At 38.6% G+C, this 57,671-nt stretch carries 58 protein-coding genes (1 of these 58 running past the window's edge); 36 read left to right on the forward strand and 22 right to left on the reverse strand.

Annotated features, from left to right (window positions below):
* Positions 1–353 precede the first annotated feature (353 nt).
* From CH377_RS10015 to CH377_RS10060, 9 genes are all read left to right on the forward strand, one after another.
* The gene (locus CH377_RS10015) at positions 354–1,130 is read left to right on the forward strand and encodes a hypothetical protein (protein WP_100723670.1); all 777 of its coding nucleotides are present in this window, start codon (positions 354–356) and stop codon (positions 1,128–1,130) included.
* 330 nt (positions 1,131–1,460) lie between these two features.
* Positions 1,461–1,820: a hypothetical protein gene (locus CH377_RS10020; RefSeq protein WP_100723671.1), complete on the forward strand. Its 360-nt coding sequence runs from the start codon at positions 1,461–1,463 to the stop codon at positions 1,818–1,820.
* A gap of 645 nt (positions 1,821–2,465) precedes the next feature.
* Positions 2,466–3,050 carry a hypothetical protein gene (locus tag CH377_RS10025; RefSeq protein WP_100723672.1) on the forward strand — a complete coding sequence of 195 codons (585 nt, stop codon included), beginning with the start codon at positions 2,466–2,468 and terminating at the stop codon, positions 3,048–3,050.
* 326 nt (positions 3,051–3,376) lie between these two features.
* The gene (locus CH377_RS10030) at positions 3,377–3,769 is read left to right on the forward strand and encodes a hypothetical protein (RefSeq protein ID WP_100723673.1); all 393 of its coding nucleotides are present in this window, start codon (positions 3,377–3,379) and stop codon (positions 3,767–3,769) included.
* A gap of 260 nt (positions 3,770–4,029) precedes the next feature.
* Positions 4,030–4,614 carry a YajG family lipoprotein gene (locus CH377_RS10035; RefSeq protein WP_100723674.1) on the forward strand — a complete coding sequence of 195 codons (585 nt, stop codon included), beginning with the start codon at positions 4,030–4,032 and terminating at the stop codon, positions 4,612–4,614.
* 296 nt (positions 4,615–4,910) lie between these two features.
* Positions 4,911–5,270, forward strand: a complete 360-nt coding sequence (locus CH377_RS19965; RefSeq protein WP_165780471.1) for a hypothetical protein — start codon at positions 4,911–4,913, stop codon at positions 5,268–5,270.
* Positions 5,271–5,463: 193 nt separating this feature from the next.
* Positions 5,464–5,949 (forward strand): VOC family protein, encoded by a 486-nt coding sequence (locus tag CH377_RS10050; protein ID WP_100723677.1) that lies wholly within the window; start codon positions 5,464–5,466, stop codon positions 5,947–5,949.
* Between the two features lie 13 nt (positions 5,950–5,962).
* Entirely contained in the window at positions 5,963–6,529 is a 567-nt protein-coding gene (locus CH377_RS10055; RefSeq protein WP_100723678.1) for a dihydrofolate reductase family protein, read from the forward strand.
* A gap of 46 nt (positions 6,530–6,575) precedes the next feature.
* Entirely contained in the window at positions 6,576–7,199 is a 624-nt protein-coding gene (locus CH377_RS10060; protein ID WP_100723679.1) for a YiiX family permuted papain-like enzyme, read from the forward strand.
* A gap of 156 nt (positions 7,200–7,355) precedes the next feature.
* Here the strand turns inward: CH377_RS10060 and CH377_RS10065 are convergent, their stop codons facing one another.
* Both CH377_RS10065 and CH377_RS10070 read right to left on the reverse strand, forming a co-directional pair.
* A complete protein-coding gene (locus CH377_RS10065; RefSeq protein WP_100723680.1) occupies positions 7,356–8,120 on the reverse strand; it encodes a hypothetical protein in 765 nt (254 codons plus the stop codon).
* 12 nt (positions 8,121–8,132) lie between these two features.
* Positions 8,133–8,903: a methyltransferase family protein gene (locus CH377_RS10070; RefSeq protein ID WP_243402036.1), complete on the reverse strand. Its 771-nt coding sequence runs from the start codon at positions 8,901–8,903 to the stop codon at positions 8,133–8,135.
* Positions 8,904–9,095: 192 nt separating this feature from the next.
* On the opposite strand from CH377_RS10070, the gene CH377_RS10075 reads away from it, so the two are divergent.
* Together CH377_RS10075 and CH377_RS10080 are read left to right on the forward strand one after the other, a co-directional pair.
* On the forward strand, positions 9,096–9,512 hold the full coding sequence (locus tag CH377_RS10075; RefSeq protein WP_100723682.1) for a MarR family winged helix-turn-helix transcriptional regulator: 417 nt from the start codon (positions 9,096–9,098) through the stop codon (positions 9,510–9,512).
* Between the two features lie 37 nt (positions 9,513–9,549).
* Entirely contained in the window at positions 9,550–10,047 is a 498-nt protein-coding gene (locus CH377_RS10080) for a MepB family protein (RefSeq protein WP_243402035.1), read from the forward strand.
* Here CH377_RS10080 and CH377_RS10085 read toward each other — a convergent pair.
* The gene (locus CH377_RS10085; RefSeq protein WP_100723684.1) at positions 10,028–10,624 is read right to left on the reverse strand and encodes a dihydrofolate reductase family protein; all 597 of its coding nucleotides are present in this window, start codon (positions 10,622–10,624) and stop codon (positions 10,028–10,030) included. The genes CH377_RS10080 and CH377_RS10085 overlap by 20 nt on opposite strands.
* A gap of 134 nt (positions 10,625–10,758) precedes the next feature.
* Here CH377_RS10085 and CH377_RS10090 point away from each other — a divergent pair, with 134 nt between their 5' ends.
* Positions 10,759–11,139, forward strand: a complete 381-nt coding sequence (locus CH377_RS10090; protein WP_100723685.1) for a VOC family protein — start codon at positions 10,759–10,761, stop codon at positions 11,137–11,139.
* Positions 11,140–11,187: 48 nt separating this feature from the next.
* Positions 11,188–12,267: a hypothetical protein gene (locus CH377_RS10095; RefSeq protein WP_100723686.1), complete on the forward strand. Its 1,080-nt coding sequence runs from the start codon at positions 11,188–11,190 to the stop codon at positions 12,265–12,267.
* Here the strand turns inward: CH377_RS10095 and CH377_RS10100 are convergent.
* The gene (locus CH377_RS10100) at positions 12,264–12,680 is read right to left on the reverse strand and encodes an SRPBCC family protein (protein ID WP_100723687.1); all 417 of its coding nucleotides are present in this window, start codon (positions 12,678–12,680) and stop codon (positions 12,264–12,266) included. The genes CH377_RS10095 and CH377_RS10100 overlap by 4 nt on opposite strands.
* Before the next feature lie 46 nt (positions 12,681–12,726).
* On the opposite strand from CH377_RS10100, the gene CH377_RS10105 reads away from it, so the two are divergent.
* The 3 genes from CH377_RS10105 to CH377_RS10115 are packed head-to-tail and all read left to right on the forward strand — an operon-like array spanning position 12,727 to position 13,946.
* On the forward strand, positions 12,727–13,086 hold the full coding sequence (locus CH377_RS10105; protein WP_100723688.1) for an MmcQ/YjbR family DNA-binding protein: 360 nt from the start codon (positions 12,727–12,729) through the stop codon (positions 13,084–13,086).
* A gap of 21 nt (positions 13,087–13,107) precedes the next feature.
* Positions 13,108–13,560, forward strand: coding sequence for a GNAT family N-acetyltransferase (locus tag CH377_RS10110; RefSeq protein WP_100723689.1), 453 nt, complete (start codon positions 13,108–13,110; stop codon positions 13,558–13,560).
* Positions 13,557–13,946, forward strand: coding sequence for a DUF1801 domain-containing protein (locus tag CH377_RS10115; protein WP_100723690.1), 390 nt, complete (start codon positions 13,557–13,559; stop codon positions 13,944–13,946). The genes CH377_RS10110 and CH377_RS10115 overlap by 4 nt, the downstream gene beginning before the upstream one ends.
* 48 nt (positions 13,947–13,994) lie before the next feature.
* Here the strand turns inward: CH377_RS10115 and CH377_RS10120 are convergent, their stop codons facing one another.
* The 3 genes from CH377_RS10120 to CH377_RS10130 form a co-directional block, all read right to left on the reverse strand.
* Positions 13,995–14,462: an SRPBCC family protein gene (locus CH377_RS10120; protein ID WP_100723860.1), complete on the reverse strand. Its 468-nt coding sequence runs from the start codon at positions 14,460–14,462 to the stop codon at positions 13,995–13,997.
* A gap of 64 nt (positions 14,463–14,526) precedes the next feature.
* Positions 14,527–14,988: an SRPBCC family protein gene (locus CH377_RS10125; protein WP_100723691.1), complete on the reverse strand. Its 462-nt coding sequence runs from the start codon at positions 14,986–14,988 to the stop codon at positions 14,527–14,529.
* Positions 14,951–15,256, reverse strand: coding sequence for an ArsR/SmtB family transcription factor (locus CH377_RS10130; protein ID WP_243402034.1), 306 nt, complete (start codon positions 15,254–15,256; stop codon positions 14,951–14,953). The genes CH377_RS10125 and CH377_RS10130 overlap by 38 nt, the downstream gene beginning before the upstream one ends.
* A 258-nt stretch (positions 15,257–15,514) precedes the next feature.
* Here CH377_RS10130 and CH377_RS10135 point away from each other — a divergent pair, with 258 nt between their 5' ends.
* The 4 genes from CH377_RS10135 (at position 15,515) to CH377_RS10150 (ending at position 17,595) form a co-directional block, all read left to right on the forward strand.
* On the forward strand, positions 15,515–15,928 hold the full coding sequence (locus CH377_RS10135; protein WP_100723693.1) for a hypothetical protein: 414 nt from the start codon (positions 15,515–15,517) through the stop codon (positions 15,926–15,928).
* A 48-nt stretch (positions 15,929–15,976) separates the two neighbouring features.
* Positions 15,977–16,363: an iron chaperone gene (locus tag CH377_RS10140; RefSeq protein ID WP_100723861.1), complete on the forward strand. Its 387-nt coding sequence runs from the start codon at positions 15,977–15,979 to the stop codon at positions 16,361–16,363.
* A gap of 145 nt (positions 16,364–16,508) precedes the next feature.
* Positions 16,509–16,913: a DoxX family protein gene (locus CH377_RS10145; protein ID WP_100723694.1), complete on the forward strand. Its 405-nt coding sequence runs from the start codon at positions 16,509–16,511 to the stop codon at positions 16,911–16,913.
* Between the two features lie 64 nt (positions 16,914–16,977).
* The gene (locus CH377_RS10150; protein ID WP_243402033.1) at positions 16,978–17,595 is read left to right on the forward strand and encodes a hypothetical protein; all 618 of its coding nucleotides are present in this window, start codon (positions 16,978–16,980) and stop codon (positions 17,593–17,595) included.
* A gap of 4 nt (positions 17,596–17,599) precedes the next feature.
* Here CH377_RS10150 and CH377_RS10155 read toward each other — a convergent pair whose 3' ends face one another.
* Positions 17,600–17,830, reverse strand: a complete 231-nt coding sequence (locus tag CH377_RS10155; RefSeq protein WP_100723695.1) for a helix-turn-helix domain-containing protein — start codon at positions 17,828–17,830, stop codon at positions 17,600–17,602.
* A gap of 196 nt (positions 17,831–18,026) precedes the next feature.
* Here CH377_RS10155 and CH377_RS10160 point away from each other — a divergent pair, with 196 nt between their 5' ends.
* The 3 genes from CH377_RS10160 (at position 18,027) to CH377_RS10170 (ending at position 21,001) form a co-directional block, all read left to right on the forward strand.
* The gene (locus CH377_RS10160; protein WP_100723696.1) at positions 18,027–19,580 is read left to right on the forward strand and encodes an NAD(P)/FAD-dependent oxidoreductase; all 1,554 of its coding nucleotides are present in this window, start codon (positions 18,027–18,029) and stop codon (positions 19,578–19,580) included.
* An 11-nt stretch (positions 19,581–19,591) separates the two neighbouring features.
* On the forward strand, positions 19,592–20,458 hold the full coding sequence (locus tag CH377_RS10165) for an AraC family transcriptional regulator (RefSeq protein WP_243402032.1): 867 nt from the start codon (positions 19,592–19,594) through the stop codon (positions 20,456–20,458).
* Positions 20,459–20,557: 99 nt separating this feature from the next.
* A complete protein-coding gene (locus tag CH377_RS10170; protein WP_100723697.1) occupies positions 20,558–21,001 on the forward strand; it encodes a DUF1801 domain-containing protein in 444 nt (147 codons plus the stop codon).
* A 66-nt stretch (positions 21,002–21,067) separates the two neighbouring features.
* Here the strand turns inward: CH377_RS10170 and CH377_RS10175 are convergent, their stop codons facing one another.
* The 10 genes from CH377_RS10175 to CH377_RS10220 all read right to left on the reverse strand — a co-directional run bounded on the left by CH377_RS10175 (position 21,068) and on the right by CH377_RS10220 (position 32,784).
* A complete protein-coding gene (locus CH377_RS10175) occupies positions 21,068–21,496 on the reverse strand; it encodes an acyl-CoA thioesterase (RefSeq protein WP_100723698.1) in 429 nt (142 codons plus the stop codon).
* A gap of 21 nt (positions 21,497–21,517) precedes the next feature.
* A complete protein-coding gene (locus CH377_RS10180) occupies positions 21,518–22,237 on the reverse strand; it encodes a hypothetical protein (protein WP_100723699.1) in 720 nt (239 codons plus the stop codon).
* A 53-nt stretch (positions 22,238–22,290) separates the two neighbouring features.
* Positions 22,291–23,859: an FMN-binding glutamate synthase family protein gene (locus CH377_RS10185; RefSeq protein ID WP_100723700.1), complete on the reverse strand. Its 1,569-nt coding sequence runs from the start codon at positions 23,857–23,859 to the stop codon at positions 22,291–22,293.
* Positions 23,860–23,953: 94 nt separating this feature from the next.
* Positions 23,954–24,751, reverse strand: a complete 798-nt coding sequence (locus tag CH377_RS10190; RefSeq protein WP_100723701.1) for a UDP-2,3-diacylglucosamine diphosphatase — start codon at positions 24,749–24,751, stop codon at positions 23,954–23,956.
* 137 nt (positions 24,752–24,888) lie between these two features.
* Complete coding sequence (locus CH377_RS10195) at positions 24,889–26,151, reverse strand: porin (RefSeq protein WP_100723702.1); 1,263 nt, start codon at positions 26,149–26,151, stop codon at positions 24,889–24,891.
* 93 nt (positions 26,152–26,244) lie between these two features.
* Positions 26,245–26,637 (reverse strand): DoxX family protein, encoded by a 393-nt coding sequence (locus tag CH377_RS10200; RefSeq protein ID WP_207797613.1) that lies wholly within the window; start codon positions 26,635–26,637, stop codon positions 26,245–26,247.
* A gap of 58 nt (positions 26,638–26,695) precedes the next feature.
* Positions 26,696–28,630 (reverse strand): AMP-dependent synthetase/ligase, encoded by a 1,935-nt coding sequence (locus tag CH377_RS10205; protein ID WP_100723704.1) that lies wholly within the window; start codon positions 28,628–28,630, stop codon positions 26,696–26,698.
* A gap of 101 nt (positions 28,631–28,731) precedes the next feature.
* Positions 28,732–30,528 carry a diguanylate cyclase gene (locus tag CH377_RS10210; RefSeq protein ID WP_100723705.1) on the reverse strand — a complete coding sequence of 599 codons (1,797 nt, stop codon included), beginning with the start codon at positions 30,526–30,528 and terminating at the stop codon, positions 28,732–28,734.
* 131 nt (positions 30,529–30,659) lie between these two features.
* Positions 30,660–32,090 (reverse strand): polysaccharide deacetylase family protein, encoded by a 1,431-nt coding sequence (locus CH377_RS10215; RefSeq protein WP_100723706.1) that lies wholly within the window; start codon positions 32,088–32,090, stop codon positions 30,660–30,662.
* 181 nt (positions 32,091–32,271) lie between these two features.
* Positions 32,272–32,784 (reverse strand): LB099 family protein, encoded by a 513-nt coding sequence (locus tag CH377_RS10220; protein ID WP_100723707.1) that lies wholly within the window; start codon positions 32,782–32,784, stop codon positions 32,272–32,274.
* Positions 32,785–33,275: 491 nt separating this feature from the next.
* Between CH377_RS10220 and CH377_RS10225 the strand changes: the two genes are divergently transcribed.
* From CH377_RS10225 to recD, 4 genes are all read left to right on the forward strand, one after another.
* Complete coding sequence (locus CH377_RS10225) at positions 33,276–33,668, forward strand: hypothetical protein (protein ID WP_100723708.1); 393 nt, start codon at positions 33,276–33,278, stop codon at positions 33,666–33,668.
* Between the two features lie 398 nt (positions 33,669–34,066).
* On the forward strand, positions 34,067–37,468 hold the full coding sequence (locus CH377_RS10235; protein WP_100723710.1) for an exodeoxyribonuclease V subunit gamma: 3,402 nt from the start codon (positions 34,067–34,069) through the stop codon (positions 37,466–37,468).
* Positions 37,455–41,114 (forward strand): UvrD-helicase domain-containing protein, encoded by a 3,660-nt coding sequence (locus tag CH377_RS10240; RefSeq protein WP_100723711.1) that lies wholly within the window; start codon positions 37,455–37,457, stop codon positions 41,112–41,114. Before CH377_RS10235 ends, CH377_RS10240 begins: the two co-directional genes overlap by 14 nt.
* The gene (recD, locus tag CH377_RS10245; protein WP_100723712.1) at positions 41,111–42,898 is read left to right on the forward strand and encodes an exodeoxyribonuclease V subunit alpha; all 1,788 of its coding nucleotides are present in this window, start codon (positions 41,111–41,113) and stop codon (positions 42,896–42,898) included. The genes CH377_RS10240 and recD overlap by 4 nt, the downstream gene beginning before the upstream one ends.
* Position 42,899: 1 nt before the next feature.
* On the opposite strand, the gene CH377_RS10250 is transcribed toward recD, so the two are convergent.
* Together CH377_RS10250 and CH377_RS10255 are read right to left on the reverse strand one after the other, a co-directional pair.
* Entirely contained in the window at positions 42,900–45,740 is a 2,841-nt protein-coding gene (locus CH377_RS10250) for an adenylate/guanylate cyclase domain-containing protein (protein ID WP_100723713.1), read from the reverse strand.
* Between the two features lie 72 nt (positions 45,741–45,812).
* Entirely contained in the window at positions 45,813–46,289 is a 477-nt protein-coding gene (locus CH377_RS10255; RefSeq protein WP_100723714.1) for an STAS domain-containing protein, read from the reverse strand.
* 105 nt (positions 46,290–46,394) lie between these two features.
* Here CH377_RS10255 and CH377_RS10260 point away from each other — a divergent pair, with 105 nt between their 5' ends.
* The 9 genes from CH377_RS10260 to CH377_RS10305 all read left to right on the forward strand — a co-directional run bounded on the left by CH377_RS10260 (position 46,395) and on the right by CH377_RS10305 (position 56,126).
* Positions 46,395–48,281, forward strand: coding sequence for a polysaccharide biosynthesis protein (locus CH377_RS10260; protein WP_100723715.1), 1,887 nt, complete (start codon positions 46,395–46,397; stop codon positions 48,279–48,281).
* Positions 48,274–48,753, forward strand: coding sequence for a ClpXP protease specificity-enhancing factor SspB (locus CH377_RS10265; protein ID WP_100723864.1), 480 nt, complete (start codon positions 48,274–48,276; stop codon positions 48,751–48,753). Before CH377_RS10260 ends, CH377_RS10265 begins: the two co-directional genes overlap by 8 nt.
* Positions 48,750–50,357, forward strand: coding sequence for a permease (locus tag CH377_RS10270; RefSeq protein WP_100723716.1), 1,608 nt, complete (start codon positions 48,750–48,752; stop codon positions 50,355–50,357). The genes CH377_RS10265 and CH377_RS10270 overlap by 4 nt, the downstream gene beginning before the upstream one ends.
* Positions 50,358–50,438: 81 nt before the next feature.
* Entirely contained in the window at positions 50,439–51,350 is a 912-nt protein-coding gene (htpX, locus tag CH377_RS10275; protein WP_100723717.1) for a protease HtpX, read from the forward strand.
* Positions 51,351–51,449: 99 nt separating this feature from the next.
* Positions 51,450–51,983, forward strand: coding sequence for an adenine phosphoribosyltransferase (locus CH377_RS10280; protein WP_100710892.1), 534 nt, complete (start codon positions 51,450–51,452; stop codon positions 51,981–51,983).
* A gap of 7 nt (positions 51,984–51,990) precedes the next feature.
* Positions 51,991–53,451 (forward strand): S1C family serine protease, encoded by a 1,461-nt coding sequence (locus tag CH377_RS10285; RefSeq protein WP_100723718.1) that lies wholly within the window; start codon positions 51,991–51,993, stop codon positions 53,449–53,451.
* 3 nt (positions 53,452–53,454) lie between these two features.
* Positions 53,455–54,981 (forward strand): S1C family serine protease, encoded by a 1,527-nt coding sequence (locus CH377_RS10290; RefSeq protein ID WP_100723719.1) that lies wholly within the window; start codon positions 53,455–53,457, stop codon positions 54,979–54,981.
* Between the two features lie 291 nt (positions 54,982–55,272).
* A complete protein-coding gene (locus CH377_RS10300) occupies positions 55,273–55,626 on the forward strand; it encodes an LB_289 family protein (protein WP_100723720.1) in 354 nt (117 codons plus the stop codon).
* 17 nt (positions 55,627–55,643) lie between these two features.
* Positions 55,644–56,126 carry a DUF4269 domain-containing protein gene (locus tag CH377_RS10305; RefSeq protein WP_100723721.1) on the forward strand — a complete coding sequence of 161 codons (483 nt, stop codon included), beginning with the start codon at positions 55,644–55,646 and terminating at the stop codon, positions 56,124–56,126.
* A 37-nt stretch (positions 56,127–56,163) separates the two neighbouring features.
* Here CH377_RS10305 and CH377_RS10310 read toward each other — a convergent pair whose 3' ends face one another.
* Entirely contained in the window at positions 56,164–56,421 is a 258-nt protein-coding gene (locus tag CH377_RS10310; RefSeq protein ID WP_086445856.1) for an RNA recognition motif domain-containing protein, read from the reverse strand.
* Positions 56,422–56,727: 306 nt separating this feature from the next.
* A protein-coding gene (locus CH377_RS10315; RefSeq protein ID WP_100723722.1) for an AZOBR_p60025 family cell surface glycopolymer formation protein crosses the window boundary here: on the reverse strand, positions 56,728–57,671 show its 3' portion. Its footprint extends 295 nt past the window's final position; only the last 944 of its 1,239 coding nucleotides appear in the window; its start codon lies beyond the right edge, outside the window; its stop codon occupies positions 56,728–56,730.

The following is a 57,671-nucleotide window of genomic DNA, read 5'->3' on the forward strand; positions in this document are numbered from 1 at the left end:
GACAACGTACGTATTTCTCGGATTAAATGGGTATAGTATAGAAGTGCCAGAAGAAGAAGTCGTATCGATTATGCTGCGAGTTGCAGATGGAAGCATAGATGAAACCAATCTATCGACTTGGTTAAAAGATAGTTCAAATCCTCGCAAGTAGGTGCTCGACGTCGGCTAACTATCGGCTCTGACGCTTCGCTTCGGGTTCGCAAGCGACCCTCGCTTAGCCTTCGGCACATTTCGCTTTGTCACTCGCCTTGCAGTAGCAAGTCTCGCGCCAAGTCCTAACGAACTCGCGAAACGTCGTCAAGCCTTGGTCGTTAGCCGAAATGCGGTCCAATAATATATAAAGAGGAATAAAATTGATAACAATATACAAATCAAATAATTACCAAGAGATAGAGTTATTTAGGTCAGTTCTTGATAATGAAGAAATTAACTCTTTCGTTAAAGGAGGGGAATTGAATGCTCTAAAATTTGCATTACCAGAAAATGATGCACTAATAGAGTTATGTGTTTCTGAGAAAGATTTATTATCTGCACTTTATTTGTTAAAGCTTCCATTGACTGAAGAGTTATTAGAAATTATACAAAGATCCTCTAAGTTGACTCACTATTCGAATGATAATATTGATAACTCGAAAATAAAAAATCAGAATTTCGGAAATACAAGTATTTTGACCATTTCACTATTAATTGTTGGTATAGTTGCTTTACTAATAAGCTACTTTGATATAAAAGCAAAGTATAATTCTTTGAATTTAGATTTAAATTCTGATCTATATGTCTATTCTGAATATGATAATGTTGAAAACTGTATTCTTTCATATTACAAAGAGAATGATAAATTGAGTTCATGGATATGCTACGGTGAAGACGGTCAGCAGGTTAGTAATAAGTTTTATGATATTAATGGAAAAATAGAAGTTCATTATTTCCATGACATCCCCTCGGAAAATTTCGATCACTCTATAGCGTATGACGTTAATGGATTAAAAACTGCAGAGCGTTTTGATACAGATCACGATAATAGATTCGATAAAACTGTCTATTTTGATGAATTAGGAAAAGAAATTAGATCTGAAATTGATCGTAATTCGAACGGAAGGATAGAAAAATCGGAAATTATAAATAAGTAGGCCTTACTGACCACACTTCGCCTAACTATCGGTGCTTCCGCTCCGTTCGAGGCTGCTTCGCACCTCTCACTCGGGCTTCGCCACATTTGCTCAGTCACTCGAATTGCAGAGCAATTCTCGTGCCTGTCTTCGCTTCGCTCAGCGCGCAAACGTCGGAACACCTTGGTCGTTATACGCAAGTGCTTAAATTTTTTTCGAAATAGTAAATATGAAATAGCTGCAAGAATTGAATTTTGCTTATGACTATATTTGGAGTCTTACTAAAATAGATTACATAGAATCTGTCTGCAATCTTTACTCGAATTTAAATCGACTGACTGGATAATCAGAATGTATCAAATACCGAAAAATCTAGATTTATCAAAGATAATTGGCCAAGCTATCAGCCAAATACATATCGGTAAATATGACTTTCAATTCGATCTCGGGGATGTTCATTTTGCAGTTCAATCTCCAATTAAGCTATTTAAAGACAAGAAAGTAATTGCGCTTTGGCAAGAAGGCGTTTGGCCAGAAAAAGGATTCATAGAACTTTTCAATCTAAATGTAATCAATTTTCTAATTCCTGACAACTATACTATTATTATTCAGTTTGAAGAAAGCTTAGAACTACACTTATATGATAACTCTGATCAGTATGAAAGCATGCAGATCACTATTAAAAGTGAGTCAATATCCTGGATAATTTAGTTGGGAACGCCATCGATATCATCTTTATTTTTTTGTATATTTTTAATATTATAGAAAAAAATTAAACAACGCACCTGCGTATAACTATCGGCTCTGACGCATCGCTTCGAGATTGCTTCGCAACTCTCGCTTGGCCTTCGGCACATTTTGTTTCCGTCACTTCGTTTGCATGCGCAAACTCGTGCCGTCACAAAACGTCGTCAAGCCTTGTTCGTTAGGCGAACATCCGATAACTTCTTTCTTTTTTATTTTAGGGTTAAATATTCTTTAATAAAGCCTAAGTGAATTTTTCCATAGGTTTTGTCCGCTCCTTTGATGTTCAGGTGCCGAGATTTGAGTTTCATCCAGGTAATTAGATTTAATAGAAATGTTCTATCTGGTGCCGTATTCGGAGCGGGGATTGAGCATCTGATAGCAGGATTTTGCTGTAGGGGCAATTTGCAGAATTAGTAAAATGCAACTAATTGAATGCACCGTGTTTGGATCGGACGTCGCCTAACTTGCGGTGCCTCCGCTCCGCTCAAGGCTGCTTCGCAACTCTCGCTCGGGCTTCGCCACATTCGCCTCCGTCACTTCGTTTGCTAAGCAAACTCGTGCCGTTGCGAACGTCGGAGCACCTTGGTCGTTAGGCGAAAGTTGGCAAGAATGAATTTTACAAAGAAAATGATGAGAAATATATTCGTATTGTTGCTTTTTCTTTTTAGCTTTTCCGCATATTCTGAATCGAGTGAAATCTTAAGAATAAGAGAAGTTTATAAAAGCGCGCAAGAGTTTCAGAAGACAAATTCAAATAATTCAATTGAATATGTTAAATATTGGGATGAAGATAAAAAGAGTCTATCTAACTGGGAAAGATTAGATAAAAATTCTAAGAAAGACAATGATGTGTTAAGTTTTCTTAGATTATTCAAGGAACAAGATAAAATATCTTCGATATTAATAGAGGAAACTACACCTTCTGGAGATTGGGTTCATACAACGGAATATTATTTCTATGAAAATCATAAGATGGCTTTCATATTTTCAATTCTCTCTACCTTTTATGGCAATGTGAGAGTTGAAAAGCGTTTATACTTTGATAATAGTTTTAGAAAAATTAGAGAGTTAAAATCAGTTTACGATCTTCAAACTAATAAGGAATTAAAGGACCGAGATGGTGATTTTATGGATCGTAAGGTTTTAATAGCTAAAGATTCAGTTTCTTTATTTAAGTTATTGAATTTGCATTAGGTTCTTGAATAAACGTTTGATTTTATTGTTTTAATTTGCCAACCTTCGCCTAACTATCGGTTCTGGACGCAGCGCTTCGAGATGCTACGCACTCTCGCTCGGCCTCCGGCACATTTCGCTTTGTCACTCGTCTTGCATGGCAAGCCTCATGCCAAGTCCTTCGGACTCGCGAAACGTCGTCAAGCCTTGGTCGTTAGTCGCAATTTTTAACAGATCTACTCTAAATAAAATGATAAACTTTATTGCACTCGACTTACAACTTTGGAAATCATTAGTGAGCGTGGTTTTAATCAGTGCTTAGAAAATTTTATCAAAATCGGAAATTCTTGGCGAAAAAGAGTTGGGCGAATAAAGGAATTACAATTGCTTCAATCAGTTTGTTGCTCTCTTGCGATGGCATTTTAAGAATTGAAAATAATGTTTTTATTAGAAACAAAATTAATTCAAAATCATATTTATCAAAATTCACTGGTGAATGTGATATATATTTCAATTTACTTAAGATTAAAGGAGTGGCATTCACTCCTAATCCTGAAAAGATTATTTATCGAGCAAAAGTTTATATAGAAGATGGAATTTTAGAGCATTTCACAATAACTTGGTCGAAAGAATCAAAATATAGGGTTCATTTAAAATGTCCAAATTATAAGGAAGTTATCAAGGAATTTGATTATCCGTCTATAGAGCCGCGTCATTTTTACTTTGAGCTTGAAGAATAAAGAGATTTAAATATCTCAAGATTTGTGATTATTCGATATGCGCTTTTATAACTTTAAAAACTGCGACTAACTATCGGCTCTGACGCATCGCTTCGAGATTGCTACGCAACTCTCGCTTGGCCTTCGGCACATTTCGCTTTGTCACTCGTCTTGCATAGCAAGCCTCGCGCCAAGTGCTTGCGGACTTGCGAAACGTCGGAGCACCTTGGTCGTTAGGCGCCATTCCAGACCATGCCTCATATCAGTTTTGGGAGTTTAAAATGAAATCTTTTTTATTTATAGCATTCGCTTGTATAATTTTGCCTATTACAAGTAATTGTGCCTTCACCGACGTAACCGTAGATCCGATTCCGCGTCGCCCATTATTTAATAACAAACTTTCTCGTCAGATCGTTATCAAAGTGCATGATATTGCAGACCGCACATCCTTCAAAAGCCAAGGTGTAAAAAAGAATGGTTTCGGTATGGTAACTGCAAATGTTTATACAGCCAAACAACCTTCCTTAATTCTTCAAACAATTCTCATGGAAGAGCTTAATAATGCTGGGTTTGTGGCGGCTGAAATCGACGACGGTAATGCCCCGTCGATCGAGATTTATTTAAAGACATTCTTCAATGAGCCAGAAATTGGCTTCTGGGCCATTTCTTACTACACAGCTATTGATTCTGAGGTAATCGTTAATATTCCTGGGCACGGTATCTATCGCCGTAGAATAAGTACGGTTCATGATCAACTTTCCATTGGTATGGGTTTTTATCGGCAGCAGAGTTTTGAATTGGCGATTGAAGATTATTTCCACAAACTGTTTCCGGCATTGATGGAACTTCTTGGAGAGGTTCACTGATGTATTCACGACGACTTTTAATTCTGTGTCTTTTTCTGTTTCACTTCGTTACTTCTGGATGCATATACACATTATATTTTATAGATAAAGATAGTAATGCCGAGAAAAAATGGCGAAGAATCACTCCTGAAGAATATCGCAAATTACAGAAGGAGCAGACCCCTCGCAAAAGTAATCCGTTAGATATGAACGGCGACTAACTATTGCCTATAGCATTACATTTTGGATTGCTTGTGCGTCCTCGTTCTAGGCTTGATTGGTAACCGGACATTATATACTCGCAGGGTTCCTTCATAATGAAAATTATTTTTGTTGCACGTATTAGTATTGATTCTTCAGGACGCGTCTTAGTCAAACCAAGTAATGCGAACCTGAGCCTAATATATCGCGAAGCTATGGAAGTAGGCTGGGAGAACTTTTCACTAGTAGCTCCTCCTAATCCAGTTCGTGCTCCATTAGCATTATCTGAATGGTGGTTCGCCCGGATACTCGCGGCGTGTCGTGAGGTAAATTGTTTGTTGTTCTTGACACCCGCTACGCGATTTTCAGGTTTCCAGTTGAATTCTCTGTACAAACTCTTGCTTGCATATTTGGCAGCGCTTTTGCCATTCTTTTCATGGTTATCTCCGAATACAATTACTGCGAAGTACCGTTAGTAGATAAACCTTTCAACATACATAATATAAAAATGAAAGCTAAGTCGTTTATATAAACTCGGGCTGCGGGCAGAACGTCACCGAGCTTTGGTCATTAGCAAGGTAAAATTATATTAATTATCAACTTGACTATGATAAATTGAATAGTCATTAATATTATCTTAGCTACTAGCAATCTAGCTAAGGAGTTTAAATGCAGAAGATTGTAACTTTTCTTTGGTTTAACGATCAGGCAAAAGAAGCGGTAGATCTTTATGTATCGCTCTTTCAAAATGCGAAAATAACAAACACATCATATCTTACAGAGTCAGTGGCGAAAGCAGCAGGAAAGAAGCCTAGAGATTTATCAGCAATAGACTTTGAGCTGAATGGCCAAAACTTTACTGCGTTAAATGGTGGTCCGATGTTTACTTTTACTGAGGCCATCTCAATAGCGGTAAACTGCAAAACTCAAGAAGAAATTGATAAGTTATGGGAAGCATTATCCAAAGGCGGCGAAGAAATTGCTTGCGGATGGCTTAAAGATAAATACGGCGTAACGTGGCAGATTATGCCGGAAAGTCTAGACATCATGATGCGTGATCCGGACACAGTTAAAGCGGATCGGGTTGGCGCTGCTATGCTTAAGATGGGTAAGTTGAATATAATCGAACTCGAAAAGGCCTACAAAGGCGAATGATAAAAAGGACCACATGAGAAAGTTAATTGCAGCAATTAATATGACGATTGATGGGTTTTGTGATCATACTTCAGGTGTGCCTGACGAAGAAATACATCAACATTATGCGGACTTGTTGAGAAGTGGCGGCGCTGCTTTATATGGCAGGATAACCTACCAGCTAATGGAATTTTGGCGAACCGTGCTGGAAAATCCCACAGGCGATAAAGCGATGGACGATTTTGCCGTCGCAATAGACGAAATCCCAAAGATTGTTTTTTCCCGCACACTGGAAAATTTAGATTGGAAAAGTGCGAAATTAGCAAGTAAAGACCTTGAGAAAGAAGTTTTGGAACTCAAACAACAATCGGGAAAAGATGTATTTGCATGCAGTCCAAGCTTGATTGTAGCTTTGACAAAACTTAATTTAATAGACGAGTATCAACTTTGTATTCACCCAGTTATCGCGGGAAGTGGCTTGCCGTTATTTAAAGACATCAGTGAAAAAATTACGCTGAAACTCATAAAGACCCGATCGTTTAGTGGTGGTGCAGTTATTCTTTATTATGAACCGATAAACAAAACGACAACTAATCGCTAATATGGAGTTAAATGTAATTACCTAAAAAATAATTAAAGAAGAAAAAATGAATAAGTCACTTTTCCTAATAGCAATTATTTTTATGTCTTTCTGGAATTTGAAAGCTGAGCAGATTAAGTCTTCCGATTTAATGGAAGGGGATATTATATTCCATGAATCAAATTCCGAACAAGCTAAAGCAATTAAAGCAGCGACTAAATCACGATACACGCATGTCGGAATCATTTTTAAATATGGTAATGACTATAAGGTTCTTGAAGCTGTTGAGCCTGTAAGAATTACTCCTTTGGCTTCTTTCATTAAAAGAGGTCAGAAAAACCACTATATTATCAAGCGTCTTAAAGATCGCGAAAAAATATTAACTAATAGTACGATACAAGAAATGAAACAATATGGCGATTCTTTGTTGGGACGACACTATGATATTTACTTCGGCTGGCAAGATGATCGTATTTATTGTACAGAATTAATTTGGAAATTGTATGATAAATTTACCGGTAAGAAATTAGGTAATCTGAAAACGCTGAAAGATTTTGATCTATCATCGTCAAAGGTGCAGTATTTAATGAAGAAACGATATGGGAATAATATTCCTTACTCTGAACCGGTAATTTCTCCTGTTGATATGTTTAATTCAGCGGAATTGATTACTGTAGTCAGTTATAATTAGGCCTCTTGGCCCTAAAGTGGATTTTAATTATAAGAATCATACTTTGAATTATTCTGATTAAATAATACGGCTTTCTCTAACTACCGTAGTCTTTATTCGATTCAATTATCTCTCTTTTTTAACTGATAGAATAATAACCAGAAAGTGCAGTAAGTTTTACCAATGCTGATTAGTATTGTCCCAATTCTTAGGTGCTAACCAAAGTGCTTCAGCAATTGCCATTAATCTTTTTGAGTCAGATTTGAAGATAGCTGTCATAACCTTGAACGCTCTTGACATCTTCTGCAAACGCCAACTCATTACTATACTGTTTTCACCAATTTTTGGACGCTCTATAATCTTACCGCGTATTTTACTTAGTACGATTAATTGCGGCTCATCTAACACAGCTGAAAATCCGCCAGGACAGTCCAAAGCTCCCCATATTACTGCATCTCTAACAAAACCATTTGTCGCTGAAATTGTTCCGTCCGGTAACCAGTGTCCTACCATTAGGTTTTCAAATCCAATTTGTTCGGGAGCAGGGCCGACAAATATCCGCATTCCATCGTTTACTTCTCGTTTGGTACCACATACAAAACATGTGGGAAATGGGTGAGTTGTAAATCCTGGATAAAAAGTGGAGATCTTTTTTGCATCTTCCAGATCGGGAACTATTGGCAATTTATAATCTGGAAAATCTTTGTCCTCGATTGATTTTAGAGTTGCGAATGTTTTCTTTGAGTTATCGTAAATTGCACCTTGTTTCCCTTTTTCAGATTCCAAAATGATGGACGACTCAACAGGAGTCGGGTTAAGTAAACGTATCTCCGCCGAGTTAGTTCCTACAGCTTCAACGAGAATGCCCGCAGTAAAACCTCCATTACCCGTTTTTGGGGGGCCGCAAAATCTTTTAGACAGTATTATATTATCAACTTTCATGTTATGCTCCGTTTATTTTTTCGTAACCTTTTGATTGAATGTAAAGAAAGGTAATAGCATCGGAACTTCTCGTTTATATTGCAGATACTTTTCACCAAAAGTGCGGATTAAATCTTTTTCTTCTAAGAATGTTCCAATGATAATGTAAAGAGTCATACCTATGGAGAGAATAAGATGGCATAGGTTCATCAGCGGTGTACTCCATATGAGCAAAATTATTCCGAACATCATCGGATGACGTACTAATTTGTATAATGAAGGTGTAACGAATTCGGGTGTATGCTCTTCGGTTTTTATTAAAAAATTCCAGGCTTGTTTTAGGCCAAACAGTTCAAAGTGATCTATCTGAAAGGTAGAAACGACTGCCAAGATAAATCCGATTAAAAAAATAGAATATGCTATATACTCTCCGGAATTAGTTTTAAAATTCCAGATCTCAAAATCGATAGGCTGCCAAAAACATGAAAGAATGATTAAAGTGATACTGACTATGAAAACATAAAAACTTCTTTCAATAGCCATTGGAACTACTCGTCGTAAATATTTTTTGAACTTCTCTCTGGCCATGACACTGTGAGGGACCCCAAATATTAGGATTAATGCTGTGTCTAAACAAATAGACCCAATAAGTCCTATTTCTAATTGGGATCCAATGCTCTCGAAGAATTGGGTGATATCTAATAAACGTAAAACAAAAGCGATCATACTAAAAAGATAGATCATGTAAGAAATTAATGCGAATATTAGACAAACGATCCGTGTGAATATATTATTTGTATGCAATGGTTCTCCCAAAAATGCTTGGTATTCAAAGCTTTTTAAAAATTCTAACTTAAGGAAGAAAATTGGAAATCTCTGTTGTAAATAATAAATTGTAGAAATTCTTTTGTTCGGAATAATATTGCTTGGTATTCAAAGTAATTTTTGGTATATATAGAACTGTTCATTAAGAAGGCGAGGGAGAACAGGAGAAGAATGAAACAAGATAGATTGTTAGTCCTGGTTACTGCGTTACGAGATCAAATTATTGACGAAGTGAAGAAAGATTATCTGCGTTTTGGGCTAACGAATATTACTCCTGCGATGGGTGCAGTTCTCTGCGCGCTTAAAAGCGATCAACCTCAATCTATGAAAGAAATAGCGAGACAGATTTTTAGAGACCAGTCTAGCGTTACCCCTTTAGTGCAAAAACTGGTCGATTTAAATCTTGCAATTCAGGAGCGTTCATCCCTTGATGCAAGAGAGTCCCAGGTTCGGCTAACCACATCGGGGAAAAATACACGTTTGAAAATTATCCGAGCGGGTAGAAAGATGAATGCTCGTTTATATCGAGGTATGTCTGCTATTGACCGAAAACATCTTATTTCACTATTAGCCCAATTGAAAAAATAAATAAGTCTTGGTCGTTATAATCTGAATGTCGAATAAAATGGTTCTTCCTGCGAGTTTAACGAAAGTTAATCTCTTATTCTCTAAAAACTGTAATATAGAAATCAAAAATTTTCAGATAGAAAAGGAAAGTTCCGATTATAATGCCGCATTCTTTGAGTTAAATAAGAAACAAGCTATTTTTAGATTAGCGAAAATTACTCCTAAAAAAATTGGATTGTTTGTTACTCTTTGGAAAAGAGATAAAAAAGGGGTCACTATACCTTTCGATAAAAACGATGATATTGATCTTATTATCATTGAAGTTAGAAAATCGAATAGAATTGGACATTTTGTTTTTAGTAAAAGCCTTCTTATTGAAAACGGAATTATCACTTCTAAAAAAGAAGGCAAAAGAGGATTTAGGATCTATCCTCCTTGGGAAGCTCCTTCCAGTAAGCAAGCTATTGTATCTCAAAACTGGCAATCACGCTATTTCTTTGAGTATCAAAAAATGAATATAGAAGATAGTGCGCGCCTTAGAAATTTCCTGTTTTAACTTCTCCGGCACGCTTGTAATTTGCAATAATGACCCCATTTGAAGTGATTTGGCTTTCAGTCACCTTGAACATTGCTGGGATTGTGCCATCTACAAACAATCGTTTCCCGCTACCCAACGTTAGTGGATATATCTTTAACCAAAACTCATCGATCAAATCATGCTTCATAAGTGTCTGAACTAAATTTGCACTTCCGTATACGTGTAAATCTGGGCCTTCTTCTTTTTTGAGTTTATTGATTTTTTCCACAATATCTCCGTTTAAAAACACGGAAGGTTTCCATTCACTAGTAGTTCTGGTATTAGAGGCAACATACTTAGTTACAGACATGATAGGAGGCCAAAAATCGGAATGTTTAGGCCAATAGGGCTCCCAAATGTCAAAGGTCTTACGACCTAATAGTAGATCAAACGGAAGGTTCATCTGCTTCTGCATGACAGTTCCTGTAAGATCATCAAAGATCGGAGCTTGCCATCCACTATACTTGAAGCCACCGCTAGTATCTTCTTCTTGGCCACCCGGGCCTTGTATAACTCCATCAAGAGTGAGAAATTCGAGCACGATAATTTTTCTCATGGGAATATTCCTTATAAGGTCTATTTCAACGCAATTATTGAAGCAAAAATTTCATACACGTCAATAGCATTTAGTTCGCTATTTTAAACCATCATGTATAGCATCGGAAAAACTCATTAGTTTGGAGGTCATTTATGAAACGAGTTACAGGTATTGGTGGGATCTTCTTCAGCGCAAAGGATCCTGCCAAATTAGGTTCCTGGTACAAAACTCATCTTGGAATAGATGTCCAGTCTTGGGGTGGTGCAGCTTTTCGTTGGGTTGATGCATCGGGTAATCCTACAAATGGTACAACTGCTTGGTCCATTGGAGATGGATCTTATTTCGCTCCGAGTAATTCCACGTTTATGGTGAACTATCGAGTGGAAGATCTTCATGGACTATTGAAAGCACTTCGGGAAGAAGGTTGTCAAGTTCTAGAGAAGGTAGAAGAATCGGAATATGGAATATTCGGTTGGGTCATGGATCCGGAAGGAAACAAAGTGGAACTCTGGCAACCGCCAGCCGGTCAATAACAATCGCTCCTGACCATTACCTGAGTCACGGATAAGCGGGAGAATACTTTGCAGACTTTTCGATATCCAAATGCTGCAGTAAATAAGGATCGCCGAACTGTATTTGTACAATTGCCTTTAATTTTTTTAGGCGTCAGCATTCCACTGGTCTTGTTCATGTACGCTATTGGGAAGGGTGAATTATTCCTTCCGATAGTTATGATTGTCATAATGGTATTTACAGCCATTGTCACAATCTACTTCAGATATCTTACAGTTTCGGTTTATTGGAAAGATTACAGAGTTATCCTTTCGGGTTTTCAAATTTCTGTTTTTTCCAATGGGACAGCAATTTTCGAGGGCGCCTCTTATGATTTATCTTCGTTCCAATACGATACATTTTCTCGCGGAATTTTATTAGGACATCCTAAAGGTGGAATTTTAATCCCAGATGCGATTGAAAATGTTCAAATACTTTTTCAAACATTAAAGGCGATGAGAGCAGGTCAGCCGGCTGGAAATGTGGACCAGATTTTGGTGCAGGATTTTTTACAAGAACGTCTTGCACTTGTAAGCAAACATGCTGAATATAATCCCGTTCTACAAAAAGTCCGGATTGTATGGGATCATCCGTTATGCCCGTTTCCAATTTGCACAGGTGCAATGCTTATTATTGCAGGATTATTTGATCTTATTTTTTATAAAAAGCCAACTAGTCATCCATTCACTTTGTGTATCGCCTATATTATTATTGGCGTTCTCCTTTTATTTCTGGCAAGAATTTGGAAAAGAGAATGTTCGATCAATATAGATGAAAAAAGTTTTATTCTAAAAAAAGGACTTCGTACTTTTTCAGGTTTAATCGATTCGTTAGGTGTTATTCCTTCTAAAGTACTGACTGCTGATTTATCTATATCGGAGCGATATCATTTCTTTGTTTGTAGTGAAGGGAGAATTTTCGAGATTGGGTCCTCTCAAGAATTTCCGGATCATGCTTTGAATGCCGCTCAAGATCTTGCACGTAAGATGGATATAAAATTGCTCAAAAATCGCGGCAAGCCCAAGTTTCTAATAGATAATTGGATTCCAGCAGCTCTCATTGCCGGTGGACTTGCAGCGATCGGATCTTCTATTCCAAAATTCTTTTAATTAGCTTCTGTATATTTCTTGAAGTTATCAAGTATTGCCTGCCAACCACCTCTTTGCATTTCAACCGGGTTTTGTGATTCGGGATCAAAACTTACTGTCACAAGAGTTTTGTTATCTTTATTCTCAAAGTTAACGGTCGCCTTTCTGCCATCTCCCATAGTATAAGCGAAATTTTTCTGATCAACGACTGTGTCGTAAATTGCTTCAAACTCGAAGCCAAAACTTCCATCCTTAGCTTCCATTCTCGCGCTATATTTTCCACCAGGCCTCATATCATTTTTTGCCCAAGGACATTGCCAGTCGTCAGTTGCAAAATTCCATTTGATAATATGTTGTGGATTGGTGTAGTAGTCCCAGGCTTTCTTTATGTCTGCCGCAATAGTAGATTGAATAGTGATTTGTTTGGAGTCCATTTTAGGGAATCTAATAGACTATTCTCCATGGGAAAGCATTTTCCGTATGATATCCTTAGATAAAGTAAGAAAACTCGCCTTAGCTCTTCCGGAAGCAAAAGAAGAGCCTCATTTTGAAAAAATTTCTTTCAGAGTGAGTAAGAAAATTTTTGCAACGGTTGATCAGGAGAATAAAAAGATCGTTCTCAAATTTGATCAGCACGACCAAGACTTCTTCTCAGCGGCATCTAAGGGTTCCGTTTATCCTATAGAAAATAAATGGGGACAGCAAGGTTGGACCTGCGTTGAAATGAAATCGACTGATTTAGCTTTATTTAAAGATATGTTAATGGTTTCTTATTGTGGAGTCGCTCCTAAAAGACTTGTAGAAATAGTCCAACAAGGTCTAAAATCTCGTAAAAAATAATTAATCCAAAGTATAAGCCAAATGAGCAGCATTGAGACTATTTCGAATAAAAATATAGATGAAGTTCTTCCTTTAATCCGTAAATACCAAGAGTTCTATAAAATAGAATCCATCAATGATGAAAAGAATAGAAAATTCTTTTCTCAATTCGGAGAAGGTAGTAATTTAGGATGTTTATTCGGCTTCAGAAAAGGTGGTCGAATAGTAGGTTTCGCCACTATATATTTTTCTTATGCATCTAGCATTGTAAGCAAAGTTGCTATTATGAATGATCTTTTCACTTTAGTTGAATATAGAAAGAACGGAATTGGAGAATCACTAATTGTTCACTGTGCGATGTACGCAAAGTCTCAGGGGGCAGCAAGACTACAATGGGTTACTGCTCCGGATAATTTAAATGCTCAGGCTTTATATAATAAAGTAGGAGCAAAACAAAGCAGCTGGGAATTTTTTACTTATACTATAATCACATGAATAAAGAAGTCCAAAAATATAATAATTCACAGACCAAAATTGAAAAAGAGGTTTGTGATATTCTTTTCCAAGAAATTAGTCTTCATCTTCCTAAGGCAGAAAATAAAATTTGGCATGCTCATCCGGTTTGGTTTTTGGATGGGAATCCGATTGTAGGTTATAGTAAACTTAAAAATTGTATTCGATTGCTCTTTTGGAGCGGACAATCATTCGATGAAGAAGGTTTAGAACCGGAAGGAACGTTTAAAGCTGCTGAAATTCGTTATACTAGCCCAGATCAAATAAATAAAAAAGATTTAAAACGTTGGGTGAATAAATCTAAGAAAATCCAGTGGGATTATAAAAATATAGTAAAACGAAAAGGTGTTCTCGAAAGATTAAAATAATTTTACTAAAGCTGCGCGACGTTATCCAGTAACCCCGCGCATAAACTTTTAATTAAAATCATCAATCTTAATATCATCCGGCGCTGGTTTGCCAGCACCGGTTTCAATCAAGTCCCTTAAACTAAGTAAGAAAACTGCCCATTTCATACTACAATGCGCAGTAAAATCACTTTCTATTTTCCAATCGCGGTGTCCGAAATAAATAAGAGTCAATGCCGCTCCGTCTGGCGCAGTGCCTGGATTTAATTTAAAATCAATATGAGAGCCGATCCAATCTTCTGGTCCTGATGTACATTCCCAACGAACATGTTGTGATGAAAGTTCTTGTACTCTCATGTCGATTCCCGCTATTCCAAAATCAAAATGTATAGGTTCTCCTACACCAGAAGTCCCACCTGTAAATGGTCCTTCTACTTGTCTAGTCCACCACCCTGAAAGTCCCGCCTTAGTCGTCAGCGCCTTAATGACGTCCGCAGCATCTGCGCGAACGCCTATCTTATGATAGATTCCGTTCATCTTATTCTCCTTACGTTTGTTGTTTCTTTTTCCTTTCCGGCGAATCGCCGATAAAAGTGCAGTATTATTCTTTTCCAACCTGCCATTTCTCTAGGCTGTCAAGAATATGAGTCCATCCTGCTTTATGGGATGTGGAAGCATCTTCTCCGATTAAACGTTCATGCATTAACGTTATGAGTGTTTGTGGCTTCTTGTTTGAACCTGAAGATCCTTCTTCCAATGGATCGAAAGTAACTGTGACTAATGTATTCAAGCCGCCAGTTGCGTGTGATCTCCAAGTAAATACTAATTTTTTCGGTTCTTCTATGACTTGATATTCGCCTTCATGCGGCAGCACTTTGCCTTCATGTAACATATTGATCTTAAATCGACCACCAGGACGTGGATCTAATATGGCGGATTCGATCCCGATAGAATTCCCGGGCAAAAACCAACTGGAAAATTCTTCTGCCTTTAACCAGGCCTTAAATAATCTAATTGGTTCTGCATTAATTCTTTTTTCTATTTTTACGACCTGGTTTGTCATGGTCTTGCTCCTCTATAAAGGATTCGAGTCTATCGAGTTTGTTGGTCCAGAATTCCTGATGATATGCAAGCCAAGTAGAAGCTTCCATAAGAGATTGGTTTTGCAGTTCAAGTCGGAAGCTACGACCATCTTCCTGGTCCCGCACTTTACGAACTAACCCGGCAGATGTTAGCACATCTATATGTTTAGCAACTCCAGCAAAGGACATAGAAAAAGGTTCTGCCAATTCCGAAATGGTAAGAGGCCTCTTTCGCAATTTTGCAAGCATTTGCCTTCTCGAGCTATCCGCGAGTGCCGCGAATACCCGATCCAGCCTTTGTTCATTTTTATGAAATCCAACCATTTAGTTGAATAATTTTGTCCCCGGTTTAGATTGTCAAATATTAAACCAATTAGTTTAATAAAATTAGAGGCCATTTCGAGGCGTTTAAAAGTCGGTTTCAAAGGAAAGAAGTGTAAATTTGCACTTGCATTGTTTCTATTTACCGTTTAAATCATTTATTTCTTCGAGGTGGGCTATTAGATTATGAATCCATATCTTAAAAATACCTTTGCCGTGATTGCAGGACTTCTCCTTGGAAGTATAGTGAATATGGGACTTATCACGATCAGTGGGAGTATTATTCCTCCTCCGGAAGGTGCCGATGTGACTACCATGGAAGGTTTAAAAGCATCTATTCATTTATTCCAACCTAAACATTTTATCTTTCCTTTCTTAGCGCATGCTCTTGGAACATTCGTGGGGGCGTTGGTGGCGGCTTTCATTGCGACGAATCATAAACTCAAATTTGCTTTAGTGATTGGAGCTTTCTTTCTTGTGGGTGGAACTGCAAATGTCCTAATGCTTCCGGCTCCCGCTTGGTTTAATGTGCTGGATTTAGTCGGGGCTTATATTCCTACAAGTTATCTCGCAGGGATATTGATCATTAAGAAAAACTAAATTTGATTGAAGGGACCTTCTACAGGGCGAACTTTTTCAGGTTTAAAAATGGATAACACAAAAAGCACATTCAAATCGATTGACGAGTACATCAAAACTTTTCCGAAAGAAGTTCAGTCACTTCTTCAGGAACTCCGAAAAGTGATCCAAGAAGAAGCTCCGGAAGCAAGTGAGAAGATTAGTTATCAAATCCCAACTTTCTATTTGAACGGTAATCTGGTACATTTTGCTGCTTATAAAAATCATATCGGTTTTTATCCGGGAGCAAGCGGTATCGCTAAATTTAAGAAAGAGATTGATAAATACAAAAATGCAAAAGGTTCCGTTCAATTTCCGATCGACCAACCTTTACCTTTTACTTTGGTCCGTAAGATCGTAAAATTTAGAGTAGGGGAATATAAGAAGAAGGTCCCCAAAAAAACGAAAAAGAAATAATTTCCAATAATTCTCATTTGCGAGGTGGTCGACTTTGCGACAAAGATCCGATTATTACAAAGTCGAATTTAAAATTCTTGTAATAGTTCTTGAACTTTTCGACTAAAGATCCCAGAATTGCCCTCTCATTTGGAGGAAATATAGAATGGGATCTGAAAACGTTTCGAAAGGCCAACTCTGGACCGGTCGAGTACTCAGCGGACTAGTTGTTCTTTTTTTGCTTTTTGACGGAGTATTAAAATTTTTCTTAGATAAAATGCCACCGGAAGCTCAGGCAGAAGGAGCCAAACTCGGCTATCCACCGGAAGTAATGCCGTACTTAGGAACGGTCTTGATCGTTAGCACCTTGTTATATGCTTTTCCTAGAACTGCAGTTTTAGGAGCAACTTTGCTCACAGGTTATTTAGGTGGAGCTGTTGCTACTCATGTTCGTGTCTTAAATCCTTTAGGTTCTCATATTTTATTTCCTACCTATCTGGGAATTATTCTATGGGCAGGACTTTATCTCAGATTCCCTAAATTGAGAGAATTAACTCCCTGGCAGAAATAAATAAGGAAGTCACGATCTAGATTATCCGGGTTAGGGAAATTTATATCGTGACTGTTCTTCCAATTTGAAGTATAAATCTTTAATATTCACCTTTCTATTTTTATGTGCCGGTTGTGGCACTACGATACAAGTTATCCAAGATCCTTTTAGAGATATCACCGTAGTCAAAATGGATATGGACCATGAAGCAAAGGTGGATAACCCAAATAAAAACGTTTACGCTTATGGCGGTCAATACGCGAAAGAAATTAAGAATGGTGTGATTTCACAAATCGTTCTGATTATAAGACTCCAAGGCTCTGAAACTCTTGCCTCCTTAGGTCCGGAAGCTTATATTAAAATTGATCGTAAGTCTACAAAACTACTTTTATCCGATTCAAATTATTCCGCAAATCAAGTAACCGTTCGTACTCAGGTTCCTACAGGTATGGGACCAGGAATCGGTTTTGGATATGGTTACGGCGCGGTTCCTATGACTAGTACTAGGACTTCTACCTTAACTTCTAATATTCTTTCCGGTAGATTGACTTTTACAAAGGAAATGGAGAACGATATTCTTTCAGCGAAATCACTTCAGTATAGATTGTACAGCGCGAATGATGCGATCGATCTATTCGTCTCTGATTCCCAATTGGAGATTATCCAAAAGTTTATTAAGAATAGAGGAGAAGTCCCCAAATAGGTTTTTATTTTTGAGAGAATGCGGAGAAAAAATAGATCGCAGGTTTATCATACAATTGATATAACTTTAAAAATATCTCGACTTCTAGAGATATACTTCCTGATTCTAATTTGGAAATGAAACTTTGACTGGCTCCAATTTGTTGGGCGACTTCCGATTGAGTGAACCCAGCTTCAATCCTTGCCTGTTTAAGAGACTTTAAGAATTTTTTCTTTTGTCGGTCAGTTACTTTCAAGGATCTGCCTGGTTTACCAACTTAGTGATAAATCTAGGATTTTTGCGATTCTAATTTTAATCTTCCCCCGGAATCTTCGTTTTCGTTGCAAAAGCGTTTCCATTTATTCCAAACCATTCTTAAAATTCCTTGCCTCAATCTTACTCTCTTTTTTAACTCCATTACATACAAATCCTAAAACTTTTGGTCCTGAACTATGACCCAAGAATTAGAACTTAGGCTTTTGCCTGAGATCGCTGAACAATCGGCTCGGCTTACAGAATATATTTCCAAGTCCAAAAAGATCTCTTTGTCGGATATTAAACATATCGAGGTCTTAAATCATTCTATTGATGCCAGACAAAAAACTGTCTTTGTAAACCTCAAAGTCCGAGTTTATATTAACGAAGAGTTTGTGGCAGAGCAGATCCATCTGCCTGATTATCCAAACGTAAAAAATTCCAAAGAAGTAATCGTAATAGGAGCTGGACCCGCCGGTTTATTCTCAGCCTTGGAACTGATCCAATCGGGTTTGAAACCTATCGTTCTGGAAAGAGGAAAGGACGTTAAATCAAGACCTAAAGATCTTCAAAATATAAATGCACATCATATTGTGGATGAGGATTCCAATTATTGTTTCGGAGAAGGTGGGGCAGGCACTTATTCCGACGGTAAACTGTATACTAGATCCAAAAAAAGAGGGAATATCCGGCGTATTCTGGAGCTACTCGTAGGTTTCGGAGCAAATCCTAATATTCTAATAGAGGCTCATCCTCATATAGGGACCAATAAACTTCCTAGTATCGTTCGTAGAATGAGAGAAACAATCCAGGAAAGAGGCGGAGAAGTTTATTTCAACCAAAGAGTAACTGATCTAATCTTGGAAGGAAATTCCATCAAGGGTGTTGTCACCAAAAATGGAGATCGTTTTCTCTCCGATAAAGTCATTTTAGCTACAGGACATTCTGCTAGAGATATATTTGAATTACTCCATCATAAAGGGATAGAGATCCATTTAAAACCTCTTGCAGTAGGTATCAGGGTAGAACATAAACAATCCTTAATAGATTCTATTCAATATAGCTGTGAAGATCGAGGACCTTTTCTTCCTCCTTCTCCTTATAGTGTTGTAAAACAGATCCATGGAAGGGGAGTGTATTCTTTTTGTATGTGCCCTGGAGGAGTGATCGCTGCATGTGCTACTAAACCGGGAGAGGTTGTAACGAATGGATGGTCCTCATCCAGAAGGGCGAGACCTACTGCAAATTCAGGAATAGTAGTGGAACTACGACAAGAAGACTTTTTACCTTTCCAAAAGTTTGGACCATTAGCAGCGATGGAATTCCAAAAAGAAATAGAACAAAAGGCTTGGATTGCGGGTGGAAAGACCCAAACTGCACCCGCTACTAGACTCGCAGATTTTGTAGAAGGGAAAATTTCTTCTGATCTTCCTAAAACTTCCTATCCTCCTGGGATTATCTCTGCAGATCTTTCTCTCGTTCTTCCTAAATTTGTAATGAAAGCATTACAAAACGGATTCAAAGAATTTAATAAATCCATGAAAGGGTATCTGACTAACGAAGCGGTGGTTCATGCTCCTGAGACCAGAACTTCTTCTCCGGTTAGTATTCCTAGGGATCCTGAAACTTTGGAACATATTCGTATCAAAGGTTTATATCCTTGCGGAGAAGGAGCCGGATATGCAGGTGGGATCGTTTCCGCGGCTATGGATGGGATCAGATGTGCGCAAGCATGCGCAGTTAGTGTTTAGAATTTCTAACTATGATAAACCACTACGACAAAATAGATTCTGCTCTGAGCTTCATAGAAAAAAATCTTAAGAACAATATCTCCGTAAAGGATGTCTCGGAGAATTCGTTCAGTTCTCTTTGGCATTTCCAGAGAATATTCAGATATATGACCGGATATTCTGTGTATTCATATATCCGAAAAAGAAGACTTTCGGAAGCGGCACAAAAGCTGATCCTAACAAAATCAAAGGTTATAGATATTGCTTTTGAATTTGGATACGAAACGCCTGAAACTTTCCTAAGAGAATTCAAAAAAGATTTCGGCACAACTCCTTCCGAATACAGAAAGATAGAACATCATCTTATATTTGAAAAAATTAATATTAATGAAGATAAATTCAAAACAATTTATGACGGGACCGGAATTGAATTCAAAACTGTGGTCCGAAATAGAGTAGTCCTCATAGGCAAAAAACATAGAACTACAATGCAAAAGGAACAAAGTACTCAAGATATTCCCAGGATCTGGACAGAGTCCTTTCAAGAAGGGTTATTTGATCAGATACCTGAAAGAACAGATCTAAAAAAAGTCCAAGGCGTTTATTCAAATTGGGACTTAGAAGAGAATTTTGATTTTTTCGTAGGTGCAGAAGTAAACCCTGAAGTCTCGGTTCCTTCTGGTTTTACAAAACAAATCTTAACCGCCTCCAAATATATGTTATTCACCGTTCCTGGAAATACTACTGAAAAGCTACTGAATGCCTGGAAATATATTTATGGCACCTGGCTTGCGAATAGTGAATATGAAAGAGGATCAGAAGATGATTTTGAGGTTTTTGACGAAAGATTTTGGGATCCTCAAAATCCTGTTTCTGAAATTTATATTTCAATTCGATAAAAAGCACAAAAGGTCAAGATCGGATATTGAAATTCCTACATAATAAGGTAGTAATATTCCTCTGTAGGAACTCCTACAGCAAAGAAATAAACAGAACTTATGGCTCAGAAAAAGAATCAGTTACAAAAATTCAATAATTCGGATGTGGCGGAAACATTCTCAGAATATTCTCCCTCGGTCCGAGAAAAATTATTCCGTTTGAGAGAACTTATATTTGAAACCGCGAAAGAGATCCAAGAAGTAGGTAGGATAGAAGAAGTCTTAAAATGGGGACAACCCAGTTATACCACTCCTGAATCCAAAAGTGGGACTACGATCCGTATAGATGTCTTAAAAGGGGATTCGAACGAATATGCGATGTTCTTTCATTGCCAAACGGATCTGATCGCAAGATTCAGAAAATTATACCCTAAAACATTCCATTTTGAAGGAAATAGAAGTATTATATTTTCTGAAAGTTCTAAACTCCCCGAAAAAGAATTAAAACAATGTATCTCTTTCGCGCTGACTTACCATTCGGACAAAAAGAAAAAACCAAATTAACAAATCGGCACATTGCTATCAGTCGAGCAGTTCATTAGAAAAATATATTTTTCTTTAATCTGTCCTTTAAAACCAGGATTTAAAAATTTCCGGTATATTACTAACTGTTCTAGTCGAATAATCCATGAACACCAATCCTGTTTTTGCGTTACATACGATTTTGCCGTTGATAGGTCCATCCGTATGGATCATTCTATAATATAGATCACAACCTTTTGCACTAAAATCTCCGGCTCCAATCTCTACTCGGACTTGATCTCCGAAAAAAGCCTCTGCCTTATATTCTACTACTAGATCGGTTAGGATGATCCCGTAGCCGTTTACATCTAGTTCAGAAAATCCTTTCTCTTTGAATAATCTCGCTCTGGATTCATGTAAAAGAGAAACCACTTTATCATGAGCCAAATGTGCTGCAAAATTTGTATCGTAAATCCTGATATTTAAGCTGGTGGACCAAGCCAGTTTTTCGGGCAGATCCAGTTGAACTCTTGCCATTATTTATCCTTTTTGAATATGCTAGTTGTTATAGCCTTTTTCTTTACGAGCTGCTTCTAATTTTTGGATTATATCTTCCGCTTCCTGTATTTTCTCTCTTTCTTCTTCCGGAGTCATTGTTTCGGGCTGGGTAGGAATAGTAAGATTGTCCATTTGTGTATCATCTTTTAAGAAAAAAATACCATATGAGATCAAGCCTATAATTAAACCTGAAATGATACTGATTCTTTGCCCTGCTCCTATCCCATAAAATAGAGATAGAATGACCAAGAAGGAAAAGTATATAAAAAATATTAAATATACAATAGACCCGAAAATTCCCGTAAACCCTAAGAAAATCAGAAGTCCCAAGATCAAAAATGAATGTGCTAATTTAGAACTTAATTCTAAACCTCTATTTGTATCGAAAGGGTATGAAAAAATCCTGGAAATTGCCCAAAGTATTCCTGTCCCTGCGCATAGAAAAATTATAGTAAAGAGTAATGCATACAAAGTCCCGAAGAACAAATCGGGCAGGATAACTCTGGTCAGCATATTTAGAATGGAGCCACCAAGGAAAACATACTGTAGTCCTAGCGCCTTGAAAGAAAGATGTGCGAAAAAATATCCGATCAAGATCGGGATGGAAGTTTTAACAAATAAGATCGGATATCCGGGGAAGATCGCTTTTTTTTGAAGTTCTTCCTTAGGAGAGCGAAGAAAGTTCCAGAAATTTTGAAAAAAAGATAAGATCAGTTTCATTCGGGTCCCGCAAATATTTACAGAGACCCGACCTAATGCAAGCGATTTAAAAACTAACCGAGTGCAGTGATATTACTCGTATAATCCATCATAGTGGTGAATTTTATAGGAGTTCTTTCGTATTCTAAAACTTCAGTCAGGGTCCTGAATCTATTTTGACCCGCGCCGATCTCTATATCGTTCCCAGTGAATTGAAGAGGATGTTCATACCCACATGCGTGAGCGACGGATAATAATTCTTTTCTAAACCCTTTGATATAGTTTGCTGCACGTTTTGCTTTTAATTCCACATCCAAACCTGCTTGTAACCATTTACTCTGAGTGGCTACTCCTGCAGGGCAATGGCCGGTATGACATTTTTGGGCTTGAATACAACCGATAGACATCATAGCCTCTCTTGCCACATGGATGAGATCACAACCCATCGCGAATGCAACTATGGCCCTATCTGGAAAACCTAATTTTCCGCTACCAATCCAGACAACTCTGTCAGCGATCTCGTACTTTTGAAAAATCTTATATACTCTAGCAAACCCTACCTTAAAAGGAAGGGAAACGTGATCGGTAAAAGTTAATGGTGCCGCTCCCGTTCCTCCTTCTCCTCCGTCGATTGTGATGAAGTCAGGACCTTGGCCTGTTTCCTTCATTCTACTCGCAAGTTCCTCCCAAAATTTAGATTCTCCCACTGCACTTTTGATCCCTATCGGGAGTCCCGAAGCGGATGCTAATTTTTCTATAAAGTCTATCAGGCTTTTTACATCGTCAAATTCGGAATGCGCATTAGGAGAAATACAATCCTGTCCTGGTTTGATCCCTCTGATCTCAGCGATCTCTTTGGTGACTTTTGCTCCAGGTAAGATCCCTCCTTTTCCAGGTTTTGCACCCTGAGAAAGTTTGATCTCTATAGCCCTTACGTTTGGATTTGCGTCCAAACGTTTTAGGAAATGATCTAAGGAGAATTTCCCATTTTCATCTCTTGCACCGAAATATCCTGTACCTAATTGCCACACAACGTCTGCACCGAAGTTATGATAAGGAGAAAGTCCACCTTCTCCCGTATTATGATAACAACGTGCGATCTTTGCTCCCTTGTCTAACGAAGAGACAGCTCTTTCTCCTAAAGATCCATAAGACATTGCAGAGATGTTTACAACCGATGCAGGTCTATATAATTTTTTTCTGTTTCTGAATTCTCCCATTACTTTGAGAGAAGGGATCATAGAACTGTCACCTTCTATAAACTTTGCCTTGCTATCCGAGAAAGGGAAGGCGGAATGTTTGATGATAGGGTAACCCGCATCGTATAATAATTCGGTGGTTCCAAAACCGAAATTATTATTTTGCATCTTTGCTGTGGCGTAAACCCAGGATCTTTCCGCCCTATTAAAAGGCATCTCCTCCTTATCGTTTGCCACCCAATATTGTCTGAGTTCCGGACCTATTTTTTCGAATAGATATCTGATATGACCAACAATAGGGAAGTTATGCTTGATCGTATGCTTTTTCTGGAATATATCGTGGATAAAAACGCAGAATAAAAAAAGAAAAACAACTCCCGACCAGAAAAGCCAAGCGTGTTCATCTATCAGGTTTAGATATTCTATCAATAGTTCTTCGGACATGCGCCGAAGTATAGCCGACAGGCAAGAAATTGCAAATTAGTTTTTATGGATTTAGATTCGAAGCTTTAAGTGATGCGACAATATCCGAAAACAATCAAACATGTAAGACGAATTCTTTTTTGAATTCTTTTCTGGCAGTCATCCGAATTCCGGAAAATTTTTTACCATCCTGGATTACGAAACTATTACTCTTCACCCAGTCTCCGGTATTGATTATATTCATTTTAGGGATACATAAAAAATCGTGTGTGTGACCTGAGATCAAAACCTTCTTATCTTGGTGGGTAAGCTTGGAAAGTTTTTGGTAATAATGTAATGTCTCTTCTACAGTGCTTGGATCTTGCCTATTTAGATGTTTATGATAGAAGTTTTCGGAAAATTTGAATAATGCGGGGAGTGCAGATGCGAACACATGAAGAATTCTTAAGACAAGAATGGAGCCCATCCAGGTAAATTTATTGTACTGCCCTTGGTGTCCGTGGATTGCTATAAGAGTTTCATTTTCCGCCTTTTCGCAGATAATCCAACCTCTTTCGACCAGATAATGTTCTACCTTAGGGGTAAGCCTCATCAGGTAAGAAGTAGTGTCGTGATTCCCGACGATATAATATTTTTTACCGTTCCCGGAAGAGAGTCTATCCAAACGTTCAAATAGTTTATTAAATCTTTTTTTGCCTTTTACTCTTTGTAATCTTCTGTCCGCGCTGAAAAACCAGTTTTCGATAATGTCCCCTACAAGGTACAGATTATCGAATTTTACTTCTTTTTTGTTCAGATGATCCAGTAATTGGAAGAGCTCTTTGTGCTTATGGGATTTTATCTTCTTATTCAGAAGATAATGGATGTCCGAAATGAAAAACGCGTCGTAAAGTCTTCCTCTTCGAAATTTCATCTAGTAGAACGATACCTTACTTCCATAAGATGAAATCCTGCAAGATTGTCAACGGATTCGAGACTCGGATGGCCTTTCTAAAAATATTCTGAGATGAAAAAACGATTACATTTTTTCCAAAAACTTTTCCTGGTCCTTTATAAAAATACCTGTATCTGGGCTCGGATCCTATGAGAGCCTAAACTATCCACATATCCCCCTTCCAAATATGCGTAATCGGCTTGTATTTTCAAATTATGATCTTTGAGATAATAGGAAACCGCAACGCCTCTTTCTCTCGAATAAGTAAGTTTTGGATCTGTTTTTCCCCAAGGTCTATATTCTGAATATCTAAGCGCCACTCCTAGATTATTCTTAAAAAGATAACCTAGTTGGAAGAATCCTCCCTTTACGGATCTGGAATATTCCGTTAGGGTTCGGTTCCCGATCTCTTTTTCCATAAAAGGGGAGTTTGCCTTTCTAGTCAGATATTCTCCGGAAGCTGAAAGGCCTTTCCATTGGAATAAAAACTCTGCTCCGGCATTCGTATAATCGAATCTTGCAAATTGATAAGTGTCTCCATGAGTAGAAAGTTCACGATTTGTATTTTGGTTATTTGCACCTGCCGCAGAGAGAGCAAGTTTCGGTTTTGCAGAATGTTCCAGATCCGGTTCTCCGTTATCAGAAAAAACTCCTAAAGGATAATAGGTAAGTTTTCCTGCAGTCAGTACTCCGCTTGTATTGGAACTTCTATTTCTTCCTTCTCCCCCAAAAACTCCCGCCGAATATCCTAAACAATTCCATCCAAATAGATTGGAAGAAGAGACCAAAACCCCAACATCTCTGTCCAGATTCAATTCTTCATTTGAAACTGTTCTATCCACAAATTCTTGCAAACCGTCCGAAATGAATCTTTGACGATTATAGGGCACTTTCATTTGCCCCAGTTTAATATTTGCGTTATTAAATTTTGTATAAGATATAGAAGCATCTCTTAATGGGACAGGCCTGTCTTCTTCCATATCTAGATTAGAAAAAGATAATTGAACATAATATTGCCAGTCTTTGCCTAAAAAATTCCCCGAAAAAACAAGCCTTGCTCTTCTGGCTTGGAATTCTAAACCTTCGGTTTGTTTTTCTCCTTCTTCTTGCCGAATCGTTTCAGTAGCTCTTTCTTGGAAACGAACCCTCATATTTAGGAAATTTTGTTTATCCGAGGTTTCGAAAGAGAGTCCTTTTCCGAATCCCATAGTAGTCAGGATATGTTCTTGTAGTTCTTGCTGAGAATTTGGATTTTTTTCGGAGGTTTCCGTTTGTCTTTGCCTGGCTTTCTTCTTTTTGACTAACTTTATGGATTCGGCATTTATGGACTGGGAAAACAGAAAAAATAGAAGTGTAAAAAATGGATATCGGACTTTCATATTTTTCTTATCTTCAAAATTGGAACCTAGGTTTAGAGTAATCGTTCCTTTTTTAAAGATAAGAATGTGAAAGAATTTTTGAAAATTCTGGAACTAGGTAGGAGGTCGATGGTCCCATTCTAGATTTAGTATAATGATGCAGGAGACAAGTACACTCACTGCCATTGCAAATAATAAACCTCCGTCATCATCTACTACTATCCCTAAAAATAAGAGGTGGGATAATACTGCTCCAATCATTAGTCCGAAGCCAACTAAGGCTCCTACGAACCTGGACGCTGGGAAGATCAAAAGTGCTGCTACAAAAAATTCGACTGAACCAGTTCCGATCCTTCCCCAAGGTTCTATTCCTAAGGTGGAAAAGATATGTACGGACTCGTCCTGTCCTGTGAATTTAAAAAATAAGGTCTGCAAAAATACAAGAGCCGAAAAAACGGAAAGTATCGTGGACAATCGATTCTTTACTGTTTGGGTCAAAACCGGCATAAAATCTCCTTTATCTTGGATTCGATCTTTTCTTAGATTCGTTACGCCGAATTCGGATTTATCTGAATAATTCATTTATTTGGTTCTTATATTTATCCGAGACAACGTTCCTTTTTACCTTCATAGTCATGGTCAACTCGTCTCCAGGTTCGAATTTCTTAGGAAGGAGGTAAAAATTAGATACTTTTTCGAAATTTTTAAAACCGTTTTTAGAGGAAACTCTCTCTTTAATTTCTTTTTTGAACAATTCTCTGACGTCTGGATCAGAATTTGGGTCGGCAATTTCTTGTAATAATTTGGATTTCCAGTCTCGTAGCTGTTTATCCAGAACTTCCCAATCCGGGACTAAAAGAGCACTTAACGTTTTTTGGTCATGTCCCACTATCATTGCCTGTAGGATCAACTCACTTTGAGTGAGAGCGAATTCGATCGGCTCTGGCTCTAAATTTTCTCCGCCTAAAAGTACGATTGTGTCCTTGGCCCTTCCTGCGTATTTTAATTCTCCTTGAGAGGTCCAAAGAAGAAGGTCCCCTGAATTTAACCAGCCGTCCTTCATAGTCTCTGCAGTTTTTTCAGGATCCAAATAGTATCCCTGCATGATATGGCCGCCCTTATGCCAAGCGATCCCTTTCACTCCAGGTTCGTGGATTTCTTCTCCCTTCTCATCTAAGATCTTGATCTCTACTCCGGGGATACATTTTCCTAGAGTTCCAACTGTGATCTTATTGAGCCTTCTTCTTGTAGAAGCTCCGCTTGTTTCAGTCATTCCGTATCCTTCTAAGATAGGGATCCCTATAGAATTAAAAAATCTATCTATGTATTCAGGAAGTGCTCCAGCTCCTGAAATCGCAAATTTCAATTTTCCGCCCAAACTTTTTCGTATTTTAGAAAATACTAATTGAGCCAATATATTCGGCACGAACCAGAAGAATGTTCCGAATAGCCCGCTTATTCTATGAAAAACTTCTCCGAAGAATGATCTAGGTTTTAACGCAAACTCAAGACCTAAAAGTCTACTCTTATATTTATAATAAGAATTTGCTACGGATTGAAAACTTTTGAAGATTAATTTAGCAACGGGAGAGGCGTCTTTCAGTTTGTCCTGGACCTTATTGTAAAAACTTTCCCAAACTCTAGGCACAGAAAGTAGGAAAGTAGGTTTGATATCCTGCAGATCCTGACCCAAACTTGAAATAGAAGTGAACGCTTCTGAGGCTCCTGCTCGAACACATGCAGTCTCGATAAGCCTTTCTGCAATATGCCAAGGAGGAAGATAAGCCATGGTCCTATCTTCTGGAGTAATACGAACATCATCCAATGCCAAAGACATGTTTACGTTAAACACTATGTTTCTATGAGTTAGCATCACTCCTTTTGGACGACCAGTAGTCCCGGAAGTGTAAACGATAGTAGCAAGATCAGACTCTTGGATGGATTCTCCTCTGGAATGAAACTCTAATTCTCCTTTTTCTTGGATCCATCTGTCTCCTAAAGAAATTAGATCATCTAAATGCAAAAGTTTGAATGGATGTCTTTGTTCGGGATGATGAGAAGATTCGAATAGAATGACTGTTTTTAAATGAGGAAATGAAGAGGAAGCAGAACTGATTTTACGGACCACTTCTGAATTTCCTGCAAAACAAACTTCTGCCTTTGAATGGTTTAAGATATAAATCAGATCTTCAAGAGTAGAGTCGGTTCCTCTAGGTACATCTACACTTCCGATATTTGTAATCCCCATACTCGCCCAAATCCAACGATGCCCGGAATCAGCGATCAAACCTACATTCTCTCCTTTTTTAACTCCAATAGATACAAGACCCAAACCTATCCTAGTAACTATATTTCCTAACTCTTTAAAGTTTATGGATTTATAAGTTTTACCATCCGGTTTAAAAAATTGAGCAGGATGCTCTTTAAAAGTATCTGTAGCAGACTTTAAAGTCCAATATAATGTCTGAGAATTTAGAAAGGGGAGTTTGAGAGGTTCCATGCGGGGACCGATTTTAATCCCGACTAGGCCGAGGGTCCAGGAAAAATTAAATTTTCATGATTTTCCCGAATGTCTTTCTCGAACAATTGTTTAAGAAAGGGTCAATGACGTATATGATTTCGACCGAATGCCTTGGAATCGTATAGGTTTTTATCCGCTAATCCCAACAATTCTTGGTAAGAATGGATATCACGATCAGTATTGCTGGATACACCTATAGAAACGGTGACCCTTGTGAAGGTGCTCTCTGAATGAGGTATCCCCATATCTTCGACTGTCTGTAACATGTTTAAGGCAACTACTATAGCACCTTCGACAGGTGTGTCAGGAAGAATAACTGAAAATTCCTCTCCTCCATATCTAGCGATCATATCGGAAGAGCGGTTTAAACATTCTTTCAATGATTGGGCTACTTGGAAAAGTACCTGATCCCCTTTTAAGTGACCATAGGTATCGTTATACGCCTTGAAAAAGTCCACATCTATCATTAAGAGGGAAAGTGGTCTTTCAGTTCTGACAGAACGGTTCCATTCTCTTTCTAATTCTTGGTCAAAAAACCTTCTGTTTGCCACTCCGGTAAGAGGATCCATTAGAGAAAGTTCAAATAGTTTGTCTGCTCTTTCCTTATATTCCTCTTTTTCCTTTTGGAAGGTATTGATTCTATCTACAAGTCCCAAGGAAAGAAGAATAACGTTACTCAAAACGCCAATTTTCAGCATTCCGGAGGCTATCTCTTCTGAATCAAAAAGACCCAGTCGATTTAGTGAAAATATGAATACTCCAATTAAACTGAACATCCATGCACTTAAGAAAATTCTGGCCTTTCTATCCCTTCGAACGCTTTGAACTAAAGAGATGATCATCAGTATCAATATTTCCGGAATAGGAAGGATCGATGTAAGGGGCATTAAGTATCTTAAAGATACAAATGCGGGGAGAATGGCCACGAGCCCCCAAATAATTGTCAGTCCTCGAATGAATATATGAAGGACCGGATACGTATCCCTAGTCTGTAGATATTCCTCTGCAAATAGGCCCAAAAATATCATTGCGAGACAAGTCGCCATGATAAAGGAAGAATTCACAAATTTAGGAGAATTTGGGAACAAGAACCAATAACCGAATCCGGAACTCATCACCAAAAAGTAGGTCACTGCAAAAATTAGAATTACATAATATATATATGTTTTTTCTCGAATGCCCAAAAACAGGAAGAAATTATAGAATACCATCACTCCCAGGGCACCAAAATAGATACCATCAATGAGTAATGAGATCCTAGAGGAATGTTCCAGATTAGATTTAGTAACCAAATGAAGAGGAAGAGTGAGAGATCCTTCCGTCTTAACTCGGATAAACACTTCTATCTTTCCCTTGTCTTCTAAGGTTAAAGGAAATACAAAGTATCTCTCAACGATAGGTCTTTCCTTAAATGGGAGCATGTCTCCAGTATGGAATTCACCTTCTCTCCCTTTAGAGTCTTTCCAATACACATCAACATAATCTATATGAGGATATTCTAAGGTAAGAAAACGCTCTTCTGAAAGGGATTCTTCGGCTTCTACAGAGAATTTAAGCCAATAAGGAGAAGGATCATAACCGAAGTTTGGCATTCTATCCGTATTCTTTTTGAACTCAACTTCGGAATCTGTAGCGGAGATATCTTCCCAGGTAAGGGTTCCTTCTGTGTCCTTGAAATAGGAGATTTCTGCTCTAAGCGGGATTTTACCTGCAGAATGAGAATCTAAACGAAGTACAGGACCCTGTTCCGGTATAGGATCCGCAAAGTAAGAATAGGGGAGGGCGAGAGAAAGCAACGCCGTCCATAAAACAAGGGAAAGGCGATTCCGAGTTCTGGATATTTCGATTTTTTCGAATGTCTCGGAATCTTTTGGCATACCGAAAATATTCTTACCTACCTAGAGATGTCAAAAAACTTTCGCGGAAACGATACGATTTTGACGGTTCTTCTAGATAAAATATAACTTTAGAACTTCCGGAAACCTAAAAATTTCTCAGAAAGTAATATTTAGTCGGGATCTTTTTTAAACTCTTTTCTATTTACGAATAAAAATTGAGTTTCACTTCTCTTCCCGGAAGTGGTTTTGCCAATCACAGTCATAGCAGGATAAGTAGTCTTTTTGAATTCAGGAATTCTAATGATATATTCCGTATCCGACTTTCTTTGAATAATACCTTCTTTTCCGCTGATCTTGATTGCCACCGACTTAGGGTCTAGACCTTCTACTATAACGGGAAAAGTATCTCCAGGTTTGACCCAAGAACCATCCAGAACTCCCAATTTGATCTTAACAGGCGGAGAAGCACTTAGAATAGAATTGAACCTAGATTGAGACATTCCCCATGTCACCAAGGATCTATGGATTGTATAAGCGTAAGTTCCCGGAACATTCTTCCCAGGGTTTACTGTGAATGCCATTCTATAACCAGCAGCCTTTGCTTCTTCTATCACTCGTACGTCGAATAATCCGAATGGATAAGCGAGGTCTTGGATCTTTCTGCCGGTCTTAGCTTCAAGAGTTGCTTTAGAATCCTTGAGTTGGCTCCTAATCTCGGCTCTAGACATTGCAGGTAATTTAGGATGGTATACTGTATGAGAACCTATATCTAAAACTCCACTGTCCAAAGCCTCTTTCAATTGGGCCCAGCTTAGATAAAATTTATATCTAGGATTGGAGATCACAGTCGGGTAAATAAAAACAGAAGCTCTCATTCCATATTTTTTGAGCAGAGGAACGAGCACATCTCTATGAGTCAAAGAGCCATCATCAAATGTTAAAAGAACTGGGCGGGTAGGGAAGTCAGAACCAGCCTTTCCTTGTTGGTATTGGTAGAATTGGTCCAGGCTAATGGTTTGGTAGCCTAGAGACTTGAGATACTTAAATTGTTCTTCCAAAAGGCTAGGATCTAAATTATATCCACCCATCGGATCTTGGTTTCCAACCAAGTGATGATAACATAAAACTGGGATCCCTTTTCCATGGCCTAATTCGGCATTTGAACTTTGGTTTTTAGTATCGTACTCCGTTTTTGGAGGAAGTCCTGAAACTCCAGGAAGAGAATTTTCGTACTTCTTAGAAGTTGTCTCTTTTTCCTTCTCTTTAATATCCTGCTTTTCCTTTTTAGAAACCTTGGTTTTTCCTTTTTTCCTACGTTCTAGACGTTTAGATTTACGGGAAGAAGGTTCCGCAGAAGCCACAGATTCCTCTTTCTCTTTTTTAACCTTCGCTTCTATTTTAGGAGAAGGCGAAGAAGTTTCTTCCGATCTAGGAATTTCTCTTTTAGGAGCGGAAGGTCTTGGAGCTTCTTCTTCCTCTTGGTTCTTTTTGGATTTACCGTCTGAACTTAAAAATTCATGAACAGGTCCCGCAGAAAGTAAGGAAGAAGTGAAGATACTAAGAACAAATAGAATGGAAATACGGCTGATTTGTTTATACATGGACGATCAGTTCCAAGATTCTCTCTGGCACATGACGCGCAACTTTTTACTAAAATATGAAGTATAGTAAAAGTTTATAAAATGGATCTGGGATCTTGTCTTGAGGTAGGACTTTTAGGAAGTTTTCTATTGAAATTTATTGACAAGGCCCGTCTTTCAGAAAGATCGACGGGCAGGAAGTTTATCTTTTTCCTTTTTCCTTAATCAAACGTTTCAGAACAGACTCTGAATGACCGCTTAGTTTGATAACTGCAGCCTTGTTAGGTTTCTTTTTTTCCAGCTCCAGTAGAATGGTGGAAAAACGGAACTTTCTGCGAATATGATTCACAGCAGGAATGGAAGTTTTGAAAAGTCTAGCCAACTCATGATCCGCATTTCCTTCCTGATTCAGGTCGTAAAACTTGGAAAGTTTGGCATCGTCCCAAACGATCTTCTCGTCCGTCTTATAATAGTTATGGTATTCTAGACGACGACTGTTTCTTTCGTAAGAGCCTTTGTTTCTTTTCTCTCTCCAAAAAGGATGCCTATTCCTTGCATATTTTATGTCATCTATTGTATAACCGGATTTATTTAACCATTCTGTGGTAATACTGGATTTCTTAGGTCCTTCTAGTCTTGATTTAATGGAAAATTCAATGTACTGCTCTGGCGTTTTCGCAGAGAGGAGTTTCTTTTTTTCCTTTTCGTAATCCATGTCCTTGCCTTGCGATTTCTAATGCACCGTCAGGTGTTATTTTATTTTTTAGTCGGTGGATAGTGTTCCTTACCTGGACCAATACCGAAACTCTTTTTCAAATTACGGTAGGAAAAAACAAAAAGCTTCTTCGTCTGGTCGGGCTATGCAGAAGAGATTCGCAAAACCTCCTTTAAAGTATACTAAGCAACGCAGAGACTCAAACGCTCTTCCAAAGTTTGTCCCTCTAAGGACTACAGGAAGCCGTTAGCATGACCTCGTACTCATACAGAAATATCACATGATAGAAAGTCTGTGTACGATTCATTATTATTAATCGAAGTCTGAAACATTTACGTTTTTCTGTCTCAGTTACGACGAATAGTAACCGTTACCTCCTTCTTCTTTCTAACATCTATTAGACTTTGGTTTTTCGCTTCAGATAGAATTCTATCTTTCAGAAAAAAAGAAACCAGCAAAAATGGTTAGGGTCTCAATTAAGGTTAGTCATCATGTTATTCAAAACTTCAAATAAAGGCAGAATTAGAGTAGTTACGGCTTATTTGTGCCTTTTTTACTTATTCAATTTTTCCGTTAGCTCTCATGAAGAAGGACCGAATCACCCACATCATGTAGACCAATGTCGCGCTGACAAAGAAAAATACTGTAAGGAAAGTCCCAAAGGAGATGTTCTATCTTGCTTGAAGAAGAATGAGGAAAATCTTACCGAAGACTGTAGAGAATTACTACAGGAGGTCAGGGAGAAAGCAAAACTTAGAATGGAAGCATGTAAAGAAGATAAGGAGAAGTACTGCTCCAATCGAGGAACAGCTGTTATTCGTTGCCTCCAAGAGAACAAAAATCTTTTGGGAGAAAAATGTAAGTCCGTATTATTCTCCAACTAGGCACTTCTACAAGCTGTCACAGAAGCCTTTTTGGTATACTGCACAATCTCTATTGTATACAATTGAATTTGATCTTCTTCATATTGATCAAGACTTCTGTATAACATCAACATGACAACGCGAAGGACCCCGGAAAGAGGTTTGTCGAAGTGACTACAAAATCCTAGACATTCTGCCGACGCAAGGGCGAAGGTTCGCAAAGCCTCCGAGAATGAGTGCATGGCTGCAATGGCGTAAAATCAGCATCCACTTCCCCAACTTCCGATAATCAGCATTATGTCTCATTAGATGAAATAGTTCCAATTGGCGATTTATATGCCTATAAGAGCTCCCCTCTCGGACCAAAACTTTGTTTTACCGGTCCGTAATTTCTGAATTTTTGGTAGAACCGATCGAAGATGAGCATACGAGTACATAGTTCCGACAATCTTGCGGATTTATCCGAAGCATTATCCGGATCCTTGAGAGACGAAATCTCGAGGCAGGAAGGATTATATTCTCCGACGGTAATCATCCCGAACAAGAGTATGGAGACTTGGTTGAACCTGGATCTTGTCCAGAGGTTCGGCGTGGTATTCAATATTAGATTTTTGTTCTTGGAAAAGTTTTTAGAAGAATTACTTCTCGAAAAATTTTCTCCTGAGATCGATCCAAAATCCAGGCCATTCCTCCAAGGAGAGTCCAGAAAATTCCAAATCTACGAGACCTTGCTCCGAGATCAGGAATTTCTACAAAAGTATCCAATCCTTAAAAATTATCTTTTGCCTTCCGGAAGAAAAACTCCAGATCCTGTAAGGCTCTTGGATCTGTCAGGACGTTTGGCAAAATATTTTAAGGATTACGAACTTCACAGACAGGACTGGATCCGAAATTGGTTAGGTGATAAATATTCACTTCTAAGATTGCCGGGAGAAGATATCTGGGAAGAAGTCGCCACCCAGTCGGAAATTTTTTTCTTTCAGAAAGAACTTTATTCTTATCTTACAAATTCTGATCCTTCTAAAGAAACTTTAATCCAATATTCAATGCGAAATCTCGGCTTTGAGTCCAAGGCAAAAAAACATTCTCCAAAGAATGTGTATCTATTCGCGTTGTCTCAACTTTCAAGTACCTATATTTCTATTTTTCAAAACCTTCTCCCTGAAATTCATTTAGAAGTTTTTCAATTCGGAGTTCCAGATGGAGAACCTGTAACTGGAACGGAAAGAAATCAGATCTGTAGGAACTGGGCGAACTCATTTCGTTCCTTAAAAAGATCTTGGGAAATCTCCGGAGCAGAATTTTTATATTCTGATAAAAAAGAAAAACAAACGAAGACAGTTTTATCAGAGTTCAAAGAATATCTTGGACGATCAGAATATAAAACTTCATCTCGACTTCTTCCGGACGAAAGTTTGCAAATTTTAGAAGCACCTGGAAAAGTCCGAGAAGTAGAAGCAATATTCCATCATATTCTCTCTATCTTATCAGAATCTAAAGAAACCAAATTAACCGATTTTGGGATATTTTGTTCCGATCTTTCCGAATACAGACCAGCCTTAGAGTTCGTATTTGAAGGGGGGATCCAAGCAAAACTTACGGAGAAGTCCGGCAATTCTATAAAGACACTCCCCTATAGTATACGAGATGTTCTAGCCTCAGAGACAAGTGCCTATATAAGCGGAATACTTTCTTTATTTACATTACTCTCGAAAGAAAGATCCAGAGCAGATATTTTCAAATTACTAAGAAACCCATGCTTCCAATTCAGATGGGAACTAGAACCATCCTGGGTAGAAGAATGGGCAAAATTTTCCGAAGACTTGGAATTATACCAAGACGATTCTTTAGCTGAAGATCAGCCACTTGCGTTTTCATTCAGGAAAGGTTTTTTACGATTAGCAGCAGGAAACATACTGTCTGCGGAAGAAGAGGAAGATCTTCCTGTCTCACCTTTTGACTCCGGATCAGGTTCTTCTATATCCGTTTGGATAGGGATATGGAAACGAGTATCTTTCTTATTGGAAGAATTTTCCACTCTGGTCTCAGATCAGAAAACCTCGGGAGAAAAAATTTTAGATTCACTGTCCGGTCTACTAAGAGAATTATTTTCATCTCCTTCTTCCGATCCGACCGAAGTGGAATTAGAGCAAAATATTATAGATTCATTATATGAATTGCGATCTGTGGGTTGGGATCCTAAAAATTTTAAAGATAGGCTTAAATTTTTAGAGGCATTTTTCAAACAAACCGGAGGCGAGATCCAGGTTCGAAAAGGTCAATATTTAACAGGAGGAATCACCGTATCTTCTTTGCAGCCGATGCGCCCGATCCCATTCCGACATGTATACATTTTAGGATTGGGAGAAGGTTTATTCCCCGGAACAGACGATACGTCCGCATTCAATCTAAGACATTTTGCTCCCAGAGAGGGAGATATAAATGTGAGAGGTTTAAACCAATCTCTATTATATGAAACAGTACTCTCCGCAGAACAAAGTCTGATTCTATCATTCGTTGCGGAAGATATTACAAAAGATGAAAGTATTGCCCCTTCTTCTTCCTTACTTTTACTAGAACAAGCCTTGAAAGAGAATATATTAGCTACGGAAACTTCTGTCAGGATCAAAATCCCTTTAAACAAACATAGCAAAGAATACTTTATCCAAAAAGAATCTGCTTCAGCAAAGTTTTCAGAGAAGTTCCGTAAAAGTTTCGATCTTTCTTCTTCTCTTCTCTATGGAAAAGAAGAAGATAAGGAATATTATCGTAAAACGGTTCTCGGGAATTTTCAGGACAGTCCTTCCGCAAAAAAGGAAATTCCAGATCCGGAAACTATAGATTGGAATGATCTGGTCCGATTTGCGAAGTCCCCTCTTTCTTATCATTTGCAAAGAAGGTTCGGATTATATTCGGAAGAAATTTCAGAATCCGAAACTGCAACAGAGGAACCTTTCCGTATTTCTGATAATTTCAAATTTATGAAAGAGTTATGGTCTTATTCTATGAAAAAGACTGAAAAAGAACTCCGGAATTCTTTGGACGGGCTTTTTTCGATCTGGGAAAAGAGAGGAAATATCCCAAGGGGAATTTACGGGGATACGGAATTTTTAACTAAATCAGAAAAGGTAGGAAAAATTTCGGAAGCAGTTTCCGAAATACTTTCAGATTCGGAAATTTTATCCGGTTTTACGTTCGGAGTATCTCCTAAAAAAGGGAACTTGCTCTCTTTGCCGGTCATTCCATTAGAAATTTCGAATGGACGTAGAATTAGTATAAACGGTTTAAAAGAAGATGTTTTCCTAAAAAAAGAACCAGACGATTCACTTACTCTTATTTTGGTATATCCGAATTCTAAGAAAAAGTTAAAGAACTTAATCGAACCATTTTTGATCCAATCTTTATTGGATCAGATTCCTTCTAAAACTACCCCAAGATCTGTAACCGTAATATTCGGATATGGGGACAAACCAACCATACTGAATATGAATCGAGAAGGAGAAGAAATATATCGCAAAAAATTCCTCTCCGATCTGGTGCAGGAATTTTATAATAAATCCATCTCTTTAGTTTCTCCCGGGATCTGGGAAGATTTTCCTGATAGAACGGAAATCGATCTAAACGATCCTAAAGAATTAGATTTATATTCGAAAGAATATAAAATCTGGGCACAAGAGTCAGTTCAGTATGATCCTGAAATTTATTTGGATGAGATCATCCGGCTTTTGCCCTACTCCCAAAACTACATAAATGAAAAAGATTTTTATCTCTGCCTAAAACTCTATCATCCGTTGGAGAAGGTTTTTTATGCAGAAAGGTAAACTGGAATCGGTAAGCAATTCTTTTGCAGACCAAATTGATATTACAAAAAACGGTTTTATAGGTGCTTCCGCCGGAACAGGAAAAACCCATACAATCGTATTTTTAGTTTTGAAAATATTAAAAGATTCTTTTAGGACTTCTTTGGGTTCAGATAAATCTCCTTTCGGAATAGAATCTATATTAGTACTTACTTATACAGATAAGGCGGCATCAGAACTAAAAGGTAGAATCCGAGCAGAGCTAAAAAATACTATCCTCAAATTAGAGAAAATAGAATCTCCAAATGAAGAAGAATCCAAAGAACTGGATTATTTTTTGAACCAGGCTTCTCGTTTAGACCAGGCTTATATTTCCACGATTCACGGATTTGCACATAAGATCATAAAAGAATATTCTCTGGAATCAGGTAGTTCCGAAAATTCGGAACTTGTAGAAGAGTTTTCCGCCGTTTCTAAGGCGCTGTATCGAAGAATGCGTAACGAGTTCAACGGAAAGTATCCTAAAGAACTTTTGCCCTTCATACTCTCCCAGGCAAATCGTTTTTATAATGATGGATTCCAAGGAACTACTTGGGAGAATTTTGTATCCAGTCTTGCGGTGAAGAAGGTTTCTTCTCCAGATTCGATCCAACTACTTCCCCGGCCTCAAAAATTTCCGGAGATCAGTTCTATTAAAAATGTATTTTTGGAAATACAGTCCGTTCTTCCTAAATTTTTAGAATTTCAGGATTCTTTTAAAAAGAAGATCAACGCGAATAAGTACAAAGCACTTTCCGCTCGACAGATTGAATTTCGGGATTCTTTAAAAGATCTGATCGATTCTTCCGAACCATTTTCTCCTTTCCCTTTTACACTCGCCCTCAAAAAGATCTTGGATCTAAAAAGAGGCGAAAGTTCCGGGATAGAATCCATTCTTCTTTCCGACGAAGAATTAAAAACAGTAACAGGTGAATCAGGATATCTCTCTTATACATTAGAAAGAGAAAAAATCCGTAAACTTGCTCTAAATCTAAGTGTTTTAGAATCTTCTCTTTTTTCTTTCTTAATTTCCCTAGCAGAAGATATCGCAGAAGATTCGGTTAAGATCAAAGAGGAAGAAAACTCGATTACCTATGGTGATATGATCTTAGGACTTTCTAATTCCTTGGAAAAAAATCCGGCATTAGTCTCTGAATTAAGAAAACGTTTTCGATTCGGGATTATAGACGAATTTCAAGACACCGATCCGGATCAATATAATATTTTCAGAATATTGTTCTTAGAAAAATCCAATATCTCCGAAACGGAAGGGAAACTTTTTTTGATCGGAGATGCAAAGCAGTCTATCTACGGTTTTAGAGGAGCGGATTTAGGGACTTATCTATCTGCAAAGAGAGAATTCGATACCGACGGGAAATTTGCGGATTCTTCTATCGTTTATCCGGAGCTAGACACAAATCGTAGATCTTTACCTGAACTCATTTCTTCTTATAATTCCATTTTCGGAAGTAAGAAAGGAGAATGGTTTCCGATTGGAGAAACTGGGTTTTTACCGATAGAATACGTGAATGTAAAATCTCCTGAAATTCCAGGAAAGGCGATTTTATATTCAGATAAAAGTAATCGTGCCGCTTTAAATGTATTCTCTCTCTCTAAAGAAAGTAATGCAGATCGATTAAAGGACCAATATTCCCGGTTTTTAGCGGAAGAGATACTTCATCTGGTTTCCGAAAAGTCCGAGATCTATATTAAAAAAGAAGGAAGTTCTTCTCCTGAAAAGTTGAGCTGGTCGGATATTTCAGTTTTAGTCCGAGGAGAAAACGATTCCGAATTTTTAAAAAGGCAATTTAAGACAAGAGGAATCCCTCATACTTATCCTAAACAAACCGGTCTATTCGGATCATCTGAGGCAATCCGAGTCAGGGAGATCCTTCGATGTTTAAATGAAGAAGGAAGCAGGGATTCATTTTATAAATTGCTAATATCCGATCTATTCTGTGTTCGTCCTGAAAATCTGCAAAATTACGAAGAATACCCGATCGAGTCCGGAGAAAAAAGACTTTTAGAAACCTGGAGGAAATTCTCTCGTAAAAAAGATTTCCCCGGTTTATTCGGATCTATCTTAACTGAAAGTAAATTGGCTTCTCCCCTCACTGAAGAATCTAGGCAGGACTGGGAAAGAAAGATTACAAACTTCAAACAAATATTTTTCTTCTTAACTGAAAAAGCATCCAAATCGGACCAAACCTTAGGAGAGTTAATCACCTATTTAGAATCCAAGATGGTTTCTAAAGAAGATGAAAAGGATTATTTAGAAAAGGATTCGGAAGAAGACAGGGTCAAAATTTTCACCATTCATTCTTGTAAAGGATTAGAATTTCCGGTTGTATTTTTATTCGGAGGATTTTCAGGATGGGGCACACAAAGAAAAAAATTCTCGGAATATAGGGAAGATGAAAAACGTATTATAGATCTGGAAAATAATAAAGAGGAAATTTCAGTCTTCAACACGATCAACGAAGACAAAAGACTTTATTACGTAGCCTTGACTCGGGCAATGTACAAATTTTATTTTCCGTTACTCGCAGAACCTGACCCAAAACGTCCTTTGGAATTATTCCGAAAATCATTCCATGCAGCTGTTTCTGAATTTCCGAAAGATTCTTCCGTGGCAAAATTCTGGGAGAATGAAGATGGAGAATATGTGCAGGAATGGATTAGAGATCACAAAACAATTACCGGATTAACAACTATTCCAATAAAAGAAGAAGGATCTGAAATTTTACGTTCCGTAGAAATTTGGCCCGACAAAGCGGAAAAAAGAAAAATTTTCTTAGAAAGTTATTCTTCCTTGGATTCATTTTTTATTTCGGAAGGATTAGGATTCCAGGTCTCTGAAACAAAAACATTCAAAACAGACGAGACACCTGAGGAATCTAAAGAAGAAGAACTCCCTTCTTCCAATAAAATGGGGAATTTACTTCACCAACTTCTGGAAACGGAAGATTTTAATATTTATAAAAATGCAAAATCTGCAAAACAAATCCCTGAAAACATCTTAAAATCGTATATTAATATTTTAAAATCTTACGGATACGGAAATAGCTTCGAACAATTGGAACTATTTGCCAAAAAAATCTCCGAATTGTTTTGGAATACTCTTAGAACTCCACTGTCTCATTCGAAAGAAAAGACATCACTTTCAGAAATTTCTATATCTGAAAGAAAACATGAGGTGGATTTCTTTTTAAAAATCCCCGAACAAACCGGTACTTCCGACTTATTAAAAGGAACCCTAGATCTAATATTCCGTTCCGAAGATAAATATTGGATCTTAGATTGGAAGTCCAACCTTCTTTCTTCCAATTTCGGAGAAGATCCTTATTCGGAATCTCATTTGAAAGAAAAAATTCAGGAATCTTATTCTTTGCAGATGGCAATCTATTCCGTAGTTCTGGATGATTGGTTGAGATTTAAATATGGAAAAGAATACGATCCTAAACTTTTAGGCGGAATGTATTTCGTATTTCTGCGAGGAACAGATCCGAACAAGCCAGGAAGAGGGATTTTTTACCAAGATATAGATATTGAATTCGTGAAAGTTTCTAAGGAAAAAATAAAAGAAACCTTGGATCTGAAAAACAGAATTTCGGCGGAAAAAGAATGAAAGAAGAATCCCTCGAAACAATTTTAGATCAAGAATATGCAGGATTTCTTACTAAGGAATTTTCGACTTATGTAAAGGAAATCCCTTACGAGGTGTTATTCTCGTGGAACTTATCCTTAATCCAAGCATCCAAAACAGGAAATCTGGCGATCCCATTCTCTGGAAAAGATGAGATTTCGGAAATACTATTCAAAAAAAGGGACAATTTATTATATTTTTCTAAAGTATTTAATCAATTAACCACAGTTGAGAAAGGTTTTGAAACCCTACTCAAAACCGCTGTCACGACTAAACCCGAAAAAGTACAAGAAGTTTTAAAAGAACTCATTTCTTCCAACCCACTATCGATTAAAAGAGGGAATAAAGAATATATACTTTGTGGAGAAGGAGAACAAAAAGAAGCCTTAGAAAAAGCACTTAGATATCGATTTTTTGTTCTAACCGGTGGACCAGGTACGGGAAAAACCACTGTAGTGGCCAATGTGATCCGTGGACTCTTACGATTGGGTTATAATCAAAAACAGATCGGACTTGCGGCACCTACTGGAAGAGCAGCTCAAAGACTAAAAGAATCCTTAGAAAATACGATCTCGAATCTTCGCACGAAAAATGAATTGGATGATTCTATTTTTGAAATCCCAACTTCCACATTACATAGACTTTTAGAATATAATCCTAGAAAAAGGAATTATAAATACGGCAAAAATTTTCCACTCCCCCATCGAGTTATTATCTTGGACGAGGTATCTATGGTGGATCTGCATATGATGTACAGATTGATAGAAGCCTTACCTTTCGAAACGGAAAATTTCAGATTTATACTTTTAGGCGACCCAAATCAGTTACCTAGTGTGGAAGCCGGAGCAGTTTTATCCGACCTAGTTAAGTCTTTAAAGAAACTAAATTCTGAAAATCTAATAGAATTGAGAATAAGCCATAGACAAGAAGAGGAATTTTCTTCTATTTCTAAAGCGGCAGAACTTTGTGTAAGAGAGAATGTTTCTTTGTCTGAATTCCAAGAGAATCTTCCTAAAACTATACAGTTAGATACAATTTTTCCAAGTTCTACAAAGGAAGATCTAAAGGGTTTTTATCAGATCACATTAAATTATAAAAAAGAATGGAAGGAATTTTTAAAAAGAACTGCAGAAGATAGGATTTTACCTATTTTTTCTAAACTTCCCAATCCGAATTCTCCTCAGGAACTAAAAGAATATTTAAACAAGGACTTAAATCGATTTAAGATACTTACAATTCTTAGGAATGGGATTTTCGGAAGTGAATACATCAATAAAGAATTAACGGAACTTATTTTACATCATAAAAAAGGAAACTTAGTCCAAATTGGGACCAAAACTTATTTTTCAGGACTCCCTATACTCATTACAAAAAACGATAGAGTGAGAGGAGTTTATAATGGAGACACAGGTCTTGTTTTAGAAATCCAAACTCCGAATGGAGGAAGCGAATTAAGGGCATTATTTTTTATAGAAGGAGAGATCAGAGACTTCGCTTTGGATACTCTTCCTCCTCATGAACCTGCGTTTGCAATAACAGTCCACAAATCCCAAGGTTCAGAATATGATTCTATTTTTATTATATATCCTCCGGATCCAGCGGATCTAAATACGGAAGAAGTTTCCTTGGAACTTTTCAAAAAGGAAATTTTATATACTGCGATCACTAGAGCAAAACGTTCCGCATTTCTGGTTTCGGAAGGAAAACTTCTAGAATATTCTCTCCGAAACCGTTTTGAAAGATTAACAGGTTTTAAACTAGTTTAGATTACTTATGATCTCTAGTATAAACTCCGTCCCAAGAAGTTGGAGGTGGAGTTTTTTTATACTCATTACATCTTTCTACAAGTAACTGGACTGCTTTATCGTCCTTACCTTTTGCTTTTTCGGATTCCTTAAACTTCTTAGTGGCAGCTTCCCATTTACGATCCAAGTATAATGTTAAACCTTCTTCATATAAACCGATGATCTCTTTTTTGGCAGAGGCGACACCTTTCAATTCTGAGATCGCTTCATATAAGATTACCGGCTCATTTTTACCTTTTACTCGAACTAGATCTAGTTTTCTGGTAAAAATAGAATCTTTAATTTCGGAATGAACTGAATCGGAAACCAAAATGGAAACTCCATAATCTTTACCTGCAGCTTCCAAACGAGCCGCTAGGTTTACTGTATCTCCCATCATCGTATAAGACGCGAGAGCATCCGTTCCCATAAATCCGACTTTGGCAAGTCCGGTATTCAAACCGATCCGAATCTGCATATCTCTTGCGTCAGGAATATATTTTTGGCCCTTCTTCCAACCGGATCGTAATTCTTCCAGTTTGTCCAACATCTTGATGGAAGCACGAGTTGCTTTCAAGCAGTGGCCTTCTACATCTACGGGTGCATTAAAAATACCTACGATTGCATCCCCAATATACTTATCCAAAACTCCGTCGTGATCTTTTAAAATCAAAGTCATTGCGGAAAGATATTCGTTCAGAAGTTCGGATAATTCTACAGAACTTAACTTTTCGCTAATATTAGAAAATCCTGCTACATCTGAGAAGAATGCTGTTACCCTTTTTTCAGTACCTCTTTTGAGGGCGGCAAGATCCTTCATTGCCTCTCCGATCACCACTGGATCGATCATACTTCCAAGGATACCTTTGATCTTCTCTCTTTCTCTAAGACCGGTCACCATTTGGTTGAGTGCGACGGAAAGATTTCCGAATTCGTCGCTTCCACCCTGTTCGAATTCTACGTTTAGATTTCCTTTTCCTACTTGTTCCGCGTTTCTGATCAAACGTTTGATCTTCGTGACCACGAAACCCGAGATAAACACGGCTAAGAAAATGGAAAATCCACAAATCCCTAATGCGGAAATTACTGCCCTGTCTCTATTACGGCGAATGGATTCCAAACCTTCCGTTCTATCTACTACGGTTCGGATCACTCCTGAAAAATTGGAAGCCAACACAACTGTAGGAAGATCTTCCGAAACTTCTGAAATTAAAGGTGTTGAGTCTAATTTCCAAAGGATCTGTTCAGCTTCCGTTCTACTGTTTCCAATGATCCCATCCGGAAATTGAGCTTTTAATTTTGCAGTAGGAGTTTCACTTTCTCCAGAATAGATCCACTCTCTGACGGAATTCCAACGTTTGTGGAAAGTTTCTTTTCCTTCTTCCGATTGAACAGATTTCCCATAATCGGAACCATCCGGTCTAAATCTGAGTAAGATCTGATCTTCTAAAGCGGAATCTCTAATAAAACCAAAAGATTCCACTTCCAGTTCTTCCTCTTCTTTAGGAGGATTGTTCCGAAGATAAGTTGCATATAATAAATTTCTTTTACGGACTAAGGCAGCGTATTGTGTATATTGTTTCTTAAATTCTTTGTCTTTAAACGGAGGAATAGGAGGTTTTTTCTCCTTTAATTCCTTGAGTCTAGTCTCTAAGATTGGAGGGATTTTAGAAATTTCTGTTAAAATGTCTTGTTCTTCTCTTAAATAATTTGTCCAAGGTCCAAGTGTATTTCTTCTAGATTCTAAAAGTTTGGCTCTTTCCGTAGAAGCCGGATTTCTAAAATGAGGAGAATATAAAGCCTGTAGTTCCAATCCATTTTGTTGGAAAGAAGTAGGACGAATTTCTCCTAAAACTCCAGCTCCTTCTAAAAGAGAACTGAGTGCAGATTTTAAACCTTCTTCCAAATTTTCTTCCATTGGTGCTTGGTTTAAAGAAGATTCTGAATCGAAAATTTTAGTATCTAATGTAGGCTCGGAAGCTTCTCCCGGAATGATACCTGAAACAGGAAATGTTTGGATCCTAAATCTGCCTGTATCCAATCCTAATTCTTTAATCTTTCTTTTTTTGGAATCTGCAAGTATGGAGACTATATTCTCATCTAAATCAGATCTAAGCTTTCGTGCTAAAATTAATTTTTTACGTAGTTCTTCTTCGGCGGCGGAGATTTCCGTATGATCCGGTTTTTCTTGATTTTCTTTTAATTCGCCTAGACGTTTTCTAATAAGCCCCGCCTCTCTATCCGCAAATACGAATTTTTTAGCCATTGCTTGGAGGCGCGCAAATTCTTTATCGCTGACTACTTCTTCTCCGCCGTGCTGAAGCTGGACACGGATATTCTTTTCTAAAACTTGTATATCGTCTTTAGAGAGATAAGCGGAATAATACGTATCCAAAGTTTTACGGACCGTATTTTTCCCTAAGGCACCGAATAGACTAGTCTTGATCCCGAAAAAGGAAACCTTCTTCTCTTGGACTACAGTCTTGGTCGTTTTATATTTTTTTAATGCTTCTGTTTGTTTGCTGACTCTGTCCCTAAATTCTTCGATCCGGATTAAACTTTGGGAAATATTGTCCAACTCCAGAACGAGAGAAGAGATATATTTTCTGGAAATAGCGGCTTCCCTATCATAACTATCCGTGAGAATCTCGGTTTGTTGCCTTACATAAATAATGGAAAGTATTAGAATTGTCAGAACAATCAGACTTCCGGTAAACCATGCGAGTTTTGCTCGTATCCCCGAATAAAATAGTCTCGGAAGAACTAGAGTAAGATCTAGGATTTTTTGCCCGAAACCACGCTTGTCAGAAGTCTGTGTACCCATATAATAGTAACAGCACCAGTCCGAATTTTTTCTGGCAAGCCTATAAAATTTGGAAATTTATTTCCGAATGGATTAGAATAATTTTTCGTAACTAGCCGTTCTATAGTCTGCGGTCAGGTAGAAGGTATGGTCGCAGGACGGACAACGATAATTTCCTTTTCCCTGCACTCTCAAAATCTGGAGGCAAGCGGGACAGGCCGTAGTGCTTTCGTTAGGTTCAAAATTCCGATCTAAATTTTGACCGGAGACTAGATAATATTTTGCTTCTTCTCTAGTTTTGAAATAAGGGATTTTTTCTCGTAGCCCAAGTCGGTTCCAATCTCCCATCAGACTTTCGGACAATCCGCAGGCAGCATATTGGGAACTTAAATGAGTGAGAGAAGAATTTTTGAGAGAAAGTAAACCGCTCTCATCCCAGACTTGCAGGTCTCTGGCATCCAGTAGAATTTTATGAGGCTCGCCTCGGAGTAAAGGATCCGTTTTTTCTCGGAAAGTGTTTCCGAGTAAAGAATCCAGTTTGCCTTGTAAATTGACGATCAATTCTTTCACTAGAATAAAAGCCCTTTAAAGTTTCGAATCAGATCGGGTTTTTAAGCAACCTAAAAAACTCAAAAAGATTGGACTTTTCCTCACCAGCGACATTTTTTTTACTTAATGGGTCAATGGAATCGTCGAAGCCTTCTTTTCCCTTTGGATTTAAGCTTCATGATCCTCTCCTATTTTTTAGCCCACCTGATTCGTTTCGAATCCACTGTATTTCTACAGGAACCTAACGACTTTTTCATTCCACTTTTAATCGTAGTGGTCTGTCGTTCTCTAGTATTTCTATTTTCGAATATTTATAGATCGATTTGGGCTTATGCTTCTATCCACGACTTAGTGGAAATTATCAAGACCACCATTCTTTCTTCACTGATCTCGAATACCGCACTCTTATTTTACAACGGATTCGAACATCTTTCCAGAATGATACCCGTAATAGATACACTTCTTCTTTTGGGATTTTTGTGTATTCGCAGCCTTTCTTGGAGACTAGTGAGAGATCAGTACATTCTGCGCAAAAAACAAGGCGATGGAATTCCTACACTCATCCTAGGCGCCGGAAAAACGGGAGCTACACTTCTTACCGAGTTAAGAAGGCATAATGATCTGAACCTTCTCCCCTTGGGCCTCTTGGACGATGATGAATCCAAGATTGGAGCACATATCCAAGGTGTACCGGTACTCGGAAAAATCGACCAGGCAGAATCTTTAATCCGTTCTCTGGAAATCAAAAAGGTACTTATTGCATTCAGCAATCCGGACGGAAAACAGATAGGTAAACTTATCAAAAGTTTCGAATCCGAAAATGTGGATTTTAAGATCCTTCCTTCTTTGGGCTCTCTTTTTTTTGATCCGCCTAAAGTGCAACAATTAAGAGAGATCCGGGTCGAAGACGTTCTAGGTCGTCCAGTAGTAGATCTAGAGATAGAATCTATCCGTTCTTATATTGCCGGTAAAACTGTGCTTATCACCGGCGCAGGCGGCTCTATCGGAAGCGAATTATGCAGACAAGTTGCAGTATTTCATCCAGCAAAAATGATCCTACTCGATTCCGCAGAAACTCCTTTGTACGAGATCGATTACGAACTCAGAAAAGTTTTTAAAGACAGTGGGATCCAATTCAGAGCGGTGATCGCAGATATTAAAAATCCATTGAGGATAGGCTCCGTTTTTGAAACCGATCGTCCCCAAGTGGTATTTCATTCCGCAGCTTACAAACATGTACCCATGATGGAGATCAATCCGTCCGAAGCAGTTTTAAATAATGTACTAGGGACCAAAAACTTAGCGGATATTTCTAGAATTTATGGGACCGAACGTTTTGTTTTAATTTCCACAGACAAGGCAGTCAATCCAGTAAACATAATGGGTGCTTCCAAGAGAGTTGCTGAGTTGTATCTGCAAGCGATCTCTCAAGGGACCAAAACAAAATTTATTACAGTAAGATTTGGTAACGTATTAGGCTCCAGCGGTTCGGTCATTCCTAGATTCAGGGAACAGATCAGCAATGGTGGTCCAGTTACGGTAACCCATCCTGATATTATCCGTTATTTTATGACAATCCCGGAAGCAACACAATTGGTTTTACAAGCCGCAGCTATGGGGGAGAAGGAAGAAATTTTTCTCTTAGATATGGGAGAACCGATCCGGATCCTAAATCTTGCAGAAGACATGATCCGGCTTTCTGGATTCAGGCCTTATACAGATATTCCAATTGTATTCACAGGTTTAAGACCGGGAGAAAAACTATTCGAAGAACTGCTGTTAGATCTAGAAGGGATCAAAAAAACACATCATCCTAAAATCAGGATTGCAGCCCCTTTAGAGGAAGGAGATCCTAGCAGCTTCCAGGCCAGATTTAACTCTTTATTAGAAGCAGCAAAATCGGATCGAGAAGATGAGATATTCTCTTCTTTTAAGACGCTCGTGCCTGAGTATAAAATACATAAAGAATATATCAGCGAGGAAACCTCGCGTAAGTTGAAAAATGATGGATAGTCCGAATTTAGAAGACATACAGGCACTTCGAGAATTCAAAAAACAACTCTTTTCAGTGTACTGGGAAAGGTTCGGCACCTTCTATGTACACGTAATGCCTCATCCTGATTTGAAAATCGGAAAAAGAGGACTCGTGGGAGAAGAACCTGAATCAGGTATCATCCTAGTGATAGGACCCCGCGCAGCAAGGGACATTAAAATAGAAGAAGAATGGGTCTACGCAGAACTACAGTTCGGCTATACCTGGGAACAAGTCTTTCTTCCTTGGGACGGAATCTTCAGATATTTCGACAAGTCCCAACAAACAGTTACTCAAATGAGAATTTATTTAGGTAAACCGGATATTCCTCCTAAAAAAGAGAACTTGACTCCGGCAGAAACCAAAGAAGAAGTTTCCGATCCTGAATCTGGTACTTCAAAACGAAAAGATAATGTAATCCAAGTAGACTTCGGGAGTAAAACAAAGAAATGAGCAAATACAAATGGTTTGTTGCCGGAGATCTGGACGGATTTTTCGGACTGATGATTGATAACCTGATCCAAATTTTGGTTCTGGTAGCTTTATGTATCGGATTCTGTGGAATGCCTCAGGATTTCGTATTCAGAGTAGTGATCCCTGGAGCTGCAATTTCCCTCTTAGTTGGAAATTTATTCTACGCTTGGCAAGCAAGACAACTATCAATCTCTGAAAACAGAAGTGATGTAACCGCATTACCTTACGGAATCAATACTGTTTCCTTATTCGCATTCGTCTTTTTTGTAATGTTCCCAGTTTACCAAAAAACGAACAGTTATAAAGCTGCTTGGTCTATAGGGCTTCTTGCAAGTTTCGTCTCTGGTTTGATCGAATTTTTTGGAGCATTTGTTGCGGAGAAGATCCGCAAGGCAACTCCAAGAGCCGCACTCCTCTCTGCGCTCGCAGGAATTGCACTTACATTTATCTCCATGGACTTTTTGGTCCGAACATTCTTAAACCCGCTTGTTGCATTTGTTCCATTCGGAATTATACTTCTACAATATTTCGGAAGAGTTGTTTTTCCATTTAAGATCCCAGGCGGGCTCATCTCAGTTATCGTAGGGACCTTGCTTGCTTGGTATCTTCCTCATCTCACTGGAAAACAAATGATGGATGGAGCCGCATTACACTCCTCTATCGACTTTGGATTTAATTTCCCAGTATGGAGCGGAGGAGATCTATTCGAAGCTTGGAACCAAATTGGTATCAGAGAATATTTATCCGTGATCTTGCCTATGGGAATTTTTAACGTAATCGGTTCCTTACAAAACATAGAATCTGCGGAAGCCGCCGGAGATAAATACAATACCAGAAATTCTCTTATGATGAACGGTGTTGGAACGATCGTCGGTTCTTTATTTGGATCTCCTTTCCCGACTACAATTTATATCGGTCATCCAGGTTGGAAGGCTCTCGGTGCAAGATCCGGTTACTCCAGCTTAAACGGAATTTTCATGACATTAATTGCGTTCTTCGGATTAGTCAGTTTTGTTTGTGCACTGATTCCGGTCGAAGCAGGAATGGCGATCGTACTTTGGATCGGTATCGTAATCGGTGCACAGGCATTCGAAGCTACACCTACTAGACATGCACCAGCAGTTGTACTTGGGCTTCTTCCTGCACTTGCGGGCTGGGGAGTTTTGATGATCCAAAGTGCATTCAATTATGCAGCTCCAATTCTTGCAAAAGCGATAGAAGGAACAGAGGCAGCTTCTAAAACCCAAAATATCTGGCTTTCTACAGTACCGTTAGATCAGCCAATTTTCCCTTATTCTCTCGGTGGGCTTTTGAGTTTATCCCAGGGATTTTTACTTTCTTCCATGGTTTGGGCAGCGATCGCAACATTTGTAATCGATAGAGATTTTAAGAAGGCAATTATCGCCAGCTTGATCGGCGCACTCCTTGCTGGAACAGGATTTATACATTCTTATTCCTTGGCTGGAAACGCAATTTTGAACTCTTTTCAGCTAAACCTGGGTCCATTTGTTTGGGCATATTTATTACTTGCGGGACTTTTTCTTCTCGCTTCTTTCTTAAAGAAGGAACCTAGAGCGGTCTAACTATTTACCGGAATTTAGGAGACCGGCGGGCACGGAGTTACCGAGGCCTAAAAAACTTCTAAAAAGGAGAACTGTTCGCCTATGGCGCTTTTTCGTAGATTTGGATTATTCGCGCTTACCAATATCGCGGTAATTTTCACGATCGGATTAATACTCAGACTTACCGGACTAGATGTTTATTTAGCTAAGTCCGGAGTACCTTACGCTACTACCCTTTTATTCGCTGCGATCTGGGGTATGGGAGGCGCATTCATTTCTTTGCTGCTTTCCAAGTTTATGGTAAAGGCCTCCATGGGAGTCCAAGTGATCGATCCTAGAAACGCATCCGGATGGCAAAGAGATCTTTTAACTAGAGTGCAAAGATTGGCCCAGGCAGCGGGACTACCTATGCCGGAAGTCGGTTATTACGAATCTCCTGAGATCAACGCATTCGCTACAGGTCCTAGCAGAAGTAGCGCATTAGTCGCTGTTTCCACCGGACTTTTGAACGGAATGGATAGCGAAGAATTGGACGGAGTTTTAGGACACGAACTTTCTCACGTAGCCAACGGAGACATGGTAACCATGACTTTGGTGCAAGGAGTGATCAACTCATTCGTGATCTTCTTCTCTTGGATTGTAAGTAAGGTGATCGTTTCTCAATTGAATCGTAATGATGATAGAGGATCCAGCGGTGGATTCTTCATGGAGTTCATGATCAGACAATTGCTTATGGTAGTTTTCGGACTTCTGGGTTCCATAGTTGTAGCTTACGTTTCCAGAGCCAGAGAGTTCCGCGCTGACGCGGGCGGAGCAAAATTGGCGGGAAGATCCAGCATGATCTCCGCTTTAGAAAGATTAAAAGTCGCTTTCAATAGAGATCCGATCGATCAAAGAGGGGAAACCATCGCCGCTTTGAAAATTTCAAATAGAGCGGGAGGACTTGCTTCCTTATTTGCAACCCACCCTCCTCTAGAAGAAAGAATTGCTGCTCTTAGAGCAAAAGCATACTAACCTAAATTCGCGGCCTTCTTTTCTGGAGGCCGCTCCCATTACCCATTGAAAAAAGAATTGTTAGTTCCTTTCCGGAAAATGGAATTGGACTTCGAGCCCATGTCCATAGTTAAAAGCAAAATTCGCACGATCCCGGATTATCCCCGCAAAGGAATCCTATTCAGAGACATCACTTCCCTATTATTAGATCCGGAAGGATTAGCTCTTACCATAGGCACTTTCGTGGACCGGTACACAGGTAAAGGAATCACTAAAGTTGCCGGAATCGAAGCAAGAGGTTTTATCATAGGTGCACCTCTCGCATTCCAACTAGGAGTCGGATTCATTCCGATCCGTAAAAAAGGAAAACTTCCTTCTGAAACAGTTTCCCAAGAGTATGATCTAGAATATGGAAAAGACGTAATCGAGATCCATAAGGATTCTGTGGTCCCTGGAGATAGAATTCTACTTATGGATGATCTGATCGCAACTGGTGGAACAATGATCGCAGCAGTTCAGTTATTACAAAAGTTAGGCGCAGAAGTTCCTGAAGTGGGAGTCATTATCGACCTTCCTGATCTTGGCGGAGCAACAAAATTAAGTAAAGATCTAGGTGTAAACGTATTCTCAATCTGCGAATTCGAAGGACATTAAGAATCTCATGCAGATCCTGAAATCCGGTCTGATTGTACTAGTATTCTCTCTTCATTTTCCACTTTTCTCTGAAGAAAAAAGTGATTTTGATCATGTGCGAAAAGCAGTCGTGCAGATCAAAGTTTATTCCCAAGCATTCAGCGCATTCACTCCGTGGGCGACTGATGGAGTCCGTGCAAGCTCAGGGACCGGGTTCCTGATCGGAAACAAAAGAATATTAACAAATGCTCATGTAATCTCGAATGCAAAGTACGTTCAGGTACAGAGATATAATCAGACGGAATGGTATAGGGTCAAGATTCTACATGTTGCACATGACTGCGACTTAGCGGTTCTTGAAGCGGAAGATCCGGAATTTTATAAGGATTCGACCGATTTAAGTCTCGGAGAAATTCCGGAACTGAATTCTTCTCTTATCGTAGTAGGATATCCGATCGGAGGAAATAAGGTCTCCGTAACTAGAGGGATCGTTTCCAGAAAAGAACAATCCAAATACGAACATTCTTCCGTAGACAGCCATTTAGTTTTGCAAGTAGACGCTGCGATCAACCCGGGAAACTCCGGTGGACCTGCGATCCAAAACAATAAGGTGGTTGGGGTCGCTTTCCAGGTCGCTACCAAAGGGGAGAATATCGGTTATCTCATCCCTACTAAAGTAATCCGTCATTTTCTGAAAGATATAGAAGACGGAAAATACGACGGATATGTGGAACTTGGGATCGGAACATTCAATTCTTTTAATACTTCTCTTAGAAAAGCAAAAGGTATTCCGGAAGGTTTAGAAGGTGTATTCGTAACTAGAATTCTTCCTAACGGTTCTGCCGATGGATATCTGAAAGAAGGAGATTATCTGACAGAGATAGATGGTCTCTCAATCGGAAGAAACGGTACAATCACCCTCGATAAAGACGCCCGAGTGGATTTTACGGAAACTGTAGATGATAAATATTCCGGGGAACCGATCCGATTCAAGGTATTCCGTAACGGCAAACTGATCGATGTCGAATTTAAAGCCAAAAGAATGCCTGATTTCGATTTTATGAGAAATCGATATGATAATCCTTTCGATTATTCCATGATCGGTGGATTATTATTCCAAGAGATGACCAGAGATCTTCTGGGTGCTTGGAGTAGAAGTGGAAGCACTTCCGGTGGCAGCCAGTTTTTATACAGATACGATTATTTTATAGAAGATGGGATAGGCAGGACTAAAAAAGCAGATGTGGTCCTATACAGAAAATTGGCCCATCCGGTAAATTCTTCTTCCGATTATTTCCTGAACCTGGTCTTGGAATCAGTAAACGGAGAACCGATCAATAGCCTCACCGACCTAAAGAGGATAATTGGAGAATCCAAATCCAAATTCTTGAAATTAAAATTTTTGAATATAGATCTTCCGTTGATCTTGGATAGAGAGGAAGCCCAAAAAGCGGATTCCCAGATCAAAAGCACCTACGGTTTGGAGTAATACGTGAAATCCAAGATCTTTCTAGTCATTATAAGTATTTGTGTTTTTAACTCCGGATTATCCGCGAAAAAACCGAAACCTTCTCCAAAAGCAGAATTGAACGGGATCGCATCCCAGGCAAAGGTTGAAGAAGAATACAAAAAGAGTATAGTTCAAGTAAAGATCTCTTACCAAGAACCTGATTATTTTAACCCTTGGAAAAAGAAAAATCCAAAGGTAAGAAGAGGTGTCGGGATCGTAGTGCCCGGAGAAAAGATCTTATTACCTGCACATCTACTCACCCACTCCACATTAATAGAAGTTAAAAAACATTCCTCATATGCGGAAACAAAGGCAACTGTTTCAAGACAAGATTCGGAATCCGATCTAGCACTTCTAAAAATTGAAGAAGAGAATTTCTTCAAAGATCTAACACCCTTTGAATTCCAAAAAGAAGTAAACTATCCTAGGCAGGTTTCCATCTACCAATTGGACAATTCCGGTTCTATCCAGTCCGCTTCAGGCGCTTTAATCAGTATGGACCTGGACCAATATCCGCAGGGAATGGTAGAACTTCCTGTATTGGATGTGAACTCCACCGAAACATTAAATGGGAATGGAGAAGTTCTATTAGAAAAAGGAAAAGTAAGTGGAATACTTTTCGACTTCTCCGGAGATAAGAACTCTGGTAGAGCAATTCCTTCCTTTTTGATCAGCAAATTTTTGGGAAATTTTGGTAAAACCGAGATCCCTTTTAAGGGCTTTAGATATAGGCCTATCATGGACAAGGCCACTAAGGATTATTATTCCCTGAAAACAAAAGATCAAGGGATCTTGGTAGCTGAAATTTTACCTGATAGTTCCGCAGACGGAATATTAAAGATAGGTGATGTAATCCTTGAGTTCGGCGGCAAGAAGATAGACTCAAAAGGATATTTCCATCATCCAAAGTACGGTAAACAGGTTTTATCTTATATCGCTCATTTAGGAGATGAATTCGGTTACCAAATCGGAAAACAAATCCCCGTTAAAATTATCAGATCCGGCAAAGAGGAAGAAGTCCAACTTACCTTAAAACCATTTCCTTATTCTTCTATCCGTATCCCTCATAGAAATCTTGGATCTAAATCCGAATATTATTTCGACGGTGGTTTTCTATTCGTAGAACTTTCGGAAGGTTATTTACTAGAATGGGGAAAAGATTGGAGATCTAAAGTAGATCGTAAACTTCTATACACTTTCGATTATCATAAGTTTTCTACAGGGGACAAAAAAGAAGGTAAATTTGTATTACTTTCCCAAGTGATTCCGGATGAATCCAACCAAGGTTATCATGAAGTTTCCGGAAGATTAGTGGATCAAGTAAACGGTAAGCCTGTTCAATCCATCCAAGATATTTCTAATGAAGTAAAATCATCCAAATCCAGATATATTACGATTTTATTAGATGATGGGACTGATGTTGTTTTGGATAAAGAAAGTCTGAGCGCTGCTAACCAAAGGATCCAAAAAGAATATAGGATCCCTAAGTCCTCAATGGGTCCTCGTTAAAAAGACTCCTTCTTCTTTTTTTACAAACGTTCGTACAAAAAAGGCCGCAAAACTGCAGTCTTGCGGAAAGAATTTTCATTTAGTCCCGGTCTAATTCTATAGGAATGAAAGTTTGGAGTGGTTCTACGGAACTCCCCCGTTTTTAAAAGGGGATTTTTGCGAATCGAACCTAAACTTACGCCAGATCGGCAGCTTACTTGAGGTTTTCTACCAGAATTCTTTAGGGTTTTTTCTTTGCCCGTGAGCTGGTTTCGAAAATATGGCAGGTATAGCCGATAAGAGAGGGTTCTTATGAAACGGACCGAATTGGAGAGACGAGAAAGAGATCTCCGCAAAGCGCAAAAAAAACAAGAGGCCCTAGATAAACGCGGAGGCGGAAACGGAGTCGGAGATTTTATCGATCAGCTTTCCGGGCTATTCCGTTATGACGCGACTGAGATCTTTAATACAAAAGACGATATCAATATTCTGGAAGTTTTGGAAGAGATGCAAGTGATCCTTCCCCAGAAAAAATGGGACGATGTTCTCAAAAAAGCGATCAAGAAAACAGGCGTTGTAGAAAAAGACAGGGCTTATAAAGAACTCATGGAACTTCTAAACGTTGAAGAAGAAAACGAGGACGCAGAGGAAGAAGTAGGCGTTTAATCGCCTACTTTACCTGAATGACAAACCGATTTTCGGATTGTACTTCACTCCTAAAAGATCATAAAGTTCTCGAAATCCTTTCCGAATTCTCTCCTGAGTTCGTTGGTTCCATTCCAATCGGTGTGGACCTTCCCCACTCTGACATCGATATTATCTGCGAGTTAAGACCTTCTATTCTAAAAGTTTTAGAGTCGTTTTCTTCTTATCCAAATTTCCAAATTTCAGAAAAAGTTTTGGGGAATGTATCTTCTATCATTTGTAGATTCCGATTAGGATCTGAAAAAGTGGAGATCGTGGCTCAAAACCTTCTTCCCCGAGAGCAAATCTCCTATCTGCATATGGTGATAGAAGAAAAGATCCTGAAAGAAAAAGGAGAAACTTTTAGGCTATCCGTATTGGAGAAAAAGAAAGAAGGGAAAACCACCGAAACGGCGTTTGCGGAACTTTTAGGTCTGGAAGGAGATCCATATTCTACTCTTTTGGAATATGGAGATATGTAGGAGAAACTCGGGGAAGTTTCCTTCCCCGAGAAAGATCTTAATGTCTTCTTGGTTTGTTGAAAGTCTGAGGTTTCGCGATATCGATATTCAAAGTTCTACCTTTGAACTCGGTTCCGTTTAGACTGTTCTTCGCGTTTTCGGCTTGCTCCTCGCTAGCCATTTCCACGAATCCGAATCCTTTACCTTCAATTACTTTCGCGTATGCTACTTCTCCGTAGTTTGCGAACAGGTCACTGATTTCCTGCTGGCGAACGGAGTAATTAAGATTTCCTACAAAGAGTTTGCGATTCTGCATGCTTTCCTCGAACAAAAAATTTAGGCAGCTTCCGACTCGCAAACGGAGACCAATTCGCCTTCCATAAGACCATGACACTCTTTAAGAACAGCGGGATTGATTTGAATGATGGTAAAATCGCGGATAGCAGGGTTTCTAAGAGAAGCAAAGCTCGGATTTCACCGATCTGATTACAATGACACGTGCGGATTTCTGAACAGCGGACCTACAATAAGACCATTCTAATTCTTTTATAAGAAGAATCAAGTCTAAGAAAATTTTTACCGACTTGTTTGCAAAAAAACGGGAATATGGATAGGGGCCGGATCACCAGACCAAGTGGCGCAAAGGTTTGGAAACGAATGCCAATTTTATTAAAAACGAAACTAGAATGATGCCTATTAGGGCCCAATATGTTCCACTAGGGAGTGTATCATCTTCTTTTTCCCAAAAAATTAATAAAGGAAGGCTGAATGTGAACATTCTGGAAACATTCTCGTAGGTGGCCCAATAGAGAATATAACCCCCCGCATAGGTAGTTAATAAAAGAATTCCAAAACCTAACCTAAAGACCAATCCCTTCCTCCAATCGCCCCTAAATAACAGATAGGTTCCGGATAAAAGAAGAAGTACCAAAGGGAATCTGGAGAATTTTTTGATCAGTAGGATAAGATTTCTATCTCCTGAAACCAAGGCCTGTTGGAGTTCCCCGAAATAGCCTAAAAGCCCTCCGAATGGATCGAAAAAATGGCCCAAACTTCCCGGTGTCCAATCCGGGAATTGGGTCCTTAGATAGATACTCCAGGCCGCAGGTAGGATCAAAGAAGAAACCACCCAAATACTCCTTTTTAGATCCTTTTGGAATAATGCACTGAGTCCCAATGGGAAAAACAAAAAGATTGCCTGTTCTTTCGTGAGTATCGCAAGGCCAGCGAGTAAAGAGAAGGTTATAAATCTTTTTCTGATAAAAGACCAATATGCAAGCACGCTTAGGCCCATCATCACTGTGTCGGATACAAGTAAGATATAACTCCCCAAAGCAAATGGAGAAACTAGATAGAACGCGCTTAGGTATTTTTTAGAGTCGGGCAATAAATCTCGGATCGCAAGATAAGAAAGATAGAAGATCCCTAAATTCAGAATGTACATCCCTATGATGGTTGCATTCATCCCGAACCAACCGAACGGGGAAACTAAAAGTGGATACCCTATCCTAGGTGCACGAAAGCTAGTCTCGAAACCATTCGGCCAATCTAAACTAAAACCGGACA

This window comes from Leptospira haakeii (assembly GCF_002812045.1).
Taxonomy (GTDB): domain Bacteria; phylum Spirochaetota; class Leptospiria; order Leptospirales; family Leptospiraceae; genus Leptospira_B; species Leptospira_B haakeii.

What these genes read in the sequence shown, in the direction of transcription:
- CH377_RS10215 (WP_100723706.1), bottom strand. Translation starts at nt 32,090, where the DNA reads ATGTATAAACAAATCAGCCGTATTTCCATTCTATTTGTTCTTAGTATC.
- CH377_RS10060 (WP_100723679.1), top strand. Translation starts at nt 6,576, where the DNA reads ATGAATAAGTCACTTTTCCTAATAGCAATTATTTTTATGTCTTTCTGG.
- CH377_RS10080 (WP_243402035.1), top strand. Translation starts at nt 9,550, where the DNA reads ATGGTTCTTCCTGCGAGTTTAACGAAAGTTAATCTCTTATTCTCTAAA.
- CH377_RS10025 (WP_100723672.1), top strand. Translation starts at nt 2,466, where the DNA reads ATGAATTTTACAAAGAAAATGATGAGAAATATATTCGTATTGTTGCTT.
- CH377_RS10175 (WP_100723698.1), bottom strand. Translation starts at nt 21,496, where the DNA reads ATGGCAAGAGTTCAACTGGATCTGCCCGAAAAACTGGCTTGGTCCACC.
- CH377_RS10050 (WP_100723677.1), top strand. Translation starts at nt 5,464, where the DNA reads ATGCAGAAGATTGTAACTTTTCTTTGGTTTAACGATCAGGCAAAAGAA.
- CH377_RS10280 (WP_100710892.1), top strand. Translation starts at nt 51,450, where the DNA reads ATGTCCATAGTTAAAAGCAAAATTCGCACGATCCCGGATTATCCCCGC.
- CH377_RS10220 (WP_100723707.1), bottom strand. Translation starts at nt 32,784, where the DNA reads ATGGATTACGAAAAGGAAAAAAAGAAACTCCTCTCTGCGAAAACGCCA.
- CH377_RS10225 (WP_100723708.1), top strand. Translation starts at nt 33,276, where the DNA reads ATGTTATTCAAAACTTCAAATAAAGGCAGAATTAGAGTAGTTACGGCT.
- CH377_RS10310 (WP_086445856.1), bottom strand. Translation starts at nt 56,421, where the DNA reads ATGCAGAATCGCAAACTCTTTGTAGGAAATCTTAATTACTCCGTTCGC.
- CH377_RS10265 (WP_100723864.1), top strand. Translation starts at nt 48,274, where the DNA reads ATGGATAGTCCGAATTTAGAAGACATACAGGCACTTCGAGAATTCAAA.
- CH377_RS10240 (WP_100723711.1), top strand. Translation starts at nt 37,455, where the DNA reads ATGCAGAAAGGTAAACTGGAATCGGTAAGCAATTCTTTTGCAGACCAA.
- CH377_RS10195 (WP_100723702.1), bottom strand. Translation starts at nt 26,151, where the DNA reads ATGAAAGTCCGATATCCATTTTTTACACTTCTATTTTTTCTGTTTTCC.
- recD (WP_100723712.1), top strand. Translation starts at nt 41,111, where the DNA reads ATGAAAGAAGAATCCCTCGAAACAATTTTAGATCAAGAATATGCAGGA.
- CH377_RS10115 (WP_100723690.1), top strand. Translation starts at nt 13,557, where the DNA reads ATGAATAAAGAAGTCCAAAAATATAATAATTCACAGACCAAAATTGAA.
- CH377_RS10085 (WP_100723684.1), bottom strand. Translation starts at nt 10,624, where the DNA reads ATGAGAAAAATTATCGTGCTCGAATTTCTCACTCTTGATGGAGTTATA.
- CH377_RS10105 (WP_100723688.1), top strand. Translation starts at nt 12,727, where the DNA reads ATGATATCCTTAGATAAAGTAAGAAAACTCGCCTTAGCTCTTCCGGAA.
- htpX (WP_100723717.1), top strand. Translation starts at nt 50,439, where the DNA reads ATGGCGCTTTTTCGTAGATTTGGATTATTCGCGCTTACCAATATCGCG.
- CH377_RS10305 (WP_100723721.1), top strand. Translation starts at nt 55,644, where the DNA reads ATGACAAACCGATTTTCGGATTGTACTTCACTCCTAAAAGATCATAAA.
- CH377_RS10210 (WP_100723705.1), bottom strand. Translation starts at nt 30,528, where the DNA reads ATGCCAAAAGATTCCGAGACATTCGAAAAAATCGAAATATCCAGAACT.
- CH377_RS10140 (WP_100723861.1), top strand. Translation starts at nt 15,977, where the DNA reads ATGGATAACACAAAAAGCACATTCAAATCGATTGACGAGTACATCAAA.
- CH377_RS10160 (WP_100723696.1), top strand. Translation starts at nt 18,027, where the DNA reads ATGACCCAAGAATTAGAACTTAGGCTTTTGCCTGAGATCGCTGAACAA.
- CH377_RS10285 (WP_100723718.1), top strand. Translation starts at nt 51,991, where the DNA reads ATGCAGATCCTGAAATCCGGTCTGATTGTACTAGTATTCTCTCTTCAT.
- CH377_RS10110 (WP_100723689.1), top strand. Translation starts at nt 13,108, where the DNA reads ATGAGCAGCATTGAGACTATTTCGAATAAAAATATAGATGAAGTTCTT.
- CH377_RS10125 (WP_100723691.1), bottom strand. Translation starts at nt 14,988, where the DNA reads ATGACAAACCAGGTCGTAAAAATAGAAAAAAGAATTAATGCAGAACCA.
- CH377_RS10190 (WP_100723701.1), bottom strand. Translation starts at nt 24,751, where the DNA reads ATGAAATTTCGAAGAGGAAGACTTTACGACGCGTTTTTCATTTCGGAC.
- CH377_RS10235 (WP_100723710.1), top strand. Translation starts at nt 34,067, where the DNA reads ATGAGCATACGAGTACATAGTTCCGACAATCTTGCGGATTTATCCGAA.
- CH377_RS10055 (WP_100723678.1), top strand. Translation starts at nt 5,963, where the DNA reads ATGAGAAAGTTAATTGCAGCAATTAATATGACGATTGATGGGTTTTGT.
- CH377_RS10170 (WP_100723697.1), top strand. Translation starts at nt 20,558, where the DNA reads ATGGCTCAGAAAAAGAATCAGTTACAAAAATTCAATAATTCGGATGTG.
- CH377_RS10250 (WP_100723713.1), bottom strand. Translation starts at nt 45,740, where the DNA reads ATGGGTACACAGACTTCTGACAAGCGTGGTTTCGGGCAAAAAATCCTA.
- CH377_RS10260 (WP_100723715.1), top strand. Translation starts at nt 46,395, where the DNA reads ATGGGTCAATGGAATCGTCGAAGCCTTCTTTTCCCTTTGGATTTAAGC.
- CH377_RS19965 (WP_165780471.1), top strand. Translation starts at nt 4,911, where the DNA reads ATGAAAATTATTTTTGTTGCACGTATTAGTATTGATTCTTCAGGACGC.
- CH377_RS10270 (WP_100723716.1), top strand. Translation starts at nt 48,750, where the DNA reads ATGAGCAAATACAAATGGTTTGTTGCCGGAGATCTGGACGGATTTTTC.
- CH377_RS10180 (WP_100723699.1), bottom strand. Translation starts at nt 22,237, where the DNA reads ATGAAACTGATCTTATCTTTTTTTCAAAATTTCTGGAACTTTCTTCGC.
- CH377_RS10100 (WP_100723687.1), bottom strand. Translation starts at nt 12,680, where the DNA reads ATGGACTCCAAACAAATCACTATTCAATCTACTATTGCGGCAGACATA.
- CH377_RS10145 (WP_100723694.1), top strand. Translation starts at nt 16,509, where the DNA reads ATGGGATCTGAAAACGTTTCGAAAGGCCAACTCTGGACCGGTCGAGTA.
- CH377_RS10135 (WP_100723693.1), top strand. Translation starts at nt 15,515, where the DNA reads ATGAATCCATATCTTAAAAATACCTTTGCCGTGATTGCAGGACTTCTC.
- CH377_RS10205 (WP_100723704.1), bottom strand. Translation starts at nt 28,630, where the DNA reads ATGGAACCTCTCAAACTCCCCTTTCTAAATTCTCAGACATTATATTGG.
- CH377_RS10090 (WP_100723685.1), top strand. Translation starts at nt 10,759, where the DNA reads ATGAAACGAGTTACAGGTATTGGTGGGATCTTCTTCAGCGCAAAGGAT.
- CH377_RS10130 (WP_243402034.1), bottom strand. Translation starts at nt 15,256, where the DNA reads ATGCTTGCAAAATTGCGAAAGAGGCCTCTTACCATTTCGGAATTGGCA.
- CH377_RS10035 (WP_100723674.1), top strand. Translation starts at nt 4,030, where the DNA reads ATGAAATCTTTTTTATTTATAGCATTCGCTTGTATAATTTTGCCTATT.
- CH377_RS10300 (WP_100723720.1), top strand. Translation starts at nt 55,273, where the DNA reads ATGAAACGGACCGAATTGGAGAGACGAGAAAGAGATCTCCGCAAAGCG.
- CH377_RS10165 (WP_243402032.1), top strand. Translation starts at nt 19,592, where the DNA reads ATGATAAACCACTACGACAAAATAGATTCTGCTCTGAGCTTCATAGAA.
- CH377_RS10065 (WP_100723680.1), bottom strand. Translation starts at nt 8,120, where the DNA reads ATGAAAGTTGATAATATAATACTGTCTAAAAGATTTTGCGGCCCCCCA.
- CH377_RS10020 (WP_100723671.1), top strand. Translation starts at nt 1,461, where the DNA reads ATGTATCAAATACCGAAAAATCTAGATTTATCAAAGATAATTGGCCAA.
- CH377_RS10200 (WP_207797613.1), bottom strand. Translation starts at nt 26,637, where the DNA reads ATGCCGGTTTTGACCCAAACAGTAAAGAATCGATTGTCCACGATACTT.
- CH377_RS10120 (WP_100723860.1), bottom strand. Translation starts at nt 14,462, where the DNA reads ATGAACGGAATCTATCATAAGATAGGCGTTCGCGCAGATGCTGCGGAC.
- CH377_RS10185 (WP_100723700.1), bottom strand. Translation starts at nt 23,859, where the DNA reads ATGTCCGAAGAACTATTGATAGAATATCTAAACCTGATAGATGAACAC.
- CH377_RS10075 (WP_100723682.1), top strand. Translation starts at nt 9,096, where the DNA reads ATGAAACAAGATAGATTGTTAGTCCTGGTTACTGCGTTACGAGATCAA.